Origin of the sequence: Georgenia sunbinii, assembly GCF_036421875.1 — a bacterium.
GTDB classification, from domain to species: Bacteria; Actinomycetota; Actinomycetes; order Actinomycetales; family Actinomycetaceae; genus Georgenia_B; species Georgenia_B sunbinii.
The window spans coordinates 283,422-339,728 of sequence record NZ_JAZGOL010000001.1; the positions used below are offsets into that span (position 1 = coordinate 283,422).

Sequence of the window (56,307 nt, forward strand, 5' to 3'; positions counted from 1 at the left end):
GCCGCGACATCCTCCTCATGGTCGGGGTTGCGGACGACGCTGCTGACCACGTCGCCGCGGTCGGTGAGCAGCGGGGCCAGCAGGAGGGCGACCTTGCCGTGGCCGCCGAAGATTGTCACGTTCGTCATCAGGGTTCTCCTCGTGAGGTCGAGACAGGTGGACTCCAACGACGCTATGCGAGGCGCGGCGGCTCCGCACACCGGCGCCGCTGTCCGCTGGCGACGACTCCGCCACGTTGCTCCACAGCGGTGGCGCTGGGTGGTTGCATCCCCACCTGTGCTGATGTCGACGGCGCCGATGGCGCGCCGTCGGCCATGCTCCGGTCACCGACGGGCTGTCGACAGCGAGGAGAGGACCATGGCCGAGGACACCAGGCTGGCCGCGCCAGCGCGCAACGGGCAACCGTGGACGGACGCGGAGTACGAGGAGATCCTCGCCGCGGCCAGGGAGGGCGTGACTGATGTCGAGACCGTCGCGGCGCGGCTCGAACGCGGGACCCACGCCACGTCGCTCAAGGTCCGCCGCCTGCTGCCCGTGGCAGAACGGTCGGCGCCTGTCGACCGGGCTCTGGCACTGCTGCGTCGCCACCAGGACGATCCGGAGTACGACTGGCAGCGCGTGACCCTGGAGGAGCCGCCGCCCCGGCCGGTGATCGCGCCACCGGCCCTCACCGGCATCGCCGGCCTGTCCACCGGCGAGCTGGTCACGGTGGCCTACGCCGTCGGCGTGGCGGCGTCGGCGGTGGACGACGACGTCGTAGCCCGGGTGGGGGAGGAACTGCAGCACCGTGACCTGCTGGTGGCGCTGCTCGACTACCGGACCGAGCGGCTGCTGCGGCAGCCCGGCGCCGAGATCACGGTGGCGCGCGCCACCTCGGAGGCGGGCAGCTGGCTCCAGCGGGTGTTCCCGATGGCGGACCACGCGTTTCCCTACTGGCGCTTCGACGGCCCGGACGACTACTTCTGAAGAGCCGGGCGGGCGGTCCCGACGACCCGGTCAGAAGGATTGACGGCGTCACACCGGGCAGATCCTGAGAGACTCTTCTTGACCCCGGAGTTGTCTGAGGAGTGCACGGTATGTCCAACCCGCTCGACCTGAGCCAGAACGAGCCCCCCGCCGTCGAGAACCCGCTGCAGCTGGAGCCACCCGAGGCGGCGGCCGAGGTAGCCGTCCACGAGCCGGAGAAGGTCGCCGGCATGATCCTCGTGGACGCCGACGCCCAGCAGAAGCACGCCGAGACGGCTCGCGCCTTCCTCGACGAGCTCCTCGCCGCCCCGTTGCACAGCCCGGAGTTCCAGGTGAAGCTCTCGCAGCTGACCCACCTGGGCGAGGGCACCATGCAGCAGGCGGCCGACTCGTCCAACCGGATGCTCAACCGGCCGGCCGCGGCGCTCGCAGCGACCGGGGCAGACCCGGCCTCACGTACCGGGAGCAGCCTGGCCGAGCTGCGGCAGATCATCACCGAGCTCGACCCGAAGCGCCACGACCTCACCGGCACGAAGCGCATCCTGAAGTTCCTGCCCGGCGGCAGCGCCATGCAGCGATACTTCCTCAAGTACGAGTCCGCGCAGGAACAGCTCGACGCCATCATCAAGGCCCTCAAGGGCGGCCAGGACGAGCTGCGCCGGGACAACGCCGCCATCCAGACCGAGCGCGACGCCCTGTGGTCAGCACTGGGCCAGCTGGCGAACTACGCGGTCCTCGCTCGGCACCTCGGCGACGGCCTCGAGCAGCAGATCGCCGCACGTCGCGCCGAAGGGATGGACGACGACGCGGCCACGCTCGAGGGGGACGCACTGTTCGCCGTCCGCCAGCGCCACCAGGACCTGATGACCCAGATGGCCGTCGCCGTCCAGGGCTACCTGGCCCTCGACGTCGTGAAGAAGAACAACGCTGAGCTCATCAAGGGCGTGGACCGAGCACTGGACACCACGGTGACGGCGTTGCGGGTCGCGGTGATCGTCTCGCAGGCGCTCGCGCAGCAGAAGATCGCGCTGGCACAGATCGACGCACTCAACTCGACCACCTCGGACATGATCGTCTCCACCTCGGAGCTGCTCCGTTCGCAGGGGGCGGCGATCCAGCAGAGCGCCACCCAGGCGACCGTCGACCCGGCGAAGCTGCAGCAGGCCTTCGACAACGTGTTCCAGGCGATGGACGAGATCGACCGGTACAAGGCCGAGGCCGCACGGTCGATGAAGCAGACCGTGACGGTGCTCGAGGGGCAGGTGGGACGAGCGCGGCTGCACCTGGAGCGCAGCCACTCCACCGACGCCCCCACGCCCACTGACGCCCCCATCACGCCCACCCGAGGGGACTGACGATGTCACGGCTCACGCTCGGCAATGTCGCGAAGGTGGCCCTCACCGTCTTCTTCCTGCCGTTGCTGGCCTACCTGGTGCTCCTCATCGGATCGGTCAAGAAGAAGCTCTGGGTAGGGCTGGAGGGCGCGATCTACGCGGCCGGCTTCTCCGCGGCGCTCTTCGTGCTCGACTTCAGCGGCCGCGCCGTGCTCCTCGGCCTCGCCTCGATGGCGGCCTCCGGCGTGCGCGCCTACCACCTGCGTGACCTCTGGTTGCCGCAGCGGCGTCGCCGGTGGTGGCGGCCCGCCCCGGCTGAGTCCACGAGCTACGTGTCCGTTCCGCCGCGCCCGGGCGACGGGGCCGCGCCGTCGGACGACCTGCCCGCCGCTCTCGGTTGGGTCGCCGCCCGCGCCAAGCAGAACAAGCACCGCCTCCCCGGCGGGGCCTACGTCGCCCTGCTGGAGACGTGCCAGGTGCTGGACTCGGTCATCGACGCAGAGCAGCGGCAACCGTCCGCGGATGCTCGCCTCGAGTACGAGCTCGACGCCGTGGTGCGGGAGTACCTGCCCGAGGTCCTCCAGGGCTACCTGGCCCTCCCGCCGAGCATGGTGGGCACGCGGCAGCCCAACGGTCGTACCCCTGACGAGGAGCTGGTCGAGCAGCTTCAGCTGCTCTCCGGGCAGGCCGAGGCGCTGAGCGTGAGCCGCCACAGCCGCGCAACGGCGGAACTGACCACCACGGGCAACTTTCTGCGGGAGAAGTTCGGGCATCGTCGCCAGGGCGCGGTCGACCTCGGGATCGAGTAGGTCCGGCCCGACGGGCCGCGACGCCGCCCGCGCACGTTACGTAGGATCGATGTATGACCTCGAGCGGCGGTGAGCAGGCGGCGCCGTCCATTCCGGGCGACGACGACGGGCTCGAGGTGCTGGTAATCCCTACGTCGGTGGGGGAGGCCCGGGTGCACCTGCGCGGCGCCCCGGATCCACGAGGAGTGATGTTGCTCGGGCACGGCGCCGGCGGCGGGGTCGCGGCGCCGGACCTCCAGGTCGGCTCCCGCGTGGCACTGTCGCTCGGCTGGGCGGTCGCGCTCGTCGAGCAGCCCTACCGCGTTGCCGGCCGGCGCGCACCGGCCCCTGCCCGACAGCTCGACGCCGCCTGGACCGAGATCGTGACCGTGGTCGCCGAGCGGTTCGTCGGGCTGCCGCTCGTCGTCGGCGGACGATCCTCCGGAGCCCGGGTGGCCTGCCGGACGGCGACCGCCGCCGGAGCGGTGGCAGTGCTCTGCCTGGCGTTCCCGCTGCAGACGCCGCGCCGGCCCGACCGGCCGAGCCGGCTGCCCGAGCTCGAGGCGGTCGAGGTGCCGGTCCTCGTAGTGCAGGGCGAGCGCGACGCTTTCGGGATGCCGCCCGAGGGCCCCGGCCGCCGGGTGGTCGTGGTCCCCGGCGACCACAGCCTGAAGAAGGACGATCCCGAGATCGCCACCGCGATCAGCCGCTGGCTCGGCGCGTTGGACCTCACCAGCTCTCCCGAGAGGAAGCCCGATGAGTAAGCCGCCAATGTCCCCAACGCCAGCAGGTGCGATCCCGACTCCGGCGGTCGCCGGTACGCCGCTGCGCATCCTCCGGACCGAGGGCGTCGTCCTGCTCGCTGCCGCCGTCGCCGCGTACTTCGTCGCGCTGGACGAGCCGTGGTGGCTGGTCCCCCTGCTGCTCTTCGTGCCCGACATCTTCATGGTCGGCTACGCCAAGTCCCACCGGCTCGGTGCGGCGTTGTACAACGTCGCACACTCCTACCCGGTGCCCGCGATCCTCGGTGCCGTCGCTGTCGCGGCGGACCAGCCGTTGTGGCAGGGGGCTGCCCTGGTGTGGTTCGCCCACATCGGCATGGACCGTGCGCTGGGCTACGGCCTCAAGTACGACACCAACTTCAAGGACACCCACCTCGGCCGTATCGGTCGGTGAGCGACTGCCCCACCACCGATGGGACTCAGGCTGCGGTGGGTCGGGAGACCGTCAGCACCGCCTCGATGACCAGTGGGGTCTCCTCGAGCCGTCGCTCCAGCTCGCGGAGCCGGTCGGCGATGTTGGGCTCGGTCTCCTCACCGACCAGGTCCACGCTCGCGACCAGGTAGACCTTCCGCGGTCCGACGAACTCCATGTGCAGGTAGTTGACGGTGGCCACGCCCGGCAGCGCGGCCAGCTGCTCTGTCATGGATTGCCGGAGTGCGGGACTGGTCTCGACGCCGACGAGGAACCGCCGGTTCCGGTCGATGAGGACGACGGCGACGACGCCGAGCAGCAGACCCACGAGGATCGAGCCGACGGCGTCGGGCACCGGGGAGCCGGTGAGATCGTGGGCGAGCACGCCGGCGAACGCGATGAGGATCCCGACGAGCGCTGCGGCGTCCTCGGCGAACACCGCCCGCAACGTCGGGTCCGAGGTTTCCAGGGCGTGCTCGAGAACCTCGCGGTGGGCCTGCTTCGCCTCCCGGGCAGTCTGACGAAAGGCCTGCAGGAACGAGACGCCCTCGAGCACGAACGCCATGCCCAGCACGATGTAGGCCACCAGGAAGTTGGTGGCGGGGGACGGGTCCAGCAGCTCCTGTATGCCGTGGGTGATGGAGACTGCTGCCCCGGCCACGAAGAGCCCGAGAGCCGCGAACATCGACCACACGTAGGCCTCTCGGCCGTAGCCCAGGGGGTGGGAGGTATCGACAGGGCGACGTGAGCGCCGGTCGGCGGTGAGCAGCAGCACCTGGTTGCCGGTATCAGCCCACGAGTGTGCGGCCTCGGCGACCATTGACGCCGAGCCGGTCAGTCCCGCAGCGGCCGTCTTGGCGACCGCCACGAGGGCGTTGGCAGTGAACGCGACAACCACCGTCAGGTTCATCCGGCCAGCATGGCCTCGCGGGGAGAGCGCTGCACTCGGGATCACACTGCCCCGCGGAACCCGACGGCCGCCGACCCGGCAGGCGTGGTGGGTGGTCGCCGTGCGTAGGGGCGGGCCCAGGGTCAGGACCAGATGCTGCGAAGCGGCGCCATGCCCTCGTCGACGTACTCCGCGATGGGCCGGACGCTGCCATCGAGATACCACTGCTCGAGAGCAGCGAAGTAGCCGAACGCCAGCGCGTTGGCCGCCACCCTGGCCTGGGTCTCGCTCAGTCCGTGGTGCGCCGCCAGCATCGGTGCGATCCGTTGGCTAGCCCGGTCGAGCGACGCGTGCAGCGCCCGGCGCACCGACGGTTCGGTGAAGAAGTACCGCGCCCGCCGCCACGGAGTGATCACCTCCGGCGGCTCCTGCTCGCCGTCGGCCGCCGGCGCCGGCCCGGACTCATACGTGAGCACCGCCCCGAGCAGGCTGCCGACCGGATCGTCCGGGTCCACGAGTGCGTCGAGCTCCTCGGGGCTCATGGTGTCGAACTCGTCGACGACGATGAGGCCTTCCTTGGTCCCGAAGTACCGGTACACCGAGGACGGCGAGACTTCCGCCGCCGCCGCGATCTCCTCGATCGTGACCGCGCCGAAGCCACGCTCGTCGAAGAGGTCAAGGGCCCGTTCCTGAATGATGCGCATCGCGTTGCGGCGCCAGCGCTCCCGAAGACCTGCCATGGCGACAACTTAGCCGCGACCAGAGCTGCAGAGCAAGTGACTGTCAGAAAGATCTTGACTGTCCGCAAGGCGCTTTCTAACGTGATCGGTATGAGACAGTCACTATCTGAAACTGCTTCTATCCGACGTCCTGCCGGGCCCACGCCAGGCAGTTCACGCGGCGCCACCGGCGCCGTCGTCTCCGCCATTGCACTGACGGTCGTCCTGCTGGGCGCGGCGATCATCGACCACGCCGGCGCTCGCAGCCTTCTCGACCACGCGGCGGCCGCCTACGCGTCGTACGGCACGTCACCGGACCCGGCGCTGCTGTACGGCATCGTCTACACGGTCTCCGTCGTCGGGCTGCTGCTCTGGCTGCCCGTGCTGCGCGCCGCCCGGCGGGGGCGCCGCTGGGCGCCCATCGCCGCCGGCACGGCCACGGTCGTCACCGGCATGCTGGCGCTCACCCTGCTGTTCATCACCGAGTACGGCGCGCCGATCTTTCCGCCGCTGTGGGGAGCCCTTGCACTGCTGCCCGCGCTGGCAGGAGCGGTCGCCGTCGTCCTGCTCGTGCGACGCCCCGCCCGGAGGGAGGCCCGGGGCGGGTGAACGACGGCGGGGCCCTGGCGCCAGGAGCGGCACCCGGGCCGCGTCACGGCCGGCACCATGAACCACCTTGCCGGGGCGCCAACCTTCACGTCGTGGGGGAGGGCTGGCAGGGTGGCCTCATGAGTGCACTCGATGACGTCATCGCCCTAGCCAGCTCCCACGACCTGCAGCTGTCCGCCGAGGGCGCGACCGTGAACGAGGCGGGCCTGGACTACCGCGTGGTCATGGCTTCGGACGAGGCCGGGCAGCGCTGGGTGCTGCGTGTCCCGCGCCGCGATGACGTGTCCGAGAGCATGGCCGCCGAGGCCCGTGTCCTTGACCTCGTCTCCCCGGTCCTTGCGGCCGACGGGGTGGCGGTTCCGGACTGGCAGGTCCGCTCCCCGGAGCTGATCGCCTATCCGGCCCTGCCCGGCGTCCCGGGCCTGACGCTGTCTGAGACCGGAGAACCCGTCTGGGACATGGACCCGGCCAGCCCGGACTACGCCGCGCGCCTGGGACGCTTGTTGGCGCGGCTGCACTCTCTGGGGCCCGCGGAAGCGGCCGCCGCAGGGGTCGAGGTCCGCTCCGCCGCGCAGGTGCGCCAGGCATGGCGGGACGACGTCGACCGGGTGTGCGGCGCCTTCACGGTGGCACCCGCACTGTCGGAGGCATGGCAGGCCTGGCTCGAGGACGACACCTGCTGGCCCGACTTGACCGTGATGACCCACGGGGAGATCTACCCCGCGCACGTGCTGTTCGGCGAGGATGGCACGATCACGGGTGTCCTGGACTGGACCACCGCCCGCGTGGACGACCCCGCCCGGGATCTGGCTGCCCAGTACGGCGCCGCCGGGGAGGAGATGCTGCGGGTCACTCTCGCCGCGTACGAACAGGCCGGCGGGTACGTGCACCCGGGCCTGGCAGCCCAGGCCAAGCACCTGTGGGATGCCTCCCCGATCGGGTACGCCCTGTACGCGCTGACGACCGGTGCCGACACCGACCGTGCCACGGCCGCCGCGTTGCTCAGCCCGGGGCCCTAGGCGTCGCTGGCGAGCACCACGAGCTCCTGCGTCGCCCGGGTCATCGCGACGTAGCGGTCCACCGCTCCCTCGACGCCGTCACCGAAGGCCTCAGGCTCGACGAGAACGACGAGGTCGAACTCCAGCCCCTTCGCCAGCTCCGGGGAGAGCGACCGCACGCGAGGCGAGGTCGGCGCGAACCCTGGCGAGCCGATGACGCACGCGACGCCCTCCGTATGCTCCGCGAGCCAGCCCGCGACGACCGAGCCGAGCTCCGACGTCGCCCCGTGGCGCACCGGGACGCCGGTGCGGCGGACCGACGTCGGGACGTTCGCGTCCGGCAGCGCGGCGCGGATGACCCGCTCGGCCTCGGCCATCACCTCCTGCGGGGTGCGGTAGTTGATCGTCAGCGTCGCCTGGTCGATCCGGTCCAGGCCTACCCGTTCGAGCCGCTCGTGCCACGACTCGGTGAAGCCGTGGCGGGCCTGCGCCCGGTCCCCGACGATCGTGAAGCTGCGCGACGGGCAGCGCAGCAGCACCATCTGCCACTGCGCGTCGGTGAGTTCCTGGGCCTCGTCGACGACGATGTGCGCGAACGGCCCGGCCAGCCGGTCCGACTCCGCCGGCGACCGCGCGCCGTCGTCGGCGAGGGCGGCACGCAGGTCCTGACCGCGCAGCATCGACATCACGCCCAGGTCGGAGTCGTCGGTCGCGATGAGGTGCTCGACGACGTCGGACATCTGGGCGCGCTCGGCCGCGGCCGCCGCTTGCTGACGACGACGTCGCGACGCCTCCGGGTCACCGAGGCGGTGGCGCGCTGCGTCCAGCAGCGGCAGGTCCGCCGTCGTCCAGGTGTGCGCGTCGGTCCGTCGCAGCGCCGCGACCTCCTCGGGCGCCAGCCACGGCGCGCACCGGCGCAGGTACGCGGGCACCGACCAGAGGTCGCCCACGACGTCGGTCGCCTCGAGCAGCGGCCACGCCCGGTTGAAGGCCCGGACCAGCTCCCGGTTCGCGGTGAGCGCCTGGTGGAGGCTGTCGTCGCCGTCCTCACGCTCGAGGCCGTAGGCGTCGAAGGTGTCGCCGTCACCGTCGGGCTCATCGGTACCGGCGTCGCCCTCGAGCTTGTCGACGAGGATCGTCAGCAGCTCCTGCCACACCTGGTCGCGGGCCTCGTTGTGCGGGGTGCCGGGCACCGCGGCAGCGAAGGCCTCGGCCCAGTCGGCCGGCGTGACCAGGACATCGGCCCAGGCCGTCTCGACCAGCAGCGCCTCGGTGGGCGCTTCCTCGTACAGGGCGACAGCGGGCTCGATCGCGCCCACCATCGAGGCAGAGGACTTCAGCCGGGCCACCTCGGGATCGGTCTCCGGCCGTGCACCCGCCCCCTCCGGGACGAGGTCGCGCAAGGTGCAGGTGCGCACCCCCTCCTCGCCGAGGCTCGGCAGGACGTCGGCGACGTAGTCCAGGTACGGCTGGTGAGGGCCGACGAACAGCACGCCGCCGCGGCGGTGGCCGAGCCGAGGGTCGGAGTAGAGCAGGTAGGCGGTGCGGTGCAGGGCGACGACGGTCTTGCCGGTGCCGGGACCGCCGTCGACGACGAGTGCGCCGTCGGACCCGGCACGGATGACGGCGTCCTGGTCGGCGGCGATGGTGCCGAGGACGTCGCGCATCTGCGAGGTCCGGCTGCCGGCGAGGCTGGCGATGAAGGCCGACTGGTCGTCGAGCGCGGCGTGCCCCTCGAGCCCGTCGGCGGTGAAGACCTCATCCCAGTAGTCGCGGATCCGTCCCCGGACCCACCGGTACCGGCGCCGGCTCACCAGGCCCATCGGGTTGCCGTGGGTCGCGCCGAAGAACGGCTCAGCGTCGGGGGAGCGCCAGTCGACGAGCAGGCGGCGGCCGGCGGCATCGGTGAGGCCCAGCCGTCCGACGTACACCGGCTCGGCGTCGGGCCTGTCCATGCGCCCGAGGCACAGGTCCATGCCGAAGCGCTCGAGGGTGCGCAGCCGGGAGGTCAGCCGGTGGATCTCCTGGTCGCGCTCCAGTGCTGCGGTGCCGCTGCCCCCGGGGGAGCGGCGAGCGGTGTCGAGGCGTTGGGTGAGGTCGCGGGTGAGCTGCTCGATGCCGGCTGAGATGGCGACGAAGTGCTGCTCGTCGGTGGCGATGAGCGCCGGGTCGGCCTTGTGGGCGAGGTCCTCGGGGAGGTGGAACGCGGTGTCGGTCAGGTGGGGCATGTCGTCAGCTCCGTTCGCGGACGCCCGGCGGTCCAGCGGCCGGGTCGGGGCCGTTGCCGTGGCGTCAGCGAGCGATTCTTCGCCAGGAGGGGGGTCTTGTGGCAAGCCCCCCGGTGCGCTATAAGTTGGAAGTGGCGAGGCGTCCCCTCCCGCATCGAGCACCTGCGGGAGCTGCTCGCCGACCGCGTTGGCTGAGCGCCCCCTCCCTCGCCGAGAGCGGGATTGTCCACGCCCTCGGCCCTCCGCGCCTCCCCCTCGCCGAGAGCGGGATTGTCCACGCCCACCCTTCGCTGAGAGCAGGATTCTCCACGTTCGAGCCCGATTGCCCGTCGAGTGCGCTGCGGACAATCCCGCTCTCGCGGACAAGTCTGCTCTCGGCGACAATCCCGCGACCCAGCGTCACCCCGGGACGACGTCCCGGCGTCGGAAGGCAGTGAGGCCCGCGGCCACGTGCGCCCTACATCCTCGTTCCCGGCAAGCTGCCGGACTGCTCGAACCAGGAGCGGAGCAGGTCCTCGTCCAGCTCGTCGTCCTGCCGGATGTCGAGGTAGCGCATCTCGTCGTGCTTGGACTCCTTCGGTGGCACGGGATCCAGCGACGTCCCTCTGAGGAACTGCACCTGGACGTAGTCGGTGTAGCAGCGGAAGGAGAGCAGCCACGTCTCGCCGTCGAGGCCGTAGAACGGCTGGTTCCACCGCACGGCCTTGCGGACGTCGGGGACCGCCGCGGTGATGAGGTCGTCGAGCTGCTTGCCGACCTTGCGCTTCCAGCCGGGCATGGCGGCGATGTAGTCCCGCACCGGGCCGTTGCCGTCCCCCTTGGGGATCTGCGGGTTGCCGCCGGAGAGCAGCGTCGGTTCGTTGCCGGCGGTCATGAGGCCCACACGTACCCGTCGGGGTCGGTGAAGGGACCGGCGTCGCCACTGATGATGAGCCGGTGCGACCCCGTGCCCTCCGGCGGCACCCCGGCGGTCTTGGCAAGATCCCCGCGCTTGTTGAGCGTCACCGTGATCGCGCCGGTGTCGAGCTCGACATACTTGCGGCCGTAGCTCTTCGCGACCACCGCGCCGTGCTCGGTGTAGAACCGCTTGCTCGCGGCCACGTCGTCGACGCCGAGCTGGAGCACGATCTGATCGACCTTGCTCTCGGCCGGGCCGGTGTCCTTCTTCGACGACGACGCGACGGTCACGACCGTGCCGTCCGGCGCTTGCACCGCCCCGCCGTAGCCCCACAGCGACTTGCTCACCGGTTTCAGCGACGTGGCACCGGCGTCCAACGCCTTGGCGACGAGGTGGTCGACGGTCGCCGGCCGAGCGACGACCAGCCCGAGGAGGCAGCCCCGGAAGCCGCTCGTCGGCGCCTCGGAGGCCTGCACGCGCACTCGCGTGCCCAGACCGAGAGTGTCGCGGTAGAAGCTGCCGGCGTCTGTCGGCTCCGTGCCCTCCACGATGATGTGGTCGACGAAAACCATGGATTTCATGCTGCTCCCGCACCACGCCCACGTCAACCCCCACCACCCCCACCATCGCCGAGAGCGGGATTGTCCACGTCGACAATCCCGCTGTGGGCGCAATTGGTGTGGGACGGCGTTCACTCGGCGGCCAGGACCAGTTCATCTGGAAGTCGCCTTGCCTCCCTACGGTCACCGAGCCACCGTCGTGCCCGTCCCTCCACACCAGGGCACGCCCCGTAGAACTTGGAGCTGTCCCCGCATGCCGCTTCGTGCGCCATTCCGCCGGGTCGTGGGCCTCGTGCTCACCTCGGCCTTCGCCCTCGCCCTGGTCACCCCCGCGGCCCACGCCGTCGAGCCCCTCCAGGGGATCGCCGGCGTCGGTACCGAGGAAGACCCCTTCCTCATCGCCTCGACCGCGGACCTCTTCGCGGTCACCGACGCCATCAACACGGCCAATGCCGACTACGGCGACCAGCATTATCGGCTGGCGGCCGACATCGACCTCGACGGCGCCTCGTTCCCCGGCATCGACCGGTTCGAGGGAGTGCTCGACGGCGCGGGGCACCGGATCGCCGACCTCACCTACGGCGAGGGTGCCGACGGTAACCGCGGCCTCATCCGGATGCTCGACGGCGGCACCGTGCGTGACCTGACGATCGACGGCCTCACGGTCCACGTCGAGGAGCAGCTGCGCGTCGCCGGCATCGCCGTCGAGGCCACCGGCGGGGCGGTCCTCGACGGCAACTCCGTCGTCAACGCGGATCTGCGCACCGGTCAGCAGTACGTGGCGGCCATCGTCAACAACGCCCACGACGGCGTCACGGTCACGAACAACTGGGCCCGTGGCTCGTTCACCAGCGAGCGCTACCCGAGCGCGATCATCGGCTACGGCCGATACGACGTCGACGTCTCGCGCAACCTCGTCGACGCCGTCGTCACCTCCACCGGCAACCAGGCCGTCGGCGCGATGGTGCACTCGTACACCGGCGGGTACTCCAAGGAGAACGCCGAGAGCCACATCCGCGAGAACGTGCTCCTCGGCGGTGCGGTCACCTGGGAGAACGGGCAGGACCGGCTCGCTGCCGGCCGCGTGCTCGGCCATTACCGCACCCCCGGCTACATCCTCGAGAGCAACCTCGCCAACGAGACCATCACCGTCGGCGGGGAGCGCCCTGAGGCGCCCGGCGAGGGCAACAAGCAGGGCACCGACACCGCTCCTGAGCTGCTCGCCCAGCAGGCCACCTACGAAGAGCTCGGCTGGGACTTCGAGCAGGACTGGCGCTGGGACGCCGAGCTCTCGCAACCGGTGCCGGCCGACGCACACGAGGGCATCGTGCTCGACGAGCTGCCCGAGCCCGTGGACCCGCGGCCCGAGGAGCCGGAGGAGCCGGTCGACCCCGACACCCCCGCAGCGCCGCTGCCGGACATGATGGGCGACGGCACCGAAGCCAGCCCCTTCCAGCTCGCCACCGCCGCGGACCTCAGCACCGTGGCCGACGCGATCAACACCGACAATGCCCAGTACGGCGACCGCCACTACGTCCTTGCCGCCAACATCGACTTCGCCGGCGCCACCTTCGGCGGCATCGACGAGTTCCGCGGGGTCCTCGACGGTGCTGGCCACAAGATCTTCAACATCACCTACGGCCCCGGCAGCGACAACGATGAGCGCGCGCTGTTCCGCCGCCTCGACGGCGCGACCATCACGAACCTCACCCTCGACGGCGTCCGCGCGGCCGTTACCCAGGCTTCGCAGGTCGCCGGCATCGCCATCAACGCCACCGGCGGAACGGTCATCGACGGCAACTCCGTCATCAACGCCGAGCTCAGCTCCGGCAGCCAGTACGTCGCCGCCATCGCCGCCAACGCGCAGCGCGGCGTGAGCATCACCAACAACTGGGTCGACGGCTCCTTCCGCAGTGCCCGCTACCCGGCCGCCGTCGTCGGCTACGGGCGCTACGACGTCGAGATCCGCAACAACCTCGTCAACGCCCACGTGACCTCCGCCGGTGCCCGCGCCCACGGCGGGATGCTGCTGTCCTACCAGGGCGCTTACAACGAGAATTCCCCGGGCCAGGTCAGCGAGAACGTCCTTTTCGACGGCAAGGTCGACTGGCGCGGCGCCAGCACAACCGAGGCCGGCCGCGTGCTCGGCGTCTACCGCGACGCGGGCTTCGTCGTCGAGAACAACCTCGCCAACGAGACCATCACCGTCGGCGGCGCGCGCCCCGACGCCCCCGGCGCCGGCAACCAGCACGGCACCGACACCCCGCCCGTGGCGCTCGCCCAGCAGTCCACCTACGAGGACCTCGGCTGGGACTTCACCGACCAGTGGCGCTGGGACGAGGCGCTGGGCCACCCGGTCCCGCACCGCAGCTTCCTCCTCGGCTCGGGCACCGAGGCCGCGCCCTTCGAGATCCGTACCGCCGGCGACCTGGAGTTCCTCGCCGCGCGGATCAACGACGGCGACCAGTCACTCCTCGGCGGCAAGCACATCGTGCTGACCACCGACCTTGACCTCTCCGGCCGGGAGCCCTTCGAGGGCATCGACACCTTCGACGGCACCCTCGACGGGCGCGGCCACACCATCACCGGCCTCAGCTACGGCCCGAGCGAGGCCTCCGCGGAGCTCGGCTTGATCCGCGACCTGTCCGGGACTGTCCGCAACCTCACCCTCGCCGGCGTCACGGCCGACGGCGGAGACCAGGCAACCGCAGGTCTCGCCGTCAACCTCGCCGGCACCGCTGACCGCCCCGCGCTGATCGAGCGGGTCCAGCTCGTCGACGTCACGGTCACCGCACCGGCGGCCGACGTCGCCGGCGGGCTTGCTGCCACGGCGTCCCATGCGGTCATCGCCCGCAACACCCTCGACGTCACGGTCACTGCCGCGGGCGTCGCGGCCGGCGTCGTCGGCGTCCTGTCCGACGGCGTGGTCATCGACACCAACCTCGTCGAGGCGGACGTCACCGTGCTGACCGGCGGCGGGGACGGTGCCGAGGGCGTCAACGCCGGTCTCATCGGCGCGGTCCCCGGTACCGGGCCGGACAGCACCATCACCCGGAACGTCGCGCTCGACGGCGTCATCGGCTACACCGGCGCGGTCGACGGCTTCACCGGTCGCATCGTCGGCTTCACCGGCCACGACGGCTGGTCGGCCGACCAGAACCTCGCGAACACCGAGATCACCATCGGTGGCGCGACCGTGACCGGCCCGGGCACCAAGAACCAGCACGGCACCGACACGACGCCCGCGCAGCTCGCGGACAAGGCCACCTACGAGCAGCTTGGCTGGAGCTTCACCGACGACTGGCGCTGGGACCCCGCCGCCGGCCGCCCGCTGCTCAAGTACGTCCTGCCCGAGGAGTACCCGAACCGGATCACCACGACCTTCTACGGTGACCCGTCCACCCAGCGCGCCTTCACCTGGTACCACTCGATCGCGACCGACGCCCCGGCCGTGCTGCTGAGCACCGACCCGGACTTCGCGACGGACGCGACCACGCGGGTCGAGGCCACGCAGCACGAGAGCACGCACGGCGAGGTCGTCCACCAGGCGGTGGCCTCCGACTTGCAGCCCGGGACCACCTACTACTACCGGGTGGGCGACTCGATCTCCGAGGTGTGGAGCGCCAGCGGTACCTTCGAGACCCCGACCGGCGAGGGCGACTTCACCTTCATCGACCTCACCGACACCCAGGCCAAGGCCTCCTCGGAGGCGGAGCTGGCGGCGGGCACCATGCGCAAGGCCCTCGAGGCGGTGCCCGAGGCCGAGTTCATGGTCCACAACGGCGACGTCGTCCAGGATGGCGACGTCGAGCAGGACTGGGTCGAGATGCTCGGTGCCGCGCAGGACAGCCTGCTGGCGACGACGATCGCACCGGCGTCCGGCAACCACGACATGGCACCGGACGCCTTCACCGACCACTTCATGCTCGAGCACCCGAACGAGCAGGACACCACGACGGGCGCGTACTACTCCTACACCTACAACGGCGCCCACTTCATGGTCCTCAACACCAACGAGGACGAGGCGCAGTCCATCACCGACGAGCAGCTCGCCTGGCTGGAGCAGGACGCCGCGGCAGCCCGCGGGGCCGGCGCCGACTGGCTCATCCTCGTCATGCACAAGGGTGTCTACACCGCCGGCAACCACGCCGACGACGCCGACATCATCAACATGCGCGACATCTTGGTCCCGGTGATCGACGAGCTGGAGATCGACCTCGTCCTTCAGGGCCACGACCACTACATGTCACGCACGCAGGTCCTCGAGCACGACCCCGAGGGCGTCGAGGGGGCCGGCGTCGTCGAGACGACCAAGATCACCGAGATGGTCAACGGTCAGCGCATCGAGTACCACCTGGACCCCGAGGGCACGATCTACTTCATGCCCAACACCGCGGGCGCGAAGCACTACCAGCAGATCAGTTCGTCCGAGGCGTTCGACGTCGAGGCCTACCTTCAGCTCTTCGACCGCCTCGGCACCCCGCGCGCGGGCACCGTGGAGACGTTCACCTCGGTGGACGTCACGACGGACCGCCTGACCGTCGAGCTGTTCCAGGTCCGCGACGGCGGGGCACCGACCCGCGTCGAGGGCTTCGGCATCGACCGGCAGCTCTCCCCGGTGGACGCAGTCCTCGCGGCGCTGCCAGACCCGGCCGACGCCACGCTCGACGACGCGGACGCCATCACCGCGGCCCGCGCCGCCGTCGACGCGCTCACCCGCGGCCAGCGGGCGGCGCTCTCCCACCTGGAGAAGCTCAGCGCCCTGGAGCTGCGAATGCGCCAGCTCGCCGGCCTCGTGACGACCGACGGGTCCGTCGTCGGCTGGGCCGACCCGGACGCCACCACCCGGCAGGCCATCGCGGTTCGCAACGACACGCGGCGGGACTTCACCGACGCCCCGGTCCGGCTGACGATCGAGGACACGCCGTCGGTCGAGGCGGACGCGCTCGCGTTCTCCGCTGACGACGGCGCTCCGCTGTCCTACGAGGTGGAGCACTGGGAGCCCGGTGCCACCTCGACCGTGTGGGTCAGGTTGCCGCTGGTTCCTGCCGAGTCGACCACCAACGTGTGGGCGTACTACGGCGGCGGGGCCGAGAACAACGATCCTGCCGACGTGTGGAGCGGCGGCTACGCACTCGTCGAGCACCTGTCGCAGGACACCGCTTCCGGCGAGCAGCGCATCGACTCCACCGGTCAGCACACCGGCACGCTCGTCGGTGAGGACCTCGCCGCGACTGCGACCGCTGATGGCACCCTCGAGTCGCAGTTCGCCGGCTCGCGGTTGCAGTACCCGGGCGACGTCGGCGGCGGCTTCGGCACCATCACCGTCAGCGGTGTGTACTCCTTCACCTCGGAGGACATCGCGGCGCTCGACGGCGCGGGCGCGGTCGTGGCCAAGCAGCGGCAGGGCTCCGACGCGGCGTTCTTCCACGGCGTTGCCCCGGACGGCTCGGTCCAGGCCTTCCGTGGCGGTTCGACGCCGACCGTCGAGGTCCCGGCCGACGGTGAGCCGCACCTCGTCACCCAGGTCTACGACGGCATGACCTCCGCGGTCTTCGTCGACGGCGTGGAGCAGTACCAGGGCCAGGACGAGCGCAGCTTCACCGCGTCCGACCACGGCGTGCTCACGACGATCGGGGACATCGACACCGGCAACGGCTCGCTCGGCTCGCCGTTCCACGGCTCCATCGACGAGGTGCAGATCGCCGGCTTCGGCTTCCTCCCAGAGTTCGAGACGTTCCGGTACGCGAACTACTTCGGCGACGCCGTCACCTACGGCGCGCAGGTCGAGCGCGGCGACGAGCCGGTCGCTCTCGTGGTCGGCGGCCCCGCCGGCGGCAGCGAGGTCGAGGCCGGCCCGGTGACCTTCACCGGGTCGCTGAGCGAGCGTGCTGTCGTCACCGCCCGGGTCAGCGGCCGCGAGGTGCTGTCCGAGACGGTCGACGCCGGTAGCTTCGCGCTCGACGTCCCGGTCTTCGCGACCGGGAAGCAGACCGTGACGCTGAGTGCGCGGAGCGTGGCGGACGAGGACGCGACCGCCGGCGCCGTCATCGTCGGTGTGCAGGTGGCCGACACCGTCGCCCCCACCCAACCGACGGTCGCGGAGTCCGGCAACGAGCCGGGAGCCACCGAGCTCACGCTCACGGCCACGCCGCAGACCGACCAGCCGGAGTGGACGGAGGCGACGTTCTACGCGAACGAGGCCACCGCCGTCGGCAAGGACAACGTCGTCGTGCGGACCGGCACGACGACGGACCGGGTGCCGGCCGGCCTCACCCCCGAGTCCGGTGAGGAGTCCGGTGACCTGCTGCCCACCACCGTCGGGGAGGACGCCAACCCGTTCCAGATCTACGAGATCACGCTGACCGAGGAGCAGGCGGCCGAGGAGGAGTTCCACCTCAGCTGGTCCGGCACCGGTGACGACCGCCGGGTCTCGGCGTGGGTCTACGACCACGACGCCGGGCAGTGGCTGCTCAAGGACGATGACCACGACGCCGACGGCGGGACGGTGTCGCTCGACGTCGCCGCCCGGGCCGACGAGAACGTCGTGAGCTCCGACGGCACCCTGCACGTGCTGGTCTGGCGGGGACTGGTCGAGGAGCCGTGGGCCGAGGACCGCGTCTACGAGCAGCACCCAGACGGCGCGGACTTCGACTGGGCCTTCAACCACGTGCCCGACACCCAGCTCTACGCCGAGGCGACCCCGTGGATGATGAACGACATGTTCGAGCACATCGTCGCGAACGCTGAGGAGCGCAAGACCGAGCTCGTGCTCCACGCCGGTGACTGGGTCAACCGCGAGTACCTGGACGACGAGTACCAGTGGTCGGACACCATCCACAGCGCCGATCTGCTCGACGAGGCCGGGATCCCCTACATGGTGTCGTGGGGCAACCACGATTACTCGCTCGACCGCAACGGGCGGCTCATGCTGCAGAAGTACTTCCCCATGTCGCGCTTCGAGCAGAGCGTCGAGGGCACGCCCTTTGAGTTCGGCGACAACTTCGACATCGACAACTACTACTACACGGCCGACATCGACGGCGCGGACCTGCTGTTCCTCACCGTCGGCTTCTGGTCGGCGGAGGACGACGACTCGCCGGCCCTCGCGTGGGCGCAGGACGTCATCGAGGCGCACCCCGACCACACCATCGTCCTCGCGACTCACCACCACCTCGTCGCCCGGTTCCCCGATGCGCCGTTCTCCAACCAGCGGATCAACGACCTGCTGGTGGACCCGTACCCGAACGTCGTCATGACGTTCAGCGGCCACAACTCTGGCAGCTACGTGACCGCGCGGGAGACCGACCACGGGTCGCAGTCCTACGGGATCCTCACCGACTACCAGACGCGCCCGTGGGGCGGGCACGAGTTCTTCAAGAACATCAGCGTCGACGCCGAGAACGGGTTGATGTACTTCAACACGTACTCGCCGTGGCTGGACGAGTGGATCTCCGACGGCCGCTGGCACTCGCCGATCTCGGAGGACGACGTCCCCGGCTTCCACGGGGACGACTCGGAGAACTTCGTGCTCGAGCTCGACCTCGGTGGGGTGCAGACCCGAACGCTGACCGCTTCCGGGCTCACCTTCGCCGCGGGCGCGCCGACCCAGGTGGGCGAGCCGGTCGCGGTGGTGGGCGCCGAGGCGGCGTCGGTGACCTTCGCCGGGATCGAGCCCGAGACGACGTACGAGTGGTACGTCGACCTGGCCGACGACGGCGGGAACGTCACGCGCAGCGCCACGAGCCAGTTCGTGGTCGCCGAGGCGGTAGAGGAGCCGACCGAGGAGCCGACCGAGGAGCCGACGGAGGAGCCGACGGAGGAGCCGACCGAGGAGCCGACGGACGAGCCGACCGAGGAACCGACCGAGGAACCGACCGAGGAGCCGACCGACCCGGGCGAGCCGCAGCCGGATCGTCGGACCGCGGAGTTCCACCTGTCGAATGACTGGAAGGGTTCGACGAGCCGGTTCTTCAGGTACGGCCGGTTCGCCGATGACGTGTTCGTCGGTGACTGGGACGGCAACGGCACCGACACCATCGCGGTGCGCCGGGGCAACGAGTTCCACGTGACCAACGGCCAGCGCGGGGGAGATGCCGATGTGGTGTTCACCTACGGCCGTCAGGGCGATGTCGTGCTGGTCGGTGACTGGGACGGCGACGGGGTGGATACCTTCGCGGTGCGCCGTGGGGCGGTCTACCACGTGAAGAACTCGCTGCGCGGTGGCGAGGCCGACCAGGTGGTTCGCTACGGCCGTGAGGCTGACGCGGTGCTGGTGGGTGACTGGAACGGTGACCGGACCGACACCTTCGCGGTGCGCCGCGGGGCGACGTTCTACGTGAAGAACGCCATCGCCGGTGGTGACGCGGACGTGGTCTTCAGCTACGGCCGGGTTGCCGATGTCACGTTGGCTGGTGACTGGGACGGTGACGGCACCGACAGCTTCGCGGTGCAGCGCGGCCGGACGTACCACGTGAACAACTCGCTGCGTGGTGGCGAGGCAGAGATCGTGGTGACCTACGGCCGTGAGGGCGATGAGGTGCACGTCGGTGACTGGGACGGTGACGGCACCGACACTCTCGGTATCCGCCGCCCCGTCGGTGGCGACGCCAGCACGTCGGGCGGAGCCAAGCAGGCCGGCGCGGTCGGCAAGCGCAGCTAACCCCGTTCACTCCTCCTCCCGACCACTAGCGCGACAGCAGGATTCTTCACCGTGAAGAATCCAGCTGTCGCGCTTGTGGGTGGGTGGGTGGGGCCCGTTGACAATCCCGCTGTCGGTGCATTTCGAGGCTGTCAGCGCATGGGGTGGCGCGCACCGTGCAGCCGGCGCTCGCTGCCGGCGCGGCGGAGCTCCGCGAGCTCGGCTACCAGGCGACGCTCGAGGCGACCTCGGGCACTGATACCGGCATCGACGAGCACACGTTGGTCGTCAACATGGAGGAGCACCGAAACTTCCACTACCAGGCGGTCGCCGTCGGGGCCCCGGTGCCGCGCATCGGCGGGCGCCCTATGCCGGTGGGCGACGACGTCCTCGACCGGTACGAGACGCACCTGTCGTTCCTGCGCTACACCAGCGAGCACGACTACGCCTCGGTGCTCCCCCCGCCGGTGGCGCCCACGGCGCCGCCGACGCCAGCCGTGCCGACGGTGGCCGACGACGTGGAGCGCATCGAGGACACCGAGCACTGAGCGCAGCGTGGCCCCGTGACAGACTCGAACCATGACTCAGACGTTGAACCTTGTCGCCAGCGGTGCGCTGTGACCCGCATCGGAGCCGTCTTCAGCCCGTACCACAACGCACCGGAGGCGCTCCGCGGCGCGGTGGAGGTGGCCGAGGCCGCCGGCGTCCCGGAGCTGTGGCTGTGGGAGGACTGCTTCCGGGAGTCGGCGTACGCCTCGGTGGCCGCGGCACTGGCCTGGACCGAGCGCCTGCGCATCGGGCTGGGCATCTCACCGATCCCGCTGCGCAACGTCGCGGTCACCGCGATGGAGATCGCGACCATCGAGCGGATGTTCCCCGGCCGGTTCTACCCGGGCCTGGGCCACGGTGTGCTGCCGTGGATGGCGCAGGCCGGCGTCCTGGCGGCCTCGCCGCTCACGCTCATGCGCGAGTACCTCCCGCCGTTGCGCTCGCTGCTGGCGGGCGAGGAGGTGACGGTGGCCGGACGGTACGTCAACCTCGACAAGGTGCGGCTGGACTGGCCTCTGCAGAGCCCGCCCCCGGTCTACTCCGCCGGGGTGGGGCCCAAGACGCTGGCCCTCACCGGTGAGGTCGCGGACGGCACGGTTCTCGTCGCCGGTCTCAGTCCGGCGGAGGTCGGCGAGCACGCGCGGCGGGTCCGTGACGCCCACGCCGCCGCCGGTCGTGACGGCGACGTCGTGATCGTCGCGTACGTGCACGCTGCGTTCGGCGACGGCGCCCAGGAGCGAGTGGCAGCCGAGCTGGGTGACAGCGGGACCGACGACGACCGCGGCGTGTGGGGCCAGCCAGCCGACGTCGTGGCTGCTGTGCGACGGTTCGCGGCCGCCGGTGCCGACGCCGTCATCCTCTCCCCCGTGGGCGGCGAGCCCGATCTCCACGCGTTCCTCCGCGCGGTCGGGGAGGTCACCCGCCTCGTGGCCTGACGCGCATCGCGGGTGGCGTCACACGCTTGGCAGCATTGAGCGGGCACGGAAGCCGACGGCGCGGGCCGCCCGCGTCGGGAGGCGGCCGCGCCACGAGGGCCGCGTCGGACGGTCGAGCCGCTCGGCCCACATCCACAGCGTCACGGGCACCATCGCCAGCACGTGCGAGGTGGTGACGAGCAGGGGCAGCAGCATGAGTGCCCAGCAGGACCCGAAGCACCAGAGGGCGTGCTGCGCGCCGGTGCGCAGGGCGGCGAGGTCGGCAGCGTGGCCGAACGCTCTGACCGCCGGGTGGGCGTGGCACCTGTTGAGGCAGCGCTGCTTGGCCGGTGACAGCTGCCAGGCGACGGCGACAACGAGACCCACGACGATCGCGGCGCCGCCCACCGGCGCGACGGCTCGCAGCGCCGTCGCCACCGCGGTCAGCACGACGCCGCCGGCGGTCCACGCCGCCGCGTACGCCGCGACGACGAGCGCTACCGCTCGGGCTCGGCGCCTCGGCAGGCTGCGGGCGTGGACGTGGCGCAGCACGGGGATGAGCAGCGGCGTCATCATCGCCGCGAGCATGAGGAGCCAGCTGCCGAGGAACGCCAGCCCCCACTCGTGCACGGCGTGCGTGGCCGCACCGCTGACGACGACGTCGACGTCGTGGCCGGTGTGCGCGCTGGCAGCCACGCCCGACGGGTGATGTCCCGTCGGTCCCGCGGCGGCCACGGCGATGACGATCGTCGCGAGCCAGGCGCCGGCCGTGACGGCCAGCACCGGCCGGCGGATCCGCCGCCGCTCGCGAGCCTCGGGTGTCATCGTCGCGGCCGCGGTCATCGACCCTGACGGAAGATGCTGATGCGGCCGATCGTGAGACCGGCGTCGTCATCGATCGGCCGGACCGGCACGATCCGCACCGGCAGGCTGTCAACGTCCAGCGAGTCGCCGAGGAAGAGATCGTCGACGATCGACGTGATCTCGAGGACGAAGGTGAGGCCTTGCCCGCCGTGCAGGTCGTCGCCCTCGGTGGCCTGGCTCACCCCGAACGGGGCGATGCTGCCGGCCAGCTGCTCGGGATGGTCGGTGGCCTCCTCGTCGTCGGGCACCCCGACGTAGACGTGGAACGCGGCGGCGTCGGAGTGGCCACGGACGTTCTCGAGGTTGAGGAAGAGCCGGTCGGGCGGCGCGGTGACGTCGGGCGCCTCGGCCGCCCGCGCCAGGCTGCGGATGACTCGACGGCGCATCGGGGCGTCCAGCCGGACCCGGCTGCCCACCGCGCTGCCGGTGACTGGCACCGGCTCCTCGCTCGCTCCCACCAGCTCGACGTTCGTCTCATCAGGCACGGTCGCACCTCCTCGGACCCCGGCGCGGAGACCGCGCTCCCGCAACCGCTCGCGCCGCGGGACCGGCGCGGGGGCCGGTGCGAGGTCCTCGTACCCGTAGCCAAGGGCCGCGATGTCCGTCATCTCGTCGGGTGTGTACGTCCAGGTCGTGCCGTCCGGCATCGGTGCCACGAACGGGCGCTCGCCCTGGCTGGCCGGTCCCTGGAGCCAGCGCTGGTCGGTCGGGTTGGTGTGGAACGGGTCGGTCCGGTTCCAGACCTCCCACAGCCGGTCGATGTTCGCGTGGTGCAGCCAGAAGACGGGGTCGAGCCCGGCGGTGCGCGGGTCTGACATCACGCCGTCGAGCTGCGGCGGCCGGACGTCCCGGCCCCCGACGAGGCCGTGCACCCAGTCGTGCGGCTGGCCCTCGATCATGCCGTGGGTCCCGCCGCCGTGCGAGAAGCCGGTGTCCACCCCGCCGAACCCCGGGGTGCCGCCGCTCGACACACCCGTGAAGTGGTCCTCGTTCATCGCGTCGAGGTTGACCGCGTCCAGCGGCACGAAGACGTTGCCGTCGCCGAACGGCCCGTACCGCTGCGGCACGAACAGCGGGTTGTCACCGGTCCCGTCCGGCCAGACCGGGGACGCGAGCTCCGGCGGCAGCGCCGACTGTCCCGGCCCGAAGTAGTCCCAGTAGGGCAGTGCCCAGCCGTCCGGGCCGCCGAGCCGGACCACCTCGGCGCGGATGTTCGCCTCGAAGGCCAGGACGTAGCCGCGGTGCCACGGCAGGAAGTACCAGCTGCCGTGCTGGCACTGGGCCCAGAACTGCTCCCTGACGGCCGGGCTCGGCGGCTGGTCGGTGGCGTCGAGGTACCCCAGCGCCGCCCACCGGGCGGGTGCGAAGCCGTGCATGGCGGCGTAGAAGCGCCAGCTCGTCGGATCGTCCAGGGCCCGTTGCTTCATCGCGGCGACCCCGCGGGCGTACCAGAGGACCGGATCGGCCCACCCGCCCTGGGAGGCCCAGACGTTGCGACGGAGGCGAACCAGTGGCCCCCGTGTCGACGTCTCGTCCTCGTCCCTGTCCACCGTGGTCATGGCGCCTCCACCCCCAGGGGCGGTGCCCGTGAGCGTGCCACGCGCACCGCCGTCCGACCTGCTCGAAGCGTCCCGGTGCGTCCGGCACGACGTCAAGGGCCGATCGGGCAGCGTTCCCGGCTCAGGCCGGCGGTCTACGGCAGCGGGGCCTGCTTCATCAGCTGGGAGGAGTAGACGTTGGTGATCCGCACGCCGGCCAGCCAGTCGGTCAGCCGGGCGGCCTCGGCATCGAGCGCCGCCCGACCCTCGGCGGGGAGTGCGGCTCCCGGGCGGGTGATCACCCGGACCTCGCCGTCCGCCGCCTGCGCCCACGCCCCGACGACCCGGCCGTTCCACCACGCGGTGTTGCCGCCGTTGCCGTTGGTGTCGAACAGGTAGGGCACGTCGGCCGGGTCGAGGTAGAAGTCGCGACCTTTCCAACCCATGGTCGTCGGGTCGAGGGTGGGCAGCAGCGCCGCCCACGCCCCCGGCGGCTCGACCGGGTCGACGTCGTCGGGCAGCACCCAGCCGGGCACGCCGCCGTCGAGACTCACCTCGACGGCGGCCACGGCCGCCAGCGCGGCGCGCGCCGCAGACTTGGTCGAGCCGAGCCACCACTGGACGTCCTCGACGGTCCCGGGGCCGAAGGTGCGCAGCCAGCGGCGCACGAGCTCGGCGTACCCGTCGTCGGCGGTGAGCGGCTCCGGCTGCTGCCCGAGCCAGGAGGACATGAGGGTCCACGAGGGGCGTCCGAGGCGCCAGTGCCCGGCGTTCGGGCCGCGCACGATCCACCCCTCGGCGCCGAGCATCGTCAGCACCCGCGGGGCGACCTGGAACGTGCCGCCGTACTTCTTGCCGGTGTCGACGGTCACCGTGCCGGCGAGCTCCGGCAGCTGCTCGCGCAGCTGCCGCGCCGTCAGCGGCTCACCGCCGGCGAGCCGAGCGACAACGGCGGCTGCCGCCGCGTCGAGCCACGCCTGGCCGTCCTCGGCGACGCCGTGCCGTTCGACGTCGCGGGCGACGAGCCGGCGCTGCTCGGCCGCCACCCGGGCGGACGCGCTGCCGAGCGTGGCCGGCAGCAGGTCGCGGGGGAAGACGAACAGGGTGCGCCGCATGGCGAGCTGCTTGACCAGCGTCCGGTCCTCGTACATCGCCCGGTCGACGTCGGCGGGGGAGACGCCGTCCGCCCGGGCATGGACGGCCAGGTGCACCGTGGCCGCCTCGGTCGCGTGCAGGACGGTCATCGCCCGGGCGACGGCCACGGCGTCATCGAGCCGGTGGTCGGGGTGGAGCGCGTGGCGGCGCGACAGTCGGCTGCGGCGTTCGGTGTCGGTGATGTGTCGCACCGGTCTAGTCTGCCCGCCGGCACCGACACGGCGGGGAACCTGACCTCCACGCGTTGCTGCGCGCGACCGGGGAGGGCGCGCGACTGATGCTGCCCATATCCGGCGAGCTGAGCGACAAGCAGACCCGAGCTCTCCAGGACGGAATCCCGTACCAGACCCTGATCGCCAGCGTGGTCCACAAGTATGTCACCGGACGATTGGTTGACGTCGACGACGACCGGCCGCGCGATCAGCGACGCCGGTAGCTCCGCGGCGGCGGGGAAGAAGCCATCGCGCGCAGTTCGTCGAGCCAGCCGGTGATGAGTACCCAGGTGGCTCCGGTGCCGTCGTAGTCGGCCGGGTCGGTGCCTGCCGGCGCGGCCACGACGATGTCGGCGGGCGCGTCCGGCCGGGCCGCGACCTCAGCGACGGTCTCGGGCGGCAGTGCGTCCATCGTGCCCTCGGCGGACATCGCGCCGAGCACGACGCCGTCCCACCGCGCGGCCCGGCCCAGCGTGCGCTCGTTGCGGGTCATCGCCGACACCCACACCGGGATGCGCGGCTGCTGCAGCGGCGTGGGCAGGAACTGCACGTCGTCGAGCTGGTAGTGGTCGCCGTGGTGGGAGAACGGCTCGCCCGACCACAGCCCCGACACGACGTCGAGGCCCTCGTCGAGCATCGCCGCCAGCCGGCGACGATCCGCACTGCGGCCGAGCGCGGTGTACTCCGACGGCGGCTCACCGAGGCCGACACCGAGCACCATGCGACCACCCGACAGCCGGTCGATCGTCACCGTCTGCCGGGCGACCTCATGCGGCTGGTGCCGGGGCAGCGCGGTGACGGTCGTCCCCAGCCGGACCCGCTCGGTCCTGCTCGCGAGCGCCCCGAGGACGACCCACGCGTCCGCCGTCGGCATCGGCAGGTCCGGGGTCCCGACGACGTGGTGCCACAGGAACACGCCGTCCCAGCCGTTGGCCTCGGCGGACACACCGAGATCGACCAACGACGACGGCTCGTCCATCACCGGGATGCTCAGCCCCACCTGCATGCGACGACAGTACGCGGGACAGCGGGAATCGCGCAGGTCAGGACTCTGAGCCAGCGTAGGAGTCGGCGAACTCCGCCGTCGGCGCGATCGGCTGGATGACGTCGAGCAGCACGGCGTCAGGTGCCTCGACGATGAAGTGACGCTGCCCGAAGTCCTCGTCGCGCAGTGCAAGGACCGGGGTCAAGCCGTGGTCCGCCGTCAACGCGTCGTGCAGCGCGGTGGCGTCGTCCACCTCCAGGTTGAGGATCAACCCCTGGACGGGGGCGCGGTAGGCGGCCGGGATCGTGCCGTGGTCGCGATCGAGGATCGCCAGCTCGAAGTCACCCAGGCGAAGGCTGACGTACCAGTCGCTGGTGAAGGTGATCTCGAAGCCGAGGACCTCACGGTAGAACGTCGCCGCCGCGCCGGCGTCGGCCGACATGATGACCGGGTAGAAACTCGTGACTGACATGATCCGCTCCTTTACGTACACTCCGTATGTAAACAACGACGATACATACTCTGCGTACGTAAAGGAAGCCATGGCACGCGCATCTGCTGAGACCGCCGCCCAGACCGCCCGGCAGGTGCTGGCCGCGGCAACCGAGCTCTTCGCCGGTCATGGGTACGCCGGCGTATCCCTCGACGACATCGCCCGGGCGGCCGGTGTCACCCGGGGCGCGGTCTACCACCACTACGGGAGCAAGGCCGGTCTCTTCCGCGCCGTCGCTGCGGAGCTTCAGACGGACGTCGCTGCTGCGGTCGCCACTGCCGGGCAGGCCGGTGATGACGCCGTGGCACAGCTGCGGGCCGGCAGCCACGCATTCCTCGATGCGATCACGGCGGCCCCGGCCGTCCGGGTCCTGCTCCTGGACGCACCGGCGGTGATGGGCTGGGCGCAGTGGCGGGAGCTCGACACCGCGGGCTCGGTGAGGCACCTGCGCCAGGCGCTGGCCGGCGTGGGCGTGGCCGCCGACATGCTCGACGCGATGACCGCACATCTCTCCGGTGCCATGAACGAGGCGGCACTGTGGCTCGCTGAGCAGCCACCAGGTTCATCGGCGCGCGACGCCTGCCATCGGGCTCTCGACCGCGTCCTTCAGGCGGTCGTCGCCTGAACCAGGTGTCCTCGTCTCACCTGTTGGTAGCTGGGTACCTGCCCGCGCTGCTCCGACGGTGACCCACGTAGCGTCGTCGTCCAGGACCCAACCTTGGAGGACGGACATGACCACGCTGCCGCTGCTCGTCGACACCGACTGGCTCGCCGACCACCGTGACGACGCCAACCTCAAGATCGTCGATGCGACCACTTTCCTCACCCAGCCGGAGGGGGACGGCTACTACGACGTCGAGTCGGGCCGCGCGGCCTACGAGAAGGGCCACATCCCCGGCGCCGTCTTCGCCGACCTCCTCACCGAGCTTGCCGACGGCGAGGCCCCGACGACGTTCACCGCGCTGGACTCCGTCGAGTTTGCTGCCAAGCTCGGCGCGCTGGGAATCGGCGACGGGGACACCGTGGTCGTCTACGACCAGGGCGTGGGCATGTGGGCCACCCGCCTGTGGTGGAACCTGCGCCTGGAGGGCTTCGACGACGTCGCCGTCCTCGACGGCGGGTTCACAGCCTGGCGGAAGGCCGGCCGCCCCGTGGCCACCGGGCAGGAGACGCTGCCGGCGGCGACGTTCACCGCCCGGCGCCGGCCCGAGCTGCTCGCCACGAAGGACGACGTGCTCTTCTCGCTCGACCTGCCCGACATCCAGCTCGTCAACTCGCTGGACCGGGAGACCTTCGAGGGCACCCGGGCGACCTACGCCCGGCCCGGACGCATCCCGGGCAGCGGCCACGTGTTCTTCGGTGAGCTCGTCTCGGCCGAGGGCCTCGCGCTGGACCCTGACGAGGTCCGCCCCGCGTTCGCCAATGCCGGCGCGCTCGACGAGGACAAGCAGGTCGTCACCTACTGCGGCTCGGGGATCGCCGCCACCTATCTCGCGTTCCAGCTCGCCCGCCTCGGTCGCGACGACGTCGCCGTCTACGACGGGTCGCTCACCGAGTGGGCGGCGGACGAGTCGCTGCCGCTGGAGACGGGGGCGCCGGCCGTCTGAGCCGGCGGGTACGGCAGGGGACTACGGTCACGCTGCCGCGACGAGCCGTGACGGCTCAGCCGAGCGACCGCAGCAGCTCCTCGACGACGCCGCCGGCCACGCCGGAACCGTGGCCGGCGCCCTGCACGAAGACTGCGACGGCGACGTCGCCCTGGTAGGCGGTCATCCAGGAGTCCACCCGGGAGTCATCGCCGCCGCCTGCCTCGGCCGAACCGGTCTTGGCGTGGACGGGCTCACCGGGGACGTCGGACAGCAGGATGCCGGTGCCGTCGGTGACCACGGCAGCCATGTAGCCGCGCAGGACGGCGGCCTCGTCCTCGGACAGCGGCACCGACGGCGCGGCGGGGCCGTCGGCGTCGTCGGCGACCTCGTCCGGACCGAGGACGAGCGTGGGCGTCACCGTGGCGCCCGCCTGGATCGAGGCGGCGGCGGTGGCCATGGCCAGCGGCGAGGCGAGCACCTCGCCCTGGCCGATGAGCGAGGCGGCCAGGCCGGTGCCGGTGGCGTCCTGCGGGTAGCTGCCGAGGAAGCCGGGCCAGTCGCCGGCCAGCTCCCGGCCGAGGCCGAGCGCCTCGGCAGCCTCGCCCATCGCGTCGGCCGACAGCTGGTCGACGGAGCTGACGAGAGCGGTGTTGCACGAGTGTGCGATGGCCTCGGTCATGGTGATCTCGCCGAGCGAGCTGGCCGGGTAATCGGGGTAGTTGCTGATCGTGTAGCCGTCGACGGTGGCCTCCGGCGCGCACATCACCGTGTCCTCCGGTCCGGTGCCGGCGCGGAGCAGGGCCAGCGCGGTGATGAGCTTGTAGGTGGAGCCGGGTGCGACCGACGCGAGCATCGCGGTGTTGTGCCCCTCGCTGCCGGGGCCGCTGGCGGCGGCGAGAACCTCACCGGTGGAGGGGCGGATCGCGACCAGGCCGGCCGGTGCGTCGACCTCGGCCAGTGCTGCCTCCGCCGCCTCCTGCACCGGGACCGACAGGGTCACCTGGAGGTCGGCGCCGTCCGCGGCGGGACGCTCGTACAGCACGACGTCGCCGGACTCGTGCTGCTCGACGACCTGCAGCCCCGGAGCACCGGTGAGCGTCGGGTCGTACTGCTGCTGCAGCCCGGAGAGCCCGGTGACGTCGCCGGCGGTGAGTCGGCCCTCGGACTGCTCGATCAGCTCCTGGGTCGCCGGCCCGGCGCGGCCGAGCAGCGCCCGGGCGAACACCGCGGTCGGCGCCAGCGGCATGACGTCGGGCAGGGCGACGCCGCCGGGGACCTCGCGGACGGCGTCGAGGTCGACCTCGTCGGAGCTCTCCCGCACGACGATCGCCTCGACGAACGCCCGTGGCCCGGCGGCGACGGTCCGGTCGCCGAACCCGGCGGGCTCGCGGTAGCCGGCCAGCGCCGCGACCTCCTCGGCGTTCTCGCGCAGGTCGGCCTCCGAGGCCCCCTCGATGCGCGTCTTGTCGATGCCGACCCGGAAGACCGGCCGGTCGGTGACGATCGCCGAGCCGTTGCCGTCGACAACGTCGGCGCGCTCCCCGGTGGTCCGCACCAGCACGATCGTGCCGTCCGGCCGCAGGCCCTCGGCCACCATCGCCGGGTCGGAGACCGCCGACCAGCTCGCCTCGCCGTCGGTCACGAGGACGGCGTTCGTGGGGTAGGTCCAGTCCGTCTCGCCGTCGTCGTCGAGGTCCCACGACCATTCGAGGGCGACGTCGGCGACCAGCCCGTCGCCGTCCTCCCGGGATTCCCCGACCTCGGTGACGGCCACCGTGCGCGGCAGCTCGGCGAGCTCACCGAGCGTCGCGGTGACGTCGACGGGTCCGTCGGTCCAGCTGACGTCGCCCGGGTCCCCGGTCGTCAGCGCCTGCGCCAGCGCCTCGGCGGGCGGCGCCGGGTCGGGCGTGCTGCTGCACGCGGTGAGCGTGAGGGCGACCATGGCGCCGATCGTGGCGAGGGCAGGGAGGGAGGGCCGTCGCCCGGTGGTGTTCATAGGGGACCAGTGTGAGAGATGAGGTCAGTGATGTCGACCACCGTCGAGCGACGTGCCGCGTGTGGCGAGCGCGAGCGCCGACCGGGACGCGGCCGACGCGTCCGCCGTCAGCGTGGCCAGACGCCCGAGGTCCCTCGCCGGTGGGAGCCGAGCAGGTGGGTGTCGACGATGCCGATGGCTTCCATGAGGGCGAACATCGTGGTCGGCCCGACGAACGTAAAGCCCGCCCGGCGCAGTGCCTTGGCCAGCGCGACGGACTCGGGCGACGTCGTCGGGACCTCGGCGACGGTGCGCGGCTCGGGGGTGTCGCTCGGCTGGAACGACCAGACCAGCTCGACCAGGCCGCCGCCGTCCCGCAGCTGCACGGTGGCCCGGGCGTTGGCGATGGTGGCGAGGATCTTCGCGCGGTTGCGCACGATGCCGGCGTCGGCCATCAGCCGTGCGACGTCGCCGTCGTCGTACCGGGCGACGGCGTCGGGTACGAACTCGTCGAACGCGGTACGGAACGCGGGGCGCTTGCGCAGGATGGTCGCCCAGGAGAGGCCGGACTGGAACGCCTCCAGGCTGAGCCGCTCGAACATCCCTCGCTCGTCGCGGACCGGCATGCCCCACTCGGTGTCGTAGTACTCCTGCAGCATCGGGTCGACGCTGGCCCAGGCAGGCCGCGCGAGACCGTCGTCGCCGACGACGATCGGGTCGGCTGCGGGAGTGGTCGATGGTGTGGCCACGAGGGCGCGCCCTTTCGTCGTCGGTGGTCGGTGCTGATCAGCCGTCGAGGCCGGTGACCCGCATGGTGATGTTGATACGTCCGGCAGGCAGGCCGCAACCCGCCGGTGCGGTCCCCGGGAACACCTTCGGGACTCCGTGGTAGGCGAGCCGGGAGGCGCCGCCGAAGACGAAGAGGTCACCCGACTGCAGGTCGACGTCCTGGTAGGGGCGGCCGCGGGTCTCGGTGTTGCCGAACCGGAACCGGCAGGTGTCGCCGATCGACAGCGAGACGACCGGAGCGAGCGAGCGCTCGTCCCGGTCCTGGTGCATGCCCATCCGGGCGTCGCCGTCGTAGTAGTTCACCAGCGCCGTGTCGGGGGTGTAGTCGTCACCGGCCCGCGGGTCGCCGCTGGCCGCGAGGGCGCTGCGGCCCAGGCGGGCCATCCAGTCGGGGAAGTCGAGCACCCGGTTGCCGTTCACGTCCACCGCCTCGCGGGTGTACGCGTAGGGCCGCCAGTGCCAGCCGAGGCAGACCGTCTGCACGCTCATCTCGTGCCCGCGGACCTTCGCGGCGCGGATCGGGACGGGGCCCTCGACCCACTCCCGGAAGCGGGCCACGATCCACCGCTGCTGCTCCAGCGTGAGCCAGCCCGGCACGTGGTGCGCGCCTGGCGGCAGCTCGGGCGCCGGGCGCCCGAGCACGTCGTCGCCGAAGAGTGCGTCGGTGGTCATGCCGCCCGCTCGAGCGTCAGCAGCGCCCGCTTGGCATCGAGGCCGCCGAGGTACCCGCCGAGGCTGCCGTCGGTGCGCAGCACCCGGTGGCAGGGGACGACGACTGGCAGCGGGTTGGTCGCGCAGGCGGTACCGACCGCGCGGACGGCGCCCGGGTTGCCGACGAGCTTGGCGACCTCCTTGTAGGTCCGAGTGTGCCCGTAGCCGATGCCGGGCAGGTAGCGCTGCACGGTCTGCCGGAAGCCGGCGGACAGTGCGTGGTCCAGCGGCACGTCGAAGGCGTGCCGGGCGCCGGCGAAGTACTCCTCGAGCTCCCGGGCGACGGCGTCGAGCCGGCTCGGCGCCTCGAGCACCCGCGGGCTGATCCTCGCGGCGAGGGACTCGAGCACCTGGTCGAAGCCCTCACTCTCGAACGCGACCCGGACGAGCCCGGTGGCGGTGGCGGCGAGCAGCAGCGGGCCGATGGGGGAGTCGACGGTGCGGTAGCCGACGTCGAGCATCCCCTCCTGCTCGGCGCTCGCGGCCAGCCGGGCGTGGAGCGTGGCAATGTCTGTCTCGGAGACGGGGAACCGGGCGGCGGTCTCGTCCGCTGCGACGTTGTCGATGGTGGTCATCGGGCTGCTCCTTCCGGTGTCTGGTAGGTCAGGCGAAGGCTCTTGAGGCCGTCCGCGGCGGCCCGGCGGACGGCGTCCGCGGTGCCGCCGATGAGCTCAGCGGTCTCGGTGTGGGGGAGCCCGCCGAAGTAGTGGTAGGCGACGGCCAGGCGCTGACGCTCGGGCAGCGCGGCGACGGTGTGCCACAGCGCCCAGCCCTCGACGTCAGGGTTGCCGTGCGGTGTCGCTCGGTCGGGGAGGTCGCCGGTGGGCACGGCGTGCCGCGAGCGGCTCCTCAGGATGTCGATCGTCTTGCGCTGCGCCACCCGCACCAGCCAGGCCTCCACGTTCGTCTGCTCCGGCAGGTCGGGCCACGCCCGCAGCGCGGCGAGGAACGTCTCCGACCAGGCGTCGTCGGCGTCCGCCCCGGGGCCGAGCGCGGCGCGGCACACCCGCAGCACGGTCGGCCCGTGGCGTCGCACGGCCTGCTCGAACGGTTGCTTCATGGTCATCACACGGTAGACGCGTCGGGCGGGCGGAACGTGAGGTGGGGATGGGGCGGGCGGCTGGACACGGCAAACGGTAGATCCGTGCCCGGAGAACGAGCATCGATGAGGCTCGCTGCAGGAGGGTGGTTGACGTGGTCCTCGACGACGACCGATTCGAGACTGCCGGCGGACCTGTGTCACCTTCCCAGGCGCCGATCCGTGGAACTATCCTTCCTCAAGTGCAGCCGCCCTGACGGTAAGGCCAGACACGGGTTGGGTTCCCCTCGCTGGGGGCCTGAGAAGGTCAGGAAGTAGACCCCGGTCTGGCGCCGCCCCGCTTTGCGTCGGATCGGCCGGATTCGCTAGGTGAATACCCAGGCGATATGCCGCATTTTGCGGATCGTCGACGCCCGAGTTTGCCTCACTTGCGCCTATCGCGGGTGAGTCGTCGAGCCGGACCACGGCGCGGACCGTGAGGTATGCCCAGGTCGGGTGACGTCAGTTTATGGGAGCAGGTCACGTATCGCGTCAATGGTGTCCGCTTCCGCCGAGGTCTTGTCGTCGCGGTAGCGCAGCACCCGGGCGAAGCGCAGCGCCATCCCGCCGGGGTGCCGGGTGGAGCGCTGCACGCCGTCGAACGCGACCTCGACCACCTGCTCCGGCCGAACATGGACGACGTGACCCTCGCGGTGCGTCTCCAGCGCGAGGAAGCGCTCGGTCTGCCAGGCGAGCATCTCGTCGGTCATTCCTTTGAAGGTCTTGCCCAGCATCATGAAGCCGTCGTCGGCGCGGGCGCCGAGGTGGATGTTCGACAGCATGCCTTGCCGGCGGCCGCTGCCCCACTCGACGGCGAGCACCACCAGGTCCAGGGTGTGCCGGGGCTTGACCTTCACCCACGCCGAGCCACGCCGTCCGGCGTCGTACGGGCTCGCGAGGCTCTTGACGACGAGCCCCTCGTGGCCGGCGGCGAGCATCTCGGCGAACAGGTCCTGGACCACCGCCGGGTCGTCGGTGATCCGGCGGGGAACGAGGGACGCCGCGGGCACCACCCGCTCGAGCGCGGCGAACCGGTCGGCGGCGGGGGAGTCGATGAGGTCCTCACCGTCGAGGTGGAGCAGGTCGAAGAAGTACGACGTCAGCGGAACCGACCCGCGCAGCGCGGCGCCGTCGCGGCTCATCGTGCGCGACCCCGTCTCCTGGAACGGGCGGGGGCGGCCGTCGGGACCGAGCGCGATCACCTCGCCGTCGAGCACCAGCGCCCGCGGTTCGAGCGTTCGCACCAGCTCGACGACCTCGGGGAGCCGGTCGGTGATGTCGTCGAGCGAGCGGGTGAAGACGGTGACGTCGTCGCCCGCGCGGTGCACCTGGATCCGGATGCCGTCGATCTTGCCGTCGGCGGCGACCGGCAGCCCGACCTTCTCCAGCGCGCCGGCGAGGTCCGGCGCCGCGGCGGCGAGCATGGGACGTACCGGCCGGCCGACCTCCAGCCGGAACTGCTCGAGCGCCGCGACGCCACCGGTGAGTGCGGCGTGGGCGATGGGGCCGGTGAGCGCGCTGAACATGGCGGCCCGGCGGACCGCCGCCACCGGCACGTCAGCGGCCTCGGCAACGGCGTCGAGCAGCAGCGAGTCGAGCGCACCTTGCCGCAGCTCGCCGAGGATGAGCCCGCGCAGGAACTGCTGCTCGGCGGTGGTCGCGGCACCGAGCAGCGCGGCGACGGCGCCGGCTCGGGCTGCTTGCGAGCCGGCGCCCGCGAGCCGGCTGAGCTCCTCGAGCGCGTCGTCAACGGCGGCCGGCGTCAGCGTCGCCGCCGCGGCGGAGGGTGGCACCTCGGCCAGGCTGCGCCAGCCGACGCCGGTGCGCCGCTGCCGCGGTCGGCCCGAGAGGTAACCGGCGACGATCCCCACCTCGTCGGCACCGGCCGCCCGGAGCAGGTCGGCGAGCAACGCCCGCTTGGCCAGGCGCGAGCGGGTGGCCGCAACGGCGGCGGAGGTCTCGACCACGTCGGCGAGGAGCACACGCAGATTCTTGCAGGCCGGCCGGGCGACCGCGCCCGGAGGGACGGACCGGTCCGCGCGCGTTGCGGTCCGGGGAGCTTTCGTCAGGCATGGTCGGACGGAACTGCCCCGTTGGTTAGGGAGGCCGCGGGTGGCTGGAGCTCAGCGCGCGTGGCACCTAGCGGGTAACTTGCGTCAGGCGTAGTCCGACGGAACTCACCCGATGGTGGGCCGGGCGGGAGTGCATGCGGAGCCGGACGGCAGCAGGGGAGCAGCAGCGATGGTGGAGAAGGTCGACCTCAAGAAGGAGCTCGACAGCTTTCGCGCGAAGCAGGGTGAGCTGCGGATCATCACGGTGCCCGACCGGCGCTACCTCATGGTCGACGGCGAGGGGGACCCGAACACGTCACCGGCCTTCACCGCGGCGATCGAGGCGCTCTACCCGGTCGCCTACCGGCTGAAGTTCGCCAGCAAGCGCGAGCTCGGCCGCGACTACGTCGTCCCGCCGCTCGAGGGGCTGTGGTGGGCCGAGGACATGGCCTCCTTCACCACGGCCCGGGACAAGGCGCAGTGGTCGTGGACGCTGATGATCATGGTGCCGGACTGGATCGAGGAGGCCATCACCGTCGCGTCCATCGGCGAGGCGGGCGCGGTGCGGCTGGCCACGCTGTCCGAGGGCCAGTGCGTCCAGACCCTGCACGTCGGGTCGTTCGACGACGAGGCGCCCGTGCTCGAGCGGATGCACCACGAGTTCATCCCCGGCAACGGCCTGCGGATGGTCGGCCGGCACCACGAGATCTACCTCAGCGACTTCCGGCGGGTGGCACCGGAGCGGCGGCGCACCATCCTGCGGCAGCCGGTCGTGCCGGACGACACGTCCGCCGGATAGGTGCCAAGCCTTTCTCCGCGACCTGGATCGGTGCCAGGGTGTGGGCATGGGATCTGAGCACTTCGACGCCAAGGCCGCCGACTGGGACCGCGACGAGCAGAAGGTGCTCCGCGCGAACGAGGTCGCCGAGGCGGTGGCAGCCGCCGTGCCGCTCGAGCCGCATCTGCGCGTCCTCGAGTACGGAGCCGGCACCGGCCTGGTGACGCAGGCGCTCGTCGGGCGGGTCGGACCGGTGACGCTGGCGGACAACTCCGCGGGAATGCGCGGCGTCATCGAGCAGAAGATGGCCGCCGGCGTGCTGCCCGGCGCGCGGGTGTGGGACCTGGACCTGGAGACCCAACCCGCGCCGGACGAGCGGTTCGACCTCGTCGTCACCTCGCTCGTCATGCACCACATCCACGCGCTCGACCTCGTGCTGTCCCGGTTCGCCGCACTGCTCGAGCCGGGCGGGTACCTGTGCATCGCTGACCTCGATAGCGAGGACGGCTCATTCCACCAGCACGACTTCGGCGGCCACGAGGGGTTCGACCGGGCCGCATTGGCCGCGCAGCTGAGCGCCGCCGGGTTCGTCGGCGTGTCCGTCGAGGACTGCACCGAGCTGGACCGCGACGGCGTCACCTACTCGGTGTTCCTGGCCGTCGGCCGGCGAGGCGCCTGACCCACCCGGGTCCTGATGAGGAGCGACCGATGACCATCAATGTCCGTCCCGCGATCGAGCTCGACGACGTCCGCACCATGGTCGGGCCCAAGCGGCCTGACGCCAACGTCTGCTGGTGCCTGAGCTACCGCATCCCGTCGAAGGAGAACGTCGCGCTGCGCGGTCCCGAGCGCGGGGAACGGGTTGCCCAGCTCGTCCGGCAGGACCCACCGCCGGGTGTGCTCGCCTACGACGGCGACGACGTCGTCGGCTGGGCCGCGGCCCACCCGCGGCGCGACACCAACTTTGCCCGCAACCGCAAGATCCCGCACGTCGACGACCTCGACGTGTGGTCGGTGTGGTGCATCCGCGTCCGCCCCGGGCACCGCGGGAAGGGGATCTCCCACGACCTGCTCGCCGGCGCGGTCGCGTTCGCCCGCAGTCACGGCGCACCGGCGATCGAGGGGTACCCGGTGGACAACGGCGGCGAGAAGGTGGACCTGACCATGGCTTACGTGGGCACCCGGGCGCTGTTCGAGCGGGCCGGCTTCACCAAGGCTGCGGAGACCACCTCGGTGCTCAACGGCTTCCCGCGGGTGCTCATGCGGCTCGCGCTCTAGAGCGACGCCCGGATCGCCTCGAGCCGGGCTACCGCTTCATCGATGAGGGCGAGGTCGGTGCCCCGCACAACGATGTTGGTGCCGCGGACGTCGCCGTCGCGGAACGGGTAGGAGCCGATGCTCAGCTGCGGCATCTCCTCGGCGAGTGCCCGCAGCGGGGTGGCGACCCGGCCCTCGCCCACGTCGAACCGCACCTCGCGCGAGTGCACCGGGGCGCCGGCGGCGAGGGTGGGCAGCACGACGTCGAGCATCGCGACGAAGATGCTCGGCACGCCCGCGAGCACGTGGACGTTGCCGATGCTGAAGCCGGGCGCGCCGGAGACGCCGTTGACGATGAGCGCGGCGCCGTCGGGGATGCGCGCCATCCGCAGCTGGTCGGTGGTGACGGCGGATCCCCGCCGGGCCAGCGCCTCCTCGAGGAGCGCCCGGGCGTCGGCACGCACGTCGATGCCGACGTCGAAGGCCGCGGCGACGGCGTCGGCGGTGATGTCGTCGTGGGTGGGCCCGATGCCGCCGGAGGTGAACACGTGGGTGTACGCCGCCCGGAGCGCATTGAGGGCGTCGACGATAACGTCGTGGGTGTCGGGCACGACCCGGATCTCACGCAGGTCGATGCCGACGCTGCCGAGCTCGCCGGCGAGGTGGTAGGCGTTCGCGTCGCGGGTGCGTCCGGAGAGGATCTCGTCACCGATGACGAGGATGGCGGCGGTGGGGTTGGGCATGGTCCTAGCGTGCCGTTGCCGCGGCGCGGGCACAATCAGGGGCCGCTGGATGGCCACGGTGGCACGATGGGGGCTGGCCCTCGAGCACCAGGAGGAAGATCTGCCGTGAAGGTGTCCGCCCGTTCCGCCGTCCCGCCGTTCCAGGTGATGTCGATCCTCGACCGCGTCGCCGAGCTGCGCGACCAGGGCCGCGACATCATCTCGCTGTGCGCCGGTGAACCGGCCGGTGGTGCCCCGCAGCAGGTCCGGTCGCTGGCGTCGAGCACCCACGCGTCGAGCAGCGCGCTGGGTTACACCAGCGCCCTCGGACTGCGGGAGGTGCGCGAGGAGATCAGCGGCCACTACCGCCGCTGGTACGGCCTTGAGGTGCCGCCGGAGCGCGTCGCCGTCACCACCGGTTCGTCGGGCGCGTTCCTGCTCACCTTCCTCGCCGCGTTCGACCCGGGCGACGTCGTCGTGCTCGCGCGTCCCGGCTACCCGGCCTACCGCAACATCCTCCAGACGCTGGGGTGCGCGGTCGTGGAGGTGGCGTGCGGCGCCGAGGTCGGGTTCCAGCCGACGCCGGAACTGCTCGACGCCGTGCTCGCCGAGCACGGGACGGTCGCCGGACTGGTGATCGCCTCGCCGGCCAACCCCACCGGCACGATGATCGACCGCGAGCGGCTGACCGCGCTGGCCCGCTGGTGCGCGGCGAACGAAGTCCGACTGGTAAGCGACGAGATCTACCACGGCATCACCTACCCCACCGATCCGCAGGCGCCAGATGCACGCGGCGTCTGCGCCTGGGACATCGCCGAGGCCGCGCCGTCGTCGGTGGTGGTCTCCTCGTTCTCGAAGTACTGGGGGATGACCGGCTGGCGGCTCGGCTGGGCGCTGCTGCCCGAGGATCTCTTCGGCGCGGTGGACGCGCTCGCCGGGAACGTCGCGCTGTGCCCGCCGGCGCCCGCCCAGTTCGCCGCGCTCGGCGCGTTCTCCGAGGTGACCTACGCCGAGGCCGATGCCCGGGTCGCCGGGCTCGCCCAGACCCGCCGGGTGCTGCTCGACCGGGTCCCCGAGCTCGGCTGGGGCCCGGTGGCCCCGGCCGACGGCGCGTTCTACCTTTACGCGGGGCTGGGGGACCAGCTCGGCCCGCACAAGTCGTCCCTCGAGTGGTGCGCCGACCTGCTGGAGACCGCCGGCGTCGCCGTCGTGCCCGGGGTGGATTTCGACGGTGTGCATGGTCACGGGTACGTGCGGCTGTCCTTCGCCGCCGGTGCGGACGCCGTCGACGAGGCCGTCCGCCGCATCCTGCGGTTCCAGCAGCGCCTGACGAGGGTGGGCTAGCCTCGGAGCAGACCGGCACCGCGCGCGAACCGACGGTTCCGCAGCGTGCCGCTGCTCACCTCACGGCGACCCACCGACAGGAAGGACCAGGGCACCGCGCTGCCCGCACCACTCCATGACTACGACGACGTCGACACTCAAGCAGGACCTCATCAGCCCGCTCCACGCGATCAACTGGAACAAGGTCGAGGACCCCAAGGATGCCGAGGTCTGGGACCGGCTCACCACCAACTTCTGGCTGCCCGAGAAGATCCCGCTGTCCAACGACATCCAGTCGTGGGCCACCTTCACCGAGGCCGAGAAGCGGATGACCACCCGGGTGCTCACCGGGCTCACGCTGCTCGACACCATCCAGGGCACCCGCGGCGCGGTCAGCCTCATCCCGGACGTGCTCACCCCCCACGAGGAGGCGGTGCTGTCCAACCTCGTGTTCATGGAGCAGGTCCACGCCAAGTCGTACTCCGCGATCTTCTCCACGCTGCTGTCCACCACCGAGATCGACGAGGCGTTCGCGTGGTCGGTCGAGAACGAGGCGCTGCAGCGTAAGGCGCAGACGATCGTGGCCCACTACGAGGGCGACGACCCGCAGAAGCGCAAGATCGCCTCGGTGATGCTCGAGTCGTTCCTCTTCTACTCCGGCTTCTACGCCCCGATGTACTGGTCCTCCCGGGCGCAGCTGACCAACACCGCCGACCTCATCCGGCTGATCATCCGTGACGAGGCCATCCACGGCTACTACATCGGGTACAAGTACCAGAAGAACCTCGAGCTGGACACGCCGCAGCGCCAGGCCGAGCTCAAGGCGTACTCCTACCAGATGCTCGAGGAGCTCTACGAGGTCGAGGAAGAGTACACCCGCGACCTGTACGATCCGCTGGGGCTGACCGAGGACGTCATGGCGTTCCTGCGCTACAACGGCAACAAGTCGCTGATGAACCTCGGCTACGAGCCGCTGTTTCCCAGCGAGACGACGAACGTCAACCCGGCGATCCTCGCGGCGCTGAGCCCCAACGCCGACGAGAACCACGACTTCTTCTCCGGCTCCGGCTCGAGCTACGTCATGGGCAAGGCCGTCGACACCGAGGATGACGACTGGGACTTCTGACCGGTCGCTGGCGTGCCGGGGAGACCGGCACGCCAGCGACCCCCGTGAAGTGGCAACGAAGTGGACGGACGTGAGAGCGAAGGTGGCGGAGTGCCAACAACTGATGCCGCCGCGGCGCCCGAGCCGTTGTTGAGCACTGAACCCTGCTTTCGCTCAGCGCGTGTGGATGTCGGAGCTCGGTGGAACCTTGGACGTTACGCGAAGTGATGACGTTCCTCAGCCCGAGCACGCCCAGCGTTTGCGGCACTCCACGAGGGTCTCGGGAACCCACGGGACGCCTTTCATGGGCTGGTGCGCTGGGCACACCCGCAACGCCGCCTCGGAAACTCGCTCCGTGATCTGGAGCCGTCGACACTCTGGCCTACCGCTTAGCGTTCTTCGGCGTTGGCACCTCACCGGAAGTCGCGATGTCGTCAATGCTTGCGCCACTTTCGGCCGCATGTCGAACAGCCTTACCGAGGGACGCTGCATCCTCCAGCGCTGGCGGGTCTGACATGAGCCGTCTGCGAGCTGAAAGCTCGTCGAGCGCGGCTTGCGCATCCATCAGGTCAGGTTACCCCTTCGCTCCGGCAAGCACGGTCGGGCCCCACGACCGGCCGTCTGCACCGCGAGGCGCAGAAGCCCGGGACCGTTGCGATGGGGACACCCTGCGCAACAGATCCGTTGCAGAGGGCTGGCCCCAGTGCAACGTGGTCCGCAGTTGGGAAGCCGCAGCGACCTTCCTTCGCCGGCTGAGACAAGGTATGTTGTCTACGTGCGGATCGGCAAGCCGGCGTGGAAACATGGAGTCGCAGAGACCGACATCCGGCACGCGCTGCGTAACGCGGTCCGTCGTATCGTCATGGACGAGGATCTGACCATGCTGATCGGCCCCGCAACTGACGGGACGCTGCTGGAGGTCGGGGTCCTCGATCTGGATGGGGACGACGCCGTGGTCATCCACGCCATGATCCTCCGGCGTAAGTTCCGACAGGTCCTGAGATGAGGTGAGCAGAGTGCGACACAGTGACGAGCAGATCGAGCGGGCCGCGCAGCGATTCGAGCGACTGGCTGACGAGCTAAATCCGGCCAGCGTCGAGGCCGAGCACATCGATGACCTGCGGTCGGTCGCTACCGCAGCAGAGGCGGTCAGGGCAGATGAGGCGCAGTTGCGGGACGCCGTCGAGGCGGCTCGAGCGCACGGTCGATCCTGGAATGAGATCGCTCTGGCGTTGGGCGTGTCCCGTCAAGCCGCTCGGCAGAGGTTCGCTGACAAAGTTGGCACCTGAGGGCAGTCGTCTCGCTCTGACGGTGGCCGAGGCGCGTCACGGCCGGCCAGCGACTGTGGTGGCTGATCGTCGTCCTTTGCTTCCGGTCGTCGGACCGGTCGCCTGGTTCGCGGTCGGCGCGCGCGAAGCCGGGGACTTTCAGACTGAACGGCGGTCCCGACGCGCCCTTCGGCGGGTACGCCCGACGTGGGACGTCCGTCGTAGGCTGATTCCTCACGCGCGAGACAGGAGCCCTTGAGATGGCTGGGACGACGGTGGCCGACGTGATGGCCGAGCTGGCCGAGCTCGAGGACCCACGGGCCCGCGCGGTGAACGAGCGCCACGGCGACGACCACGGGGTGAACCTCGGCAAGCTGCGCGCCCTCGCGAAACGGCTGAAGACCCAGCAGGAGCTGGCCCAGGAGCTCTGGGCGACGGACGACACGGCGGCGCGGCTGCTGGCGCTCCTCGTCTGCCGGCCGAAGGCCTTCGGCCGCGACGAGCTGGACACCATGCTCCGCGAGTCGCGTGTGCCGAAGGTGCACGGCTGGCTGGTGAACTACGTGGTGAAGAAGAGCCCGTACGCCGAGGAGCTGCGGCTCGCATGGTTGGCGGACCCGGACCCGGTCGTCGCCAGCGCCGGGTGGGCGCTGACCACCGCGCGCGTCCGCAAGCAGCCGGACGGCCTCGACCTCTCCGGGCTGCTCGACGTGATCGAGGCGCAGATGAAGGACGCCCCGGACCGGCTGCAGTGGGCGATGAACGAGTGCCTCAGCCAGATCGGCATCGAGCACCCCGAGCACCGTGCTCGCGCCATCGACATCGGCGAGCGGCTGGAGGTCCTCAAGGACTACCCGACCCCGCCCAACTGCACGTCCCCGTTCGCGCCCACCTGGATCGCCGAGATGGTGCGCCGCCAGCAGTAGCGCGCCCTAGCAGCAGTCGGACTTGACGTTCTCGCGGTGCTGGGTGCGAAGCACGCCGCCGAGGGCGTCGAGCGCGGTGGGGACGACGGTGTAGTACGCCCACCTGCCGCGCTTCTCACGGGTGAGCAGGCCCGCCTCGGTGAGCACCTTGAGGTGGTGGGAAACGGTCGGTTGTGAGAGATCGACCGGCTCGGTGAGGTCGCAGACGCACGCCTCGCCACCCTCGTGCGCGGCGATGAGGGACAGAAGGCGCAGTCGCGCCGGGTCGGCCAGCGCCTTGAATATGCCGGCCAGCCGCTGAGCATCGGTGAGGGGGAGCGGCTCGCGCGTGAGGGGCGCGCAGCAGGCGGCGTCGGTCGGGACGTCCACGGGTGTCGACATTGCCCTAGTATCGCTCACGCATTGACGACTGTCGATGGGACATGCCACTCTGATGCGCGTCACATCGACAACTATCAATGCGTCAGGCTCCTCGCTGGCGCAGGCAAGGATCGCGATGTCCTCGACCACGGCACAGTCCTCGTTACCAGTCATCGTCATCGGGGCCGGCCCGGTCGGGCTGGCCGCCGCTGCCCACCTGCTCGAGCGTGGTCTGCACCCCCTCGTGCTCGAGGCGGGGCCGTCGGTCGCTGCCGCGGTGCGGCAGTGGGGCCACGTGAGGCTGTTCTCGCCGTGGCGGTTCAACGTCGACGCCGCGGCGCGGCGCCTGCTGGTGGCAGAGGAGTGGACCGAGCCGGCCGCCAACCAGCTGCCGACCGGTGGCGAGCTCGTGGCCGAGTATCTCGAACCGCTAGCACAGGCCGCTGCCCTGTGCGACCGGATCATCACCGGAGCCCGGGTCGTCGCGCTCAGCCGCGACGGGCTCGACAAGACCTACACCCGGGGCCGCGGCGACCGGCCGTTCCTCGTCCGTGCACTGGTCGACGGGCAGCTCGTCGACCACCGCGCACGGGCGGTGATCGACGCCTCCGGCACCTGGGCCCAGGCCAACCCGCTGGGCACCTCAGGGCTGCCCGCTCCCGGCGAGGCCGAGGCGGCGCCATACCTGCTCGGACCGTTGCCGGACGTGCTCGGACGTGACCGGGGCCGAGCGGCCGGCAAGCACGTCGCCGTCGTCGGGGCCGGCCACTCGGCGGTCAACACCCTACTGGCGCTGAGCCGGCTGCGCCGCAGCGAGCCGACCACCCGGATCAGCTGGCTGGTGCGCGCCTCCTCGGCCGCCCGGGCCTACGGCGGCGGCGATGCCGACGGGCTGCCCGCCCGCGGCGCGCTCGGTGCCCAGCTGCGAGAGGCGGTGGCCGCCGGCGAAGTCGAGCTGCTGCTCTCCACGTCGATCACGGCGCTCCACCCGGCGGCCGACCGTCTCGAGCTGACCGTCGCCACCCGGGACGGTGAACGCCGCCTGGCGGTGGACGCCCTCGCCGGCGCCACCGGGTTCCGGCCCGACCTGGCGATGCTGCGCGAGCTGCGGCTGGACCTGGACCCCGGCGTGGAGGCCCCCAGCCGGCTGGCCCCGCTCATCGACCCGGAGTCCCACTCCTGTGGCACGGTCCCTGCGCACGGCGCGGACCTGCTCGCCCACCCGGAGGAGAACTTCTTCATCGCCGGCATGAAGTCCTACGGCCGCGCCCCGACGTTCCTGCTCGCCACCGGCTACGAGCAGGTCCGCTCGATCGCCGCGCACCTCGCCGGCGACACCGCCGCCGCACTGCGGGTCGAGCTGGAGCTGCCGGAAACTGGCGTGTGCTCAACCGCCCTGCCTGTCATCGACGCCGACGGCACCGCGACCATCGCCGACGCTGTGGCTGCTGACTGCTGCGGTGCTCCGGAGCCCCGGCTCATCGGCTTCCCGACCGGTTTCGCCCACGGGCGCGACGCGCTCGCTCGCCCAGGGGTAGCCAGGTGCTGATCGCCGTCGCGATCTTCGTCGCCACCCTGGTGCTGGTGATCTGGCAGCCTCGCGGCCTGGGCATCGGCTGGAGCGCGCTGGGTGGCGCCGTCGTCGCCCTCGTCGCCGGGGTGGTGCAGTTGAGCGACATCCCGGTGGTCTGGGACATCGTGTGGAACGCGACGTTGACGTTCGTCGCGGTCATCATCATCTGCTCGATCCTCGACGAGGCCGGCTTCTTCGAGTGGTCCGCGCTGCACGTGGCGAGGTGGGCGCGCGGCAGCGGCAGTGCGCTGTTCAACCTCATCGTGGTGCTCGGTGCGGCGGTCGCGGCGCTGTTCGCCAACGACGGTGCGGCACTGGTGATGACGCCGATCGTGTTCCAGATGATCGTGGCGCTGAAGTTCAAGCCCACGGTGGCGTTCGGGCTGGTTATCGCGACCGGGTTCATCGCCGACACCGCCAGCCTGCCCTTCGTGGTCTCCAACCTCGTGAACATCGTCATCGCTGACTACTTCGGCATCGGCTTCGCGCGCTACGCCCTGGTGATGGTGCCGGTCGCGCTGGTCTCCATCGCAGCAAGCCTGATCGTGCTCCGACTGTTCTTCCGCAAGTCGATCCCGGGCCGCTACGACGTGTCGGCCCTACGTCGGCCGTCTGACGCAGTGGCCGACCCGACGACGTTCCGCGCCGGCGTCGTCGTGCTGGTTGCGCTGCTGGTGGGCTACTTCGCGGCCGACGCGATCGGGGTGCCGGTCGCCGTGGTCGCCTTGCTGTGCGCGGTGGTCCTTGCCCTCGTCGCGGCCCGTCAGCCGCGGGCACTGTTCCGCCGGCTGGCCGCCCGGCAGCGGCCGTCAGCCGCCGACGGCGTCCCGGTGCCCGTCTCGGCGACCGGCAGCTCGGTGGCGACCCGGGGTGGCACCGCGCCGATCCGCACGACGACGATGACGGCGGCCGAGCCCACCATCGCCGTCTGGTCGGTGGTGAGGTCGGCCCCGTGGCAGATCGTGCTGTTCAGCCTGGGGATGTACCTCGTGGTCTACGGGCTGCGCAACGAGGGGCTGACCGACCACCTGGGGCAGCTGCTGGCGAACGTGGCGGAGCACGGCGGCCTCGCCACCGCCGCCGGCACCGGCTTCCTGGTGGCCGGGATGTCCTCGGTGATGAACAACATGCCCACCACGCTCATCGCCGCCCTGGGTATCGAGGCGTCCGGCGCCACCGGGTTGACGCAGCAGATGATGGCCTACGCCGCCGTCATCGGCGCCGACCTGGGGCCGAAGATCACCCCGATCGGCAGCCTGGCGACCCTGCTGTGGCTCTCGGTGCTCGACCGCAAGGGCATGCACATCGGCTGGGGCACCTACTTCAAGGTCGGCATCGTGCTGACCATCCCGGTGCTCGCCGTCACGCTGCTCGCACTGGCCGGCTGGCTCACCCTCCTTGGTGCCTGACTCTCGGCAGGGTTGACATCCGCTGGTCGCTCAGCGACCATTGAGTCAATGAATACTGATGGGAATGACGTGGAGGGGCGGGCGCGACTGCACGCCGCGCTGGCCGACCCGGCTCGGCTGCGCATCGTGGACGTGCTGGCCCTGGGTGACGCCTCGCCCTCCGAGCTCGCCGAGATCCTCGCTGCGCCGTCGAACCTGGTCGCCCACCACCTCGGGGTGCTCGAGCGCGAGGGTATCGTCAGCCGCAAGAAGTCCGAGGCCGACCGGCGACGCAACTACGTCCAGCTGGTGCCCGGCGCGCTCGACCACCTCGCACCGCGCGACCAGCGCGCGGTGGCGCGGGTGGTGTTCGTCTGCACCCGCAACTCCGCCCGCTCCCACCTCGCGGCGGCCCTGTGGCGCCGCGCGAGCGAGGTGCCGGCGACCTCGGCGGGCACCCACCCGGCCGACCGGATCAACCCCGCGGCGCTCGACGTGGCCCGCCGTCATCGGCTCGCCCTGCCGCGGGTAGCACCCCGGCACGTGAACGAGGTGGTGGGGGAGGGGGACCTGCTCATCAGTGTCTGCGACAGCGCGCACGAGGAGCTCATGCTGCCCATCGACATCCACTGGTCGGTGCCGGATCCCGTCACCAGTGGTCACGCCGAGTCCTTTGACGAGGCCCTGCACGAACTCACCCGCAGGGTCGCGACTCTCGCCCCTCGCCTGTCCCTCACCAACTGAAGGAGCCCCCATGTCTGATCGCCCCAGCGTCATGTTCGTCTGCGTCCACAACGCCGGCCGGTCCCAGATGGCCGCCGGCTTCATGACCGCGCTGTCCGGCGGGCAGGTGGAGGTCCGCTCCGCCGGGTCCGCGCCGGCCGACCAGATCAACCAAGTCGCGGTGGAGGCGATGAAGGAGCTCGGCATCGACATCACCGCGAACAAGCCGAAGATCCTCACTCCCGACGCCGTGGAGGCCTCCGACGTCGTCATCACCATGGGCTGCGGCGACGTCTGCCCGTTCTTCCCCGGGGTCCGCTACGAGGACTGGGAGCTGACCGACCCGGCCGGCCAGGGCATCGAGACGGTCCGCCAGGTGCGCGACGACATCCGCGGGCGGATCGAGGCGCTCCTCGCCGACCTCGTCCCCGCGAAGGCGTGACCGCGATGATCAACCTCACCGGTCTGACCAATCTGACCAATCTGACCGCCACGGCCGAGCAGACCGACCCCGGCCTTGTGCACGAGGCCGTCATCGTCGGCTCCGGCCCGGCCGGCTACACCGCGGCCATCTACGCCGCCCGCGCCAACCTGGCACCCGTCATCATCGCCGGCGCTGTCACCGCCGGTGGCGCGCTGATGAACACGACCGAGGTCGAGAACTTTCCCGGCTTCCCCGAGGGCATCATGGGTCCAGAGCTCATGGAGAAGATGCGGGAGCAGGCCGAGAAGTTCGGCGCCACCGTCATCTACGACGACGCCACATCGGTCGACCTCACGGGTGACGTCAAGACGGTGACCACCGGCGAGGGCACCACCTATCGGGCGCGGTCGGTGATCCTGGCCAACGGCTCGGCCTACCGGGAGCTCGGGCTGGACCGGGAGAGTGAACTGACCGGTCGCGGGGTGTCCTACTGCGCCACGTGTGACGGCTTCTTCTTCCGCGAGCAGCACATCGTCGTGGTCGGCGGCGGCGACAGCGCGATCGAGGAGGCCACCTTCCTCACCAAGTTCGCCGCCAAAGTCACCCTTGTGCACCGGCGGGACGAGTTGCGCGCCTCCAAGATCATGGCTGACCGGGCCTTCGCCAACCCCACGATCGAGTTCGCCTGGAACAGCGAGATCGCCGCCCTCCACGGCGACGAGAAGCTCACCGGCGTCACCCTACGGGACACGCAGACCGGCGAAGAGCGGGCGCTGGACGTCACCGGCGTGTTCGTCGCCGTCGGGCACGTGCCACGCACCGAGATGCTCACCGACCAGGTCGACCTCGACGAGAACGGCTACATCGTCGTTGGCTCCCCGAGCACCATGACGAACCTGCCGGGGGTGTTCGCCTGCGGCGACGCAGTGGATCACACCTACCGGCAGGCGATCACCGCAGCTGGTACAGGTTGCGCGGCCGCGTTGGACGCCGAGCGCTACCTCGCCGCCCTCGGCGAGGCCGCGGAGCCGGCGCAGGAAGCCTCGCAGACGCCGCAGGGGGCCGTCCTCGTGTGAGGCCGGAGCGGCCGCGACCACGCAGGCCGACTCCGGCGCCGTGCGGGAATCGACATCGACCTCACCGCCGAAGAAGTCGACGCGCAGCCAGGGGTAGAGTAGTGAGTTCGGCGAAGTCGGAGTGTGGCAGCAGGTGGCAAGGCAGTTCGAGAGTGACGCGGGCAACGGATCCGCAGGCGTAGCAGCGCATCGTCGTACCTTCGCGGTGATCAGCCACCCGGATGCCGGCAAGTCGACGCTGACCGAGGCGCTGGCGCTGCACGCGCGGGCAATCGGCGAGGCCGGCCACGTGCACGGCAAGGCCGGCCGCAGCGCCACGGTCTCGGACTGGATGGAGATGGAGCAGTCCCGCGGGATCTCGATCTCCTCCGCGGTGCTGCAGCTGAACTACCGCGGCACCGTGCTGAACCTGGTGGACACCCCCGGGCATGCCGACTTCTCCGAGGACACCTACCGGGTGCTGACGGCGGTCGACGCGGTGATCATGCTCGTCGACGCCGCCAAGGGGCTCGAGCGGCAGACGATGAAGCTGTTCGCGGTGTGCCGGCACCGGGGCATCCCGATCATCACGGTGGTCAACAAGTGGGACCGCCCGGGCAAGGACCCGCTCGAGCTGATGGACGAGATCGCCGAGCGCACCGGGCTGACACCCACCCCGCTGACCTGGCCGGTGGGCATCGCCGGAGACTTCCGGGGCGTCCTCGAGCGGGACACCGGTGACTATGTCGCCTTCACTCCCACCGCGGGCGGGGCGCGGGTCGCTCCCGAGGAGCGGATGTCCGGCGCCGAGGCGATGACGCGGGTGGGGGACCCGTGGCACACGGCGGCGGAGGAGTCCCAGCTGCTGGCGGCCACCGGGGCCGAGCACGACCAGAGCACCTTCTTGGCCGGCATCTCCACCCCGGTGCTGTTCGCCGCCGCGGTCCGCAACTTCGGCGTGAGCCGGTTGCTCGACGTCCTCGTCGACCTGGCCCCGGCACCCGGGCCGCGCGCTGACCATGACGGCGCGCCGCGTGCGCTGGACGCACCGTTCAGCGCCTTCGTGTTCAAGCTGCAGGCGGGCATGGACACCGCGCACCGTGACCGGCTGGCCTACATCCGGATCTGCTCCGGCGTGTTCGAACGGGGCATGGTGGTGACCACCGCCCGCACCGGACGCCCGTTCGCGACCAAGTACGCCCAGCAGACGTTCGGCCGGGACCGCAGCCTCGCCGACGTGGCCTACCCAGGTGACGTCGTCGGCCTGGTCAACGCCCTGGCGCTGCGCATCGGCGACACCCTGTACGACGGCCCGGCGGTGCAGTTCCCGTCGCTGCCGACGTTCGCCCCCGAGCACTTCGCGGTGGCCCGCGCGTTGGACGCCGGCCGGTACAAGCAGTTCCGTCGCGGCATCGACCAGCTCGAGGCGGAGGGCGTCGTCCAGGTGCTGCGCTCGGACCTGCGTGGTGACCAGGCGCCGGTGCTGGCCGCGGTCGGGCCGTTGCAGTTCGAGGTCGCCGAGCACCGGATGGCCGAGGAGTTCGGTTCACCGGTGCACCTCGAGCAGCTGACCTACACGCTGGCGCAGCGGACCACCGCCACCTGGGCGGCGGTGCTGGACCGGGAGTGGGGCATCGAGGTGCTCCAGCGTGGTGACGGGGAACGACTGGCGCTCTTCCCGGACGAGTGGCGGATGCGATCGATCCAACGCGCCCACCCCGGGGTGGTGCTGGAGTCGCTGGTGGCGGCGTGAGCCGAGGGCACCAACGCCGGCCCGTCTCGGAGGAGGTGTGGCTCGGCTGGCGGACCGTCATGCCGGCCTGCCTCGCCGTCCTCCCGCTCGGTCTCGCGCTCGGTGTGCTCGTCGTGCAGTCGGGCCTCGCCTGGTGGTGGGGCCCGGTGTTCGCCGCCGTCGTCCTCGCCGGCTCCCTCGAGTTCCTGCTGGTCGGCATGGTGGCCGCCGTCGCCCCGCTGACCCAGATCGCGGTGAGCACGCTCCTGGTGAACTTCCGCCACGTGTTCTACGCCCTCTCCTTCCCGCTCCACCGGATCCACGGCCGCGCCGCCAAGGCCTACAGCACCTTCGCGCTGACCGACGAGGCGTACGCGCTGACCGCCACCCCGCGGGCTACCGGCTGGAGCCGCACCCGCATCCTCAGCGTGCAGGTGCTCTTCCACCTCGCCTGGGTGGCCAGCGTGGCGATCGGCACCGCGCTGGGCGCGCTGGTACCGCCGCAGGTCGTGGGACTCGACTTCGCCGTCACCGCGTTGTTCGTCGTGCTCGGCATCGACGCGTACCGCATCCGCCGGTCCCTGCCCCTGCCGGTGCTCGCGCTCGGCTGCGCCCTGGCGGCGGCACTGGTCACCCCCAACGACATGCTCCTTTCCGCGATGGGGCTGTTCATCGGGGCCCTCGTCGCCTCCTACCTGGTCACCAGGCGCCGACGTGCCTGACCCCTGGTACATCGCGGCCGCGGTGCTCATCGCCGCCGGCATCACGTGGACGTTGCGGGCGGTCCCGTTCGCGTTGCTGCGGCCGCTGCGCGACAGCGAGCTGCTGGCCTACGTAGGGGAGCGGATGCCGGTCGGCGTCATGGTCATCCTCGCGGCGTACACGTTGATGGACGTCCAGCCTGCCGTCCTCACCTCCGCCGGGCCGGCGGTCGCCGCGCTCGCCGTCACCATCGGGCTCCACCTCTGGCGACGCAACGCGATCCTCAGCATCTTCGCGGGAACCGCCGTCTTCACCGCGATCTCCTCTGCGGTCAACGTGCTCTGACGCGCCAGTAGCATGCGTCGGGTGCTCCGCCACGACGACCCGCTGCCGCACCGGCCCCGCCGAGTGGTCGTCGCGGGCGTCTCCGGTGCCGGCAAGACGTCGCTCGCGCGGCGGCTAGCGCCGGTGCTTGACGCGCCCCACACCGAGATCGACGCGCTGTTCCACGGTCGCGGCTGGGCCCCTCGCGAGCAGTTCCTCGACGACGTGCGCACGCTCGTGGCCCGCGACGCCTGGACCACCGAGTGGCAGTACCGCCCCGCGCGGCCGATCCTCACCGCACGGGCAGACCTGCTCGTGTGGCTCGACCTGCCGTTCGCCACGGTGACGTTGCCCCGCTTGGTCCGCCGCACGATCCGGCGCCGGCTGCGCCGCGAGGTGCTGTGGAACGGCAACGTCGAACCACCCCTGTGGACGTTACTCACCGACCCTGAGCACGTCGTCCGCTGGGCGATCGCGACGCGGCACAAGGACCGGGAGCGCATCCCGCAGCTCACCACGCGGTTCCCCCGGCTGACGATCGTGCGGCTACGGACCCCGCGCGACGTCGAGCGGTGGGTCGCCGGGCCGCTGGCTGACCACTGGGCGCCTGCCACTGGGGAGCCGCGCCCCCTACGGTGGAGGGCGTGAGCCAGCGTGCCCGCGCGACCTTCGTGGACTACCTCGTGGCCTGCTCCTTGAGCAGCTCGACGACGCCGAGGAGCTCGGCGAGATCCTCAGGCGCCGTCGCGTCGGTGACCCCCGGTGTGCCGCCGGCGAGCGCGGCGTTGTAGTACAGGCCGTCGCCGAGCAGCAGGATCGCCCGGGCGACCGCCCGGTCACCCACCTCGGCGGCGATGAGCTCGTACCAGTCCTGCTGGAGCCGGCGCATCGCCTCGCTGGCCGCCGGGTTCGCGTCCTGCACCAGCCGGGCAGTCGCGACCAGCGCCCGGTCGAGGGCGGAGCCCTGGTAGGCGGAGGTGCCGACGTAGTAGGCCGAGGGGCCCTGTTCGGCGCACGCCATCCGGGCCACGTCCTGCTGGGCGAGCTCGGTGAGCCGCTCGACCAGCCCGTCGACGAGCGCGTCCTTCGACCGGAAGTGGTAGAGCAGACCACCCTTGGAGACCGCGGCGAGGGCCGCGACGGCGTCCATGGTCGCCGCCCGCTCACCCTCGGCGATGAGGATCTGCTCGAAGGCGTCCAGGAGGTTCTCGCGGGTCGACATGTGTGAAGGCTAACGTTCCCGGACTGTACCGTCCAGACGGTGTACTATCTCCTCCGGCGCCCGGGTGACCCGGCGCCGTCGACCTCAGCCGTAGTGGAGCCACGCATGACCGCCCGACCGACCATCGAGACGCCCGTCCGCACGCCCCGCCGGTGGGCCGCCCTCGTCGTGCTCATGCTGCCGGTGCTCCTCGTCGCGGTGGACAACACAGTGCTGAGCTTCGCCGTCCCATCGATCTCGGAGTCGCTGCGCCCGCGGGGGACCGAGCTGCTGTGGATCGTGGACATCTACCCCCTGGTGCTCGCCGGTCTGCTGGTGCCGATGGGCAGCCTCGGAGACCGGATCGGCCGCCGGCGCCTGCTGCTCATCGGCAGCACCGGCTTCACCGTGGTCTCCGCGCTGGCCGCCTTTGCGCCGAGCGCCGCGATGCTCATCGGCGCGCGGGCCACCCTCGGCTTCTTCGGCGCAATGCTCATGCCGGCCACGCTGTCGCTGATCCGCAACATCTTCACCGACCCCACCGAGCGCCGGACGGCGATCGCGATCTGGGCGGCCGGGTTCTCCGGCGGTGCGGCGCTGGGCCCGGTGGCCGGCGGTTTTCTGCTCGAGCACTTCTGGTGGGGCTCGGTCTTCCTCATGGCGGTCCCGGTCCTCGTGCCGCTCCTCGTGCTCGGGCCGTTCCTCATCCCCGAGTCCCGCGACCCGGCGCCCGGGCCGGTCGACCCGGTGAGCATCGTGCTGTCGATCGCCACGATGGCCCCGCTGGTCTACGGCATCAAGTCCGTCGCTGAGTCGGGTCTCGACGGCGAGGTGCTGCTCCTCGCCGTCGTCGGCCTGCTCGCCGGCACCATGTTCGTCCGGCGGCAGCTCCGGCGCCGCGAGCCGATGCTCGACGTTCGGCTGTTCACCAACCCGGTGTTCAGCGGCGCGGTCACCGCCAACCTGCTGAGCGTGTTCTCCCTCGTCGGCTTCCTGTTCTTCATCCCCCAGCACCTCCAGCTCGTCAGCGGTCGCGGGGCGATGGAGTCCGGCCTGCTGCTCGTCCCCGGCCTGGCCGTGACGGTGCTGGCAGGTCTCGCGGTGGTGCCGATCGTGCGACGGGTGCGACCGGCCGTCGTGGTCACCTGCGGGCTGCTCCTCAACGCCGCCGGCTACGTCGTCGTCCTCGTCTCCGGCACCTCGGGCTCCGACCTCGGGCTCCTCGTGGCCTTCATGGTGCTCGGCGCCGGGGTGGGCGCCGCGGAGACCATCTCCAACGACCTCATCCTGTCCTCCGTCCCGGCGACGCGGGCCGGGTCGGCCTCGGCGATCTCGGAGACCGCCTACGAGCTCGGTGCGGTGCTGGGCACCGCGGTGCTCGGCAGCATCCTCACCGCCACCTATCGCAGCAACGTCGTCGTGCCCGACGGGCTGCCGGCGGCCGACGCGCAGGCCGCCGGCGAGACCCTCGGCGGCGCCACCGAGGTGGCCGGCGGGCTGCCGAGCGACGTCGCGGGCGCCCTGCTGGACTCCGCCCGCCACGCCTTCGACTCCGGCGTGGTCATCACCTCGACCATCGGAGTGGTGCTCATGGTGCTGGCGGCTGGCATCGCCCGGCGCACGCTGCGCGACGCCCGGTGAGGCGCCCACCGGTTGTCCACCGGGCCGGCCGGCGGGGCAATGGCCCGCAACACAGCCGATGACGTGCCGAAACGCCACGACGTAGGGGTAGGATCGACCTGCCCGTCGCGGTGACCGTCGTGAGAGATCGACCTGATCACGGTCCCGCTGCAGCAGCAGCGCACGTCGAGGACGTGCCCATCGGGGCCGGACCTTTGACGTCCGTCTTCTTCGCTGCGCACGGGTTCGCGTTCGTCGCGAGACAGGTCATCGACCCGAGGAGAAGTCTGTGGCTCGAGGAGCCCAGCGTCAGGCCGGCGCTCGCCGTCCTGCTACGCGTACCAAGCGTCGGCCCGCCCGCGAGGACAACGAGGGCATCATCCCCGTCCTCGCGCAGGTGGTTCGAGAGGTCGAGGGCGCGGTCCAGCGCGGCCGTGCCAAGCCGTCGACCCGCACCAAGTTCCAGGTCGTCGCGCTCCTCGTCCGCGAGGAGCGCGCCCGGCTCAAGGCCGACGAGGAGGTCCCCGACGCCAAGCGTGCCCAGGAGCTCAAGCGGCTCGACGGCATCGCCCAGATCCTGGCGATGACCGCCGCGCGTGACACCTCGCTGCTCGCGCTCCTCGCCGACGACGCCGTCATCTCGACGGCGTCCCGCGAGCTGCGTCGCGAGATGCTCGAAGACGCCGGGATCGAGGTGCCGGCCGAGCCGGTCGACCGGCCTGTCTCCGTCTCCGCCTCTGCCTCCACCCCGTCGGCCGCCGCCGCCGCGCCGGAGCAGCGCCAGGTGGTGCCGCAGTCGGTCATCGCCCGGCAGCTGGCCAACCCGTTCCTCGAGCCGGACTACTCCGGGGTGGGCAAGCCCAAGGCGGTGCCGCGCCGGCTGGCCGGCTGGGAGCTCATCGGGCCGCTGCTGCGCTCCTTCGAGCAGGGCGGGACGTCCTCGTGCATGGCGCTGCCCGACGCCGACGAGGCCCCGGTGCGGGCCGACCTCGAGCTCATGCCGCACCAGGCCGAGCTGGTGGCGGCTGCCGCGCAGGGCCACCGCACCTTCCTGCTCGCCGACGAGCCCGGCCTCGGCAAGACCGCGCAGGCGCTGCTGGCCGCGCAGGCCGCCGACGCCTACCCGTTGCTCGTCGTCGTGCCTAACGTCGTCAAGACGAACTGGGCCCGGGAGACCGAGCGCTGGACCCCGAACCGCACGGCGACCGTCGTCCACGGCGACGGTGAGACCGTCGACGGCTTCGCCGACGTGATGATCGTGAACTACGAGATCCTCGACCGGCACGTCGGCTGGCTCGCATCGCTCGGCTTCCGCGGGATGGTCGTCGACGAGGCGCACTACATCAAGAACAAGAAGTCGCAGCGCTCCCGGCACGTCCTCGAGCTGTCCGAGCGGATCCGGGCCAGGATGTCCCGGCCGCTGCTCATGGCGCTCACCGGCACGCCGCTCATCAACGACATCGAGGACTTCACCGCGATCTGGGAGTTCCTCGGCTGGATCGACGAGGCGAAGCCGCTCGGCGACCTCATGCTCTCGCTCGAGGAGATCGGGCTCACGCCGGCGGACCCGGGCTTCTACCCGGCGGCGCGGTCGAGCGTCATCGAGCAGGGCATCGTGCGCCGCCGCAAGGTCGACGTCGCCGCCGACCTGCCGGCACGCCGCGTGGCCGACGTGTTCGTCGAGCTCGACGGTGAGGCCGGGCGATCGATCCGGGCCGCCGAGCAGGAGCTCGCCCGCCGTCTCGTCGCCCGCTACGAGCGGGTCCTCGAGGCCAAGCACGCCGACGTCTACGCCGGCATCGACCACGAGCTCGTCCGCCAGGTGGCCGTCTGGGAGCGGGGCGCCACCGCGGAGAAGTCCGGCGACAACGTCTTCACCATGATGCGCCGCATCGGCCAGGCGAAGTCCGGGCTGGCCGCCGACTACGCCGCCCAGCTCGTGCGCAACGTCGGCAAGGTCGTCTTCTTCGCCAAGCACGTGGACGTCATGGACGCCGCCGAGGAGTCCTTCGCCGCCCGCGGCTTCCAGGTCGCCTCGATCCGTGGCGACCAGACCGCCAGCGTGCGCCAGCGCAACATCGACGCGTTCACCAACGACCCCGACGTGTCCGTCGCGGTCTGCTCGCTCACCGCGGCCGGCGTGGGGCTCAACCTCCAGGTGGCGTCGAACATGGTGCTCGCGGAGCTGTCGTGGACCGACGCCGAGCAGACCCAGGCCATCGACCGGATCCACCGGATCGGGCAGGCCGAGCCGGTGACGGCGTGGCGGATCATCGCTGCGCAGACCCTCGACACGCGGATCGCGGAGCTCATCGGCAGCAAGGCCGGCCTCGCCGCCCGCGCGCTCGACGGGTCCGACGAGGACATCGACGCCGGTATCGACGTCCAGCTCGAGGCGCTGGTCGCGCTCCTCACCGACGCACTGTCCGGCGACCCCAGCGGCGCCCGCGGCTGACCGAGGGGCACGGCACCGCGGGCGTCGTGCCCCTTCGGGCAGTCGAGCGCGCGCTGGCGAGCGGCTGTACCTGGTGCCAGCGGGCCGCAGTCTCGCACCGGCCGTCTCGCGCCGCGATCTTCTCAAGCGCTCGCTGTAGCCGCTGACCTGGGGGATGGTCAGCGGCCTCGGCCTCTAGGTGCCTGACACCACGCTCGGGATCTCCGGCGCCGTCGGGCCGGTGTTGCGCCGCGCGCTGCCGGACGCCGGGGGAGCGCCGTACCGCTTGATGAGAATGAGTCGCGTTCCTGTTAGTGTCGTGCCGCCCGCCACACCGGCGGACCTTCGCGACACCGACCGAAAGGAAAGGGTCGACCGTGACCGACACGGCCAGGCCCGACGTCCCATGCGACCCACCACCACCCGTTCACGTCCCGCGGCACTCGCCGTCACCACCGCGTTGCTCGTCGCCCTCGCCGGCTGCGGGACCGCCACCGAGCCCGGCGCGGCGACCGCCGAGCCGACCACCCCTTCCGGCACCGAGGCTGGGGAGCCCCAGGTCGCCGAGGCGGCCGCCGTCACGCCGCGCCTCGCCATCACCTACGACGGCGGCATCCAGGTGCTCGACGCCACCACCCTCGAGGTGGTCGAGGACATCGAGCTCG

At 71.4% G+C, this 56,307-nt stretch carries 53 protein-coding genes (2 of these 53 running past the window's edge); 33 read left to right on the forward strand and 20 right to left on the reverse strand.

Annotated features, from left to right (window positions below; genetic code table 11):
• A protein-coding gene (locus V2J52_RS01375; RefSeq protein WP_331225862.1) for an SDR family oxidoreductase crosses the window boundary here: on the reverse strand, positions 1 to 128 show its beginning. 532 nt of this gene lie to the left of the window's left edge; only the first 128 of its 660 coding nucleotides appear in the window; it begins with the start codon at positions 126 to 128; its stop codon lies beyond the left edge, outside the window.
• Positions 129 to 357: 229 nt separating this feature from the next.
• Between V2J52_RS01375 and V2J52_RS01380 the strand changes: the two genes are divergently transcribed.
• The 5 genes from V2J52_RS01380 (at position 358) to V2J52_RS01400 (ending at position 4,264) form a co-directional block, all read left to right on the forward strand.
• Complete coding sequence (locus V2J52_RS01380) at positions 358 to 966, forward strand: hypothetical protein (protein ID WP_331225863.1); 609 nt, start codon at positions 358 to 360, stop codon at positions 964 to 966.
• Positions 967 to 1,076: 110 nt separating this feature from the next.
• Positions 1,077 to 2,321 (forward strand): toxic anion resistance protein, encoded by a 1,245-nt coding sequence (locus tag V2J52_RS01385; RefSeq protein WP_331225864.1) that lies wholly within the window; start codon positions 1,077 to 1,079, stop codon positions 2,319 to 2,321.
• A 2-nt stretch (positions 2,322 to 2,323) separates the two neighbouring features.
• A complete protein-coding gene (locus V2J52_RS01390) occupies positions 2,324 to 3,109 on the forward strand; it encodes a hypothetical protein (RefSeq protein WP_331225865.1) in 786 nt (261 codons plus the stop codon).
• A 53-nt stretch (positions 3,110 to 3,162) separates the two neighbouring features.
• The gene (locus tag V2J52_RS01395; protein WP_331225866.1) at positions 3,163 to 3,852 is read left to right on the forward strand and encodes an alpha/beta hydrolase family protein; all 690 of its coding nucleotides are present in this window, start codon (positions 3,163 to 3,165) and stop codon (positions 3,850 to 3,852) included.
• Positions 3,845 to 4,264, forward strand: a complete 420-nt coding sequence (locus V2J52_RS01400) for a DUF4260 domain-containing protein (protein WP_331225867.1) — start codon at positions 3,845 to 3,847, stop codon at positions 4,262 to 4,264. Before V2J52_RS01395 ends, V2J52_RS01400 begins: the two co-directional genes overlap by 8 nt.
• Before the next feature lie 25 nt (positions 4,265 to 4,289).
• Here V2J52_RS01400 and V2J52_RS01405 read toward each other — a convergent pair whose 3' ends face one another.
• Positions 4,290 to 5,192: a cation diffusion facilitator family transporter gene (locus V2J52_RS01405; RefSeq protein WP_331225868.1), complete on the reverse strand. Its 903-nt coding sequence runs from the start codon at positions 5,190 to 5,192 to the stop codon at positions 4,290 to 4,292.
• Positions 5,193 to 5,314: 122 nt separating this feature from the next.
• A complete protein-coding gene (locus tag V2J52_RS01410; protein ID WP_331225869.1) occupies positions 5,315 to 5,911 on the reverse strand; it encodes a TetR/AcrR family transcriptional regulator in 597 nt (198 codons plus the stop codon).
• A 90-nt stretch (positions 5,912 to 6,001) separates the two neighbouring features.
• Here V2J52_RS01410 and V2J52_RS01415 point away from each other — a divergent pair, with 90 nt between their 5' ends.
• Complete coding sequence (locus V2J52_RS01415) at positions 6,002 to 6,499, forward strand: hypothetical protein (protein ID WP_331225870.1); 498 nt, start codon at positions 6,002 to 6,004, stop codon at positions 6,497 to 6,499.
• Between the two features lie 119 nt (positions 6,500 to 6,618).
• Positions 6,619 to 7,518 (forward strand): macrolide 2'-phosphotransferase, encoded by a 900-nt coding sequence (locus V2J52_RS01420; protein ID WP_331225871.1) that lies wholly within the window; start codon positions 6,619 to 6,621, stop codon positions 7,516 to 7,518.
• Here V2J52_RS01420 and helR read toward each other — a convergent pair.
• The 3 genes from helR to V2J52_RS01435 all read right to left on the reverse strand — a co-directional run bounded on the left by helR (position 7,515) and on the right by V2J52_RS01435 (position 11,195).
• Positions 7,515 to 9,725, reverse strand: a complete 2,211-nt coding sequence (gene helR, locus V2J52_RS01425; RefSeq protein WP_331225872.1) for an RNA polymerase recycling motor ATPase HelR — start codon at positions 9,723 to 9,725, stop codon at positions 7,515 to 7,517. The genes V2J52_RS01420 and helR overlap by 4 nt on opposite strands.
• Positions 9,726 to 10,182: 457 nt before the next feature.
• Positions 10,183 to 10,599, reverse strand: coding sequence for a DUF1801 domain-containing protein (locus tag V2J52_RS01430; RefSeq protein ID WP_331225873.1), 417 nt, complete (start codon positions 10,597 to 10,599; stop codon positions 10,183 to 10,185).
• Positions 10,596 to 11,195 (reverse strand): glyoxalase, encoded by a 600-nt coding sequence (locus V2J52_RS01435; protein ID WP_331225874.1) that lies wholly within the window; start codon positions 11,193 to 11,195, stop codon positions 10,596 to 10,598. The genes V2J52_RS01430 and V2J52_RS01435 overlap by 4 nt, the downstream gene beginning before the upstream one ends.
• Positions 11,196 to 11,436: 241 nt before the next feature.
• Here V2J52_RS01435 and V2J52_RS01440 point away from each other — a divergent pair, with 241 nt between their 5' ends.
• The 3 genes from V2J52_RS01440 to V2J52_RS01450 all read left to right on the forward strand — a co-directional run bounded on the left by V2J52_RS01440 (position 11,437) and on the right by V2J52_RS01450 (position 21,308).
• The gene (locus V2J52_RS01440; RefSeq protein WP_331225875.1) at positions 11,437 to 19,845 is read left to right on the forward strand and encodes a DUF2341 domain-containing protein; all 8,409 of its coding nucleotides are present in this window, start codon (positions 11,437 to 11,439) and stop codon (positions 19,843 to 19,845) included.
• Between the two features lie 143 nt (positions 19,846 to 19,988).
• On the forward strand, positions 19,989 to 20,372 hold the full coding sequence (locus V2J52_RS01445) for a hypothetical protein (RefSeq protein WP_331225876.1): 384 nt from the start codon (positions 19,989 to 19,991) through the stop codon (positions 20,370 to 20,372).
• A 69-nt stretch (positions 20,373 to 20,441) separates the two neighbouring features.
• Positions 20,442 to 21,308 carry an LLM class flavin-dependent oxidoreductase gene (locus V2J52_RS01450; protein ID WP_331225877.1) on the forward strand — a complete coding sequence of 289 codons (867 nt, stop codon included), beginning with the start codon at positions 20,442 to 20,444 and terminating at the stop codon, positions 21,306 to 21,308.
• Positions 21,309 to 21,326: 18 nt separating this feature from the next.
• Here the strand turns inward: V2J52_RS01450 and V2J52_RS01455 are convergent, their stop codons facing one another.
• The 3 genes from V2J52_RS01455 to V2J52_RS01465 all read right to left on the reverse strand — a co-directional run bounded on the left by V2J52_RS01455 (position 21,327) and on the right by V2J52_RS01465 (position 25,035).
• Positions 21,327 to 22,130: a copper chaperone gene (locus V2J52_RS01455; protein ID WP_331225878.1), complete on the reverse strand. Its 804-nt coding sequence runs from the start codon at positions 22,128 to 22,130 to the stop codon at positions 21,327 to 21,329.
• The gene (locus V2J52_RS01460) at positions 22,127 to 23,710 is read right to left on the reverse strand and encodes a tyrosinase family protein (protein WP_331225879.1); all 1,584 of its coding nucleotides are present in this window, start codon (positions 23,708 to 23,710) and stop codon (positions 22,127 to 22,129) included. The genes V2J52_RS01455 and V2J52_RS01460 overlap by 4 nt, the downstream gene beginning before the upstream one ends.
• Before the next feature lie 134 nt (positions 23,711 to 23,844).
• Positions 23,845 to 25,035, reverse strand: coding sequence for a winged helix DNA-binding domain-containing protein (locus V2J52_RS01465; protein WP_331225880.1), 1,191 nt, complete (start codon positions 25,033 to 25,035; stop codon positions 23,845 to 23,847).
• 53 nt (positions 25,036 to 25,088) lie between these two features.
• On the opposite strand from V2J52_RS01465, the gene V2J52_RS01470 reads away from it, so the two are divergent.
• The gene (locus V2J52_RS01470) at positions 25,089 to 25,280 is read left to right on the forward strand and encodes a hypothetical protein (RefSeq protein ID WP_331225881.1); all 192 of its coding nucleotides are present in this window, start codon (positions 25,089 to 25,091) and stop codon (positions 25,278 to 25,280) included.
• Here V2J52_RS01470 and V2J52_RS01475 read toward each other — a convergent pair.
• Positions 25,265 to 26,062: an LLM class flavin-dependent oxidoreductase gene (locus V2J52_RS01475; RefSeq protein WP_331225882.1), complete on the reverse strand. Its 798-nt coding sequence runs from the start codon at positions 26,060 to 26,062 to the stop codon at positions 25,265 to 25,267. The genes V2J52_RS01470 and V2J52_RS01475 overlap by 16 nt on opposite strands.
• A gap of 37 nt (positions 26,063 to 26,099) precedes the next feature.
• Positions 26,100 to 26,513, reverse strand: a complete 414-nt coding sequence (locus V2J52_RS01480) for a VOC family protein (protein ID WP_331225883.1) — start codon at positions 26,511 to 26,513, stop codon at positions 26,100 to 26,102.
• Between the two features lie 70 nt (positions 26,514 to 26,583).
• Between V2J52_RS01480 and V2J52_RS01485 the strand changes: the two genes are divergently transcribed.
• A complete protein-coding gene (locus tag V2J52_RS01485; RefSeq protein ID WP_331225884.1) occupies positions 26,584 to 27,159 on the forward strand; it encodes a TetR family transcriptional regulator in 576 nt (191 codons plus the stop codon).
• Positions 27,160 to 27,265: 106 nt separating this feature from the next.
• On the forward strand, positions 27,266 to 28,141 hold the full coding sequence (locus tag V2J52_RS01490) for a sulfurtransferase (RefSeq protein WP_331225885.1): 876 nt from the start codon (positions 27,266 to 27,268) through the stop codon (positions 28,139 to 28,141).
• Positions 28,142 to 28,196: 55 nt separating this feature from the next.
• On the opposite strand, the gene V2J52_RS01495 is transcribed toward V2J52_RS01490, so the two are convergent.
• The 6 genes from V2J52_RS01495 to V2J52_RS01520 form a co-directional block, all read right to left on the reverse strand.
• Positions 28,197 to 30,119 carry a penicillin-binding transpeptidase domain-containing protein gene (locus V2J52_RS01495; RefSeq protein ID WP_331225886.1) on the reverse strand — a complete coding sequence of 641 codons (1,923 nt, stop codon included), beginning with the start codon at positions 30,117 to 30,119 and terminating at the stop codon, positions 28,197 to 28,199.
• A gap of 107 nt (positions 30,120 to 30,226) precedes the next feature.
• Entirely contained in the window at positions 30,227 to 30,847 is a 621-nt protein-coding gene (locus V2J52_RS01500) for a DNA-3-methyladenine glycosylase I (protein ID WP_331225887.1), read from the reverse strand.
• Between the two features lie 37 nt (positions 30,848 to 30,884).
• Positions 30,885 to 31,559, reverse strand: a complete 675-nt coding sequence (locus V2J52_RS01505) for an alpha-ketoglutarate-dependent dioxygenase AlkB family protein (protein WP_331225888.1) — start codon at positions 31,557 to 31,559, stop codon at positions 30,885 to 30,887.
• A complete protein-coding gene (locus V2J52_RS01510; RefSeq protein ID WP_331225889.1) occupies positions 31,556 to 32,173 on the reverse strand; it encodes a methylated-DNA--[protein]-cysteine S-methyltransferase in 618 nt (205 codons plus the stop codon). The genes V2J52_RS01505 and V2J52_RS01510 overlap by 4 nt, the downstream gene beginning before the upstream one ends.
• The gene (locus V2J52_RS01515; protein WP_331225890.1) at positions 32,170 to 32,658 is read right to left on the reverse strand and encodes an RNA polymerase sigma factor; all 489 of its coding nucleotides are present in this window, start codon (positions 32,656 to 32,658) and stop codon (positions 32,170 to 32,172) included. The genes V2J52_RS01510 and V2J52_RS01515 overlap by 4 nt, the downstream gene beginning before the upstream one ends.
• Before the next feature lie 485 nt (positions 32,659 to 33,143).
• The gene (locus V2J52_RS01520; protein WP_331225891.1) at positions 33,144 to 34,658 is read right to left on the reverse strand and encodes an ATP-dependent DNA ligase; all 1,515 of its coding nucleotides are present in this window, start codon (positions 34,656 to 34,658) and stop codon (positions 33,144 to 33,146) included.
• A gap of 259 nt (positions 34,659 to 34,917) precedes the next feature.
• On the opposite strand from V2J52_RS01520, the gene V2J52_RS01525 reads away from it, so the two are divergent.
• From V2J52_RS01525 to V2J52_RS01535, 3 genes are read left to right on the forward strand one after another with little or no spacing between them, the layout of a single operon-like run.
• On the forward strand, positions 34,918 to 35,526 hold the full coding sequence (locus V2J52_RS01525) for a GyrI-like domain-containing protein (RefSeq protein WP_331226473.1): 609 nt from the start codon (positions 34,918 to 34,920) through the stop codon (positions 35,524 to 35,526).
• Between the two features lie 46 nt (positions 35,527 to 35,572).
• Positions 35,573 to 36,184: a class I SAM-dependent methyltransferase gene (locus V2J52_RS01530; RefSeq protein WP_331225892.1), complete on the forward strand. Its 612-nt coding sequence runs from the start codon at positions 35,573 to 35,575 to the stop codon at positions 36,182 to 36,184.
• A gap of 29 nt (positions 36,185 to 36,213) precedes the next feature.
• A complete protein-coding gene (locus tag V2J52_RS01535; protein WP_331225893.1) occupies positions 36,214 to 36,783 on the forward strand; it encodes a GNAT family N-acetyltransferase in 570 nt (189 codons plus the stop codon).
• Here the strand turns inward: V2J52_RS01535 and V2J52_RS01540 are convergent.
• Positions 36,780 to 37,505 (reverse strand): competence/damage-inducible protein A, encoded by a 726-nt coding sequence (locus V2J52_RS01540; protein ID WP_331225894.1) that lies wholly within the window; start codon positions 37,503 to 37,505, stop codon positions 36,780 to 36,782. The two genes, V2J52_RS01535 and V2J52_RS01540, sit on opposite strands and share 4 nt — an antisense overlap.
• 66 nt (positions 37,506 to 37,571) lie before the next feature.
• Between V2J52_RS01540 and V2J52_RS01545 the strand changes: the two genes are divergently transcribed.
• From V2J52_RS01545 to V2J52_RS01565, 5 genes are all read left to right on the forward strand, one after another.
• A complete protein-coding gene (locus V2J52_RS01545; RefSeq protein WP_331225895.1) occupies positions 37,572 to 38,828 on the forward strand; it encodes a pyridoxal phosphate-dependent aminotransferase in 1,257 nt (418 codons plus the stop codon).
• Positions 38,829 to 38,943: 115 nt separating this feature from the next.
• On the forward strand, positions 38,944 to 39,933 hold the full coding sequence (gene nrdF, locus V2J52_RS01550) for a class 1b ribonucleoside-diphosphate reductase subunit beta (RefSeq protein WP_331225896.1): 990 nt from the start codon (positions 38,944 to 38,946) through the stop codon (positions 39,931 to 39,933).
• A gap of 754 nt (positions 39,934 to 40,687) precedes the next feature.
• On the forward strand, positions 40,688 to 40,918 hold the full coding sequence (locus V2J52_RS01555; protein WP_331225897.1) for a hypothetical protein: 231 nt from the start codon (positions 40,688 to 40,690) through the stop codon (positions 40,916 to 40,918).
• A gap of 10 nt (positions 40,919 to 40,928) precedes the next feature.
• Positions 40,929 to 41,201, forward strand: coding sequence for a hypothetical protein (locus V2J52_RS01560; protein WP_331225898.1), 273 nt, complete (start codon positions 40,929 to 40,931; stop codon positions 41,199 to 41,201).
• A gap of 239 nt (positions 41,202 to 41,440) precedes the next feature.
• Positions 41,441 to 42,106 (forward strand): DNA alkylation repair protein, encoded by a 666-nt coding sequence (locus V2J52_RS01565; protein ID WP_331225899.1) that lies wholly within the window; start codon positions 41,441 to 41,443, stop codon positions 42,104 to 42,106.
• Between the two features lie 6 nt (positions 42,107 to 42,112).
• Here V2J52_RS01565 and V2J52_RS01570 read toward each other — a convergent pair whose 3' ends face one another.
• On the reverse strand, positions 42,113 to 42,487 hold the full coding sequence (locus V2J52_RS01570) for an ArsR/SmtB family transcription factor (protein WP_331225900.1): 375 nt from the start codon (positions 42,485 to 42,487) through the stop codon (positions 42,113 to 42,115).
• A 115-nt stretch (positions 42,488 to 42,602) separates the two neighbouring features.
• Between V2J52_RS01570 and V2J52_RS01575 the strand changes: the two genes are divergently transcribed.
• The 9 genes from V2J52_RS01575 (at position 42,603) to V2J52_RS01615 (ending at position 51,035) form a co-directional block, all read left to right on the forward strand.
• On the forward strand, positions 42,603 to 44,015 hold the full coding sequence (locus tag V2J52_RS01575; protein ID WP_331225901.1) for an FAD-dependent oxidoreductase: 1,413 nt from the start codon (positions 42,603 to 42,605) through the stop codon (positions 44,013 to 44,015).
• Positions 44,009 to 45,448, forward strand: coding sequence for an arsenic transporter (locus tag V2J52_RS01580; RefSeq protein WP_331225902.1), 1,440 nt, complete (start codon positions 44,009 to 44,011; stop codon positions 45,446 to 45,448). Before V2J52_RS01575 ends, V2J52_RS01580 begins: the two co-directional genes overlap by 7 nt.
• Before the next feature lie 48 nt (positions 45,449 to 45,496).
• Complete coding sequence (locus V2J52_RS01585; protein ID WP_331225903.1) at positions 45,497 to 46,171, forward strand: arsenate reductase/protein-tyrosine-phosphatase family protein; 675 nt, start codon at positions 45,497 to 45,499, stop codon at positions 46,169 to 46,171.
• Between the two features lie 10 nt (positions 46,172 to 46,181).
• Positions 46,182 to 46,592 carry an arsenate reductase ArsC gene (locus V2J52_RS01590; RefSeq protein ID WP_331225904.1) on the forward strand — a complete coding sequence of 137 codons (411 nt, stop codon included), beginning with the start codon at positions 46,182 to 46,184 and terminating at the stop codon, positions 46,590 to 46,592.
• Positions 46,593 to 46,597: 5 nt separating this feature from the next.
• Positions 46,598 to 47,650, forward strand: a complete 1,053-nt coding sequence (gene trxB, locus V2J52_RS01595) for a thioredoxin-disulfide reductase (protein WP_331225905.1) — start codon at positions 46,598 to 46,600, stop codon at positions 47,648 to 47,650.
• 133 nt (positions 47,651 to 47,783) lie between these two features.
• The gene (locus tag V2J52_RS01600) at positions 47,784 to 49,382 is read left to right on the forward strand and encodes a peptide chain release factor 3 (RefSeq protein WP_331225906.1); all 1,599 of its coding nucleotides are present in this window, start codon (positions 47,784 to 47,786) and stop codon (positions 49,380 to 49,382) included.
• Complete coding sequence (locus V2J52_RS01605; protein ID WP_331225907.1) at positions 49,379 to 50,083, forward strand: AzlC family ABC transporter permease; 705 nt, start codon at positions 49,379 to 49,381, stop codon at positions 50,081 to 50,083. The genes V2J52_RS01600 and V2J52_RS01605 overlap by 4 nt, the downstream gene beginning before the upstream one ends.
• Positions 50,076 to 50,408, forward strand: coding sequence for a branched-chain amino acid transporter permease (locus tag V2J52_RS01610; RefSeq protein ID WP_331225908.1), 333 nt, complete (start codon positions 50,076 to 50,078; stop codon positions 50,406 to 50,408). The genes V2J52_RS01605 and V2J52_RS01610 overlap by 8 nt, the downstream gene beginning before the upstream one ends.
• A 12-nt stretch (positions 50,409 to 50,420) precedes the next feature.
• Positions 50,421 to 51,035, forward strand: coding sequence for a P-loop NTPase family protein (locus V2J52_RS01615; protein WP_491062094.1), 615 nt, complete (start codon positions 50,421 to 50,423; stop codon positions 51,033 to 51,035).
• A gap of 28 nt (positions 51,036 to 51,063) precedes the next feature.
• On the opposite strand, the gene V2J52_RS01620 is transcribed toward V2J52_RS01615, so the two are convergent.
• Positions 51,064 to 51,609 (reverse strand): TetR/AcrR family transcriptional regulator, encoded by a 546-nt coding sequence (locus V2J52_RS01620; RefSeq protein WP_331225910.1) that lies wholly within the window; start codon positions 51,607 to 51,609, stop codon positions 51,064 to 51,066.
• Between the two features lie 105 nt (positions 51,610 to 51,714).
• Here V2J52_RS01620 and V2J52_RS01625 point away from each other — a divergent pair, with 105 nt between their 5' ends.
• From V2J52_RS01625 to aztD, 3 genes are all read left to right on the forward strand, one after another.
• Positions 51,715 to 53,229: an MFS transporter gene (locus V2J52_RS01625; RefSeq protein WP_331225911.1), complete on the forward strand. Its 1,515-nt coding sequence runs from the start codon at positions 51,715 to 51,717 to the stop codon at positions 53,227 to 53,229.
• A 268-nt stretch (positions 53,230 to 53,497) separates the two neighbouring features.
• Positions 53,498 to 55,663, forward strand: a complete 2,166-nt coding sequence (locus V2J52_RS01630) for a DEAD/DEAH box helicase (RefSeq protein ID WP_331225912.1) — start codon at positions 53,498 to 53,500, stop codon at positions 55,661 to 55,663.
• 385 nt (positions 55,664 to 56,048) lie between these two features.
• Positions 56,049 to 56,307: the start of a zinc metallochaperone AztD gene (aztD, locus tag V2J52_RS01635; RefSeq protein ID WP_331225913.1), read on the forward strand. It continues 1,145 nt past the right edge of the window; only the first 259 of its 1,404 coding nucleotides appear in the window; it begins with the start codon at positions 56,049 to 56,051; its stop codon lies beyond the right edge, outside the window.

Excerpts from the sequence above, each read along its gene's own strand:
- V2J52_RS01480 (WP_331225883.1), bottom strand. The coding sequence starts at position 26,513 with ATGTCAGTCACGAGTTTCTACCCGGTCATCATGTCGGCCGACGCCGGC.
- V2J52_RS01515 (WP_331225890.1), bottom strand. The coding sequence starts at position 32,658 with ATGAAGCAACCGTTCGAGCAGGCCGTGCGACGCCACGGGCCGACCGTG.
- V2J52_RS01565 (WP_331225899.1), top strand. The coding sequence starts at position 41,441 with ATGGCTGGGACGACGGTGGCCGACGTGATGGCCGAGCTGGCCGAGCTC.
- V2J52_RS01410 (WP_331225869.1), bottom strand. The coding sequence starts at position 5,911 with ATGGCAGGTCTTCGGGAGCGCTGGCGCCGCAACGCGATGCGCATCATT.
- V2J52_RS01475 (WP_331225882.1), bottom strand. The coding sequence starts at position 26,062 with ATGCAGGTGGGGCTGAGCATCCCGGTGATGGACGAGCCGTCGTCGTTG.
- nrdF (WP_331225896.1), top strand. The coding sequence starts at position 38,944 with ATGACTACGACGACGTCGACACTCAAGCAGGACCTCATCAGCCCGCTC.
- V2J52_RS01415 (WP_331225870.1), top strand. The coding sequence starts at position 6,002 with ATGAGACAGTCACTATCTGAAACTGCTTCTATCCGACGTCCTGCCGGG.
- V2J52_RS01505 (WP_331225888.1), bottom strand. The coding sequence starts at position 31,559 with ATGACCACCGACGCACTCTTCGGCGACGACGTGCTCGGGCGCCCGGCG.
- V2J52_RS01510 (WP_331225889.1), bottom strand. The coding sequence starts at position 32,173 with ATGACCACCATCGACAACGTCGCAGCGGACGAGACCGCCGCCCGGTTC.
- V2J52_RS01545 (WP_331225895.1), top strand. The coding sequence starts at position 37,572 with ATGGGGGCTGGCCCTCGAGCACCAGGAGGAAGATCTGCCGTGAAGGTG.
- V2J52_RS01435 (WP_331225874.1), bottom strand. The coding sequence starts at position 11,195 with ATGGTTTTCGTCGACCACATCATCGTGGAGGGCACGGAGCCGACAGAC.
- helR (WP_331225872.1), bottom strand. The coding sequence starts at position 9,725 with ATGCCCCACCTGACCGACACCGCGTTCCACCTCCCCGAGGACCTCGCC.
- trxB (WP_331225905.1), top strand. The coding sequence starts at position 46,598 with ATGATCAACCTCACCGGTCTGACCAATCTGACCAATCTGACCGCCACG.
- V2J52_RS01535 (WP_331225893.1), top strand. The coding sequence starts at position 36,214 with ATGACCATCAATGTCCGTCCCGCGATCGAGCTCGACGACGTCCGCACC.
- V2J52_RS01590 (WP_331225904.1), top strand. The coding sequence starts at position 46,182 with ATGTCTGATCGCCCCAGCGTCATGTTCGTCTGCGTCCACAACGCCGGC.
- V2J52_RS01570 (WP_331225900.1), bottom strand. The coding sequence starts at position 42,487 with ATGTCGACACCCGTGGACGTCCCGACCGACGCCGCCTGCTGCGCGCCC.
- V2J52_RS01620 (WP_331225910.1), bottom strand. The coding sequence starts at position 51,609 with ATGTCGACCCGCGAGAACCTCCTGGACGCCTTCGAGCAGATCCTCATC.
- V2J52_RS01380 (WP_331225863.1), top strand. The coding sequence starts at position 358 with ATGGCCGAGGACACCAGGCTGGCCGCGCCAGCGCGCAACGGGCAACCG.
- V2J52_RS01400 (WP_331225867.1), top strand. The coding sequence starts at position 3,845 with ATGAGTAAGCCGCCAATGTCCCCAACGCCAGCAGGTGCGATCCCGACT.
- V2J52_RS01490 (WP_331225885.1), top strand. The coding sequence starts at position 27,266 with ATGACCACGCTGCCGCTGCTCGTCGACACCGACTGGCTCGCCGACCAC.
- V2J52_RS01430 (WP_331225873.1), bottom strand. The coding sequence starts at position 10,599 with ATGACCGCCGGCAACGAACCGACGCTGCTCTCCGGCGGCAACCCGCAG.
- V2J52_RS01540 (WP_331225894.1), bottom strand. The coding sequence starts at position 37,505 with ATGCCCAACCCCACCGCCGCCATCCTCGTCATCGGTGACGAGATCCTC.
- V2J52_RS01625 (WP_331225911.1), top strand. The coding sequence starts at position 51,715 with ATGACCGCCCGACCGACCATCGAGACGCCCGTCCGCACGCCCCGCCGG.
- V2J52_RS01455 (WP_331225878.1), bottom strand. The coding sequence starts at position 22,130 with ATGACCGCGGCCGCGACGATGACACCCGAGGCTCGCGAGCGGCGGCGG.
- V2J52_RS01420 (WP_331225871.1), top strand. The coding sequence starts at position 6,619 with ATGAGTGCACTCGATGACGTCATCGCCCTAGCCAGCTCCCACGACCTG.
- V2J52_RS01405 (WP_331225868.1), bottom strand. The coding sequence starts at position 5,192 with ATGAACCTGACGGTGGTTGTCGCGTTCACTGCCAACGCCCTCGTGGCG.
- V2J52_RS01525 (WP_331226473.1), top strand. The coding sequence starts at position 34,918 with ATGGTGGAGAAGGTCGACCTCAAGAAGGAGCTCGACAGCTTTCGCGCG.
- V2J52_RS01395 (WP_331225866.1), top strand. The coding sequence starts at position 3,163 with ATGACCTCGAGCGGCGGTGAGCAGGCGGCGCCGTCCATTCCGGGCGAC.
- V2J52_RS01485 (WP_331225884.1), top strand. The coding sequence starts at position 26,584 with ATGGCACGCGCATCTGCTGAGACCGCCGCCCAGACCGCCCGGCAGGTG.
- V2J52_RS01495 (WP_331225886.1), bottom strand. The coding sequence starts at position 30,119 with ATGAACACCACCGGGCGACGGCCCTCCCTCCCTGCCCTCGCCACGATC.
- V2J52_RS01440 (WP_331225875.1), top strand. The coding sequence starts at position 11,437 with ATGCCGCTTCGTGCGCCATTCCGCCGGGTCGTGGGCCTCGTGCTCACC.
- V2J52_RS01585 (WP_331225903.1), top strand. The coding sequence starts at position 45,497 with ATGAATACTGATGGGAATGACGTGGAGGGGCGGGCGCGACTGCACGCC.
- V2J52_RS01460 (WP_331225879.1), bottom strand. The coding sequence starts at position 23,710 with ATGACCACGGTGGACAGGGACGAGGACGAGACGTCGACACGGGGGCCA.
- V2J52_RS01530 (WP_331225892.1), top strand. The coding sequence starts at position 35,573 with ATGGGATCTGAGCACTTCGACGCCAAGGCCGCCGACTGGGACCGCGAC.
- V2J52_RS01385 (WP_331225864.1), top strand. The coding sequence starts at position 1,077 with ATGTCCAACCCGCTCGACCTGAGCCAGAACGAGCCCCCCGCCGTCGAG.
- V2J52_RS01390 (WP_331225865.1), top strand. The coding sequence starts at position 2,324 with ATGTCACGGCTCACGCTCGGCAATGTCGCGAAGGTGGCCCTCACCGTC.
- V2J52_RS01615 (WP_491062094.1), top strand. The coding sequence starts at position 50,421 with ATGCGTCGGGTGCTCCGCCACGACGACCCGCTGCCGCACCGGCCCCGC.
- V2J52_RS01575 (WP_331225901.1), top strand. The coding sequence starts at position 42,603 with ATGTCCTCGACCACGGCACAGTCCTCGTTACCAGTCATCGTCATCGGG.